This is a genomic window from Paenibacillus sp. 01T47 (assembly GCF_056398245.1).
Window position 1 is genome coordinate 1 of the sequence record NZ_JBFTPA010000025.1, and the last position, 56,207, is coordinate 56,207.

Annotated in this window: 68 protein-coding genes, 2 rRNA genes and 1 other annotated feature (1 of these 71 running past the window's edge); of the genes, 69 read left to right on the top strand and 1 reads right to left on the bottom strand. The window is 45.2% G+C overall.

The window, feature by feature from the left end:
- The 11 genes from AC1DOV_RS30360 to AC1DOV_RS30410 all read left to right on the top strand — a co-directional run.
- Positions 1 to 87 (top strand): 23S ribosomal RNA (locus tag AC1DOV_RS30360); the annotation flags it as partial.
- 159 nt (positions 88 to 246) lie between these two features.
- Positions 247 to 363 (top strand): 5S ribosomal RNA (gene rrf / locus AC1DOV_RS30365).
- Between the two features lie 306 nt (positions 364 to 669).
- Positions 670 to 1,131, top strand: a complete 462-nt coding sequence (locus AC1DOV_RS30370) for a CtsR family transcriptional regulator (protein ID WP_054025359.1) — start codon at positions 670 to 672, stop codon at positions 1,129 to 1,131.
- 35 nt (positions 1,132 to 1,166) lie between these two features.
- Positions 1,167 to 1,688: a UvrB/UvrC motif-containing protein gene (locus AC1DOV_RS30375; protein WP_076271458.1), complete on the top strand. Its 522-nt coding sequence runs from the start codon at positions 1,167 to 1,169 to the stop codon at positions 1,686 to 1,688.
- Between the two features lie 28 nt (positions 1,689 to 1,716).
- A complete protein-coding gene (locus AC1DOV_RS30380; protein ID WP_339205305.1) occupies positions 1,717 to 2,796 on the top strand; it encodes a protein arginine kinase in 1,080 nt (359 codons plus the stop codon).
- A 2-nt stretch (positions 2,797 to 2,798) separates the two neighbouring features.
- Positions 2,799 to 5,258 carry an ATP-dependent protease ATP-binding subunit ClpC gene (gene clpC, locus AC1DOV_RS30385; RefSeq protein WP_076271456.1) on the top strand — a complete coding sequence of 820 codons (2,460 nt, stop codon included), beginning with the start codon at positions 2,799 to 2,801 and terminating at the stop codon, positions 5,256 to 5,258.
- A 130-nt stretch (positions 5,259 to 5,388) separates the two neighbouring features.
- Positions 5,389 to 5,745, top strand: a complete 357-nt coding sequence (locus tag AC1DOV_RS30390) for an antibiotic biosynthesis monooxygenase (RefSeq protein WP_477551841.1) — start codon at positions 5,389 to 5,391, stop codon at positions 5,743 to 5,745.
- A gap of 376 nt (positions 5,746 to 6,121) precedes the next feature.
- Entirely contained in the window at positions 6,122 to 7,489 is a 1,368-nt protein-coding gene (radA, locus tag AC1DOV_RS30395) for a DNA repair protein RadA (RefSeq protein ID WP_076271454.1), read from the top strand.
- 11 nt (positions 7,490 to 7,500) lie between these two features.
- Positions 7,501 to 8,577 (top strand): DNA integrity scanning diadenylate cyclase DisA, encoded by a 1,077-nt coding sequence (gene disA / locus AC1DOV_RS30400; protein ID WP_076271453.1) that lies wholly within the window; start codon positions 7,501 to 7,503, stop codon positions 8,575 to 8,577.
- An 88-nt stretch (positions 8,578 to 8,665) separates the two neighbouring features.
- Entirely contained in the window at positions 8,666 to 9,412 is a 747-nt protein-coding gene (gene pssA, locus AC1DOV_RS30405; protein ID WP_076271452.1) for a CDP-diacylglycerol--serine O-phosphatidyltransferase, read from the top strand.
- A 186-nt stretch (positions 9,413 to 9,598) separates the two neighbouring features.
- The gene (locus tag AC1DOV_RS30410) at positions 9,599 to 11,686 is read left to right on the top strand and encodes a serine hydrolase (protein WP_477551842.1); all 2,088 of its coding nucleotides are present in this window, start codon (positions 9,599 to 9,601) and stop codon (positions 11,684 to 11,686) included.
- A gap of 115 nt (positions 11,687 to 11,801) precedes the next feature.
- On the opposite strand, the gene AC1DOV_RS30415 is transcribed toward AC1DOV_RS30410, so the two are convergent.
- Positions 11,802 to 12,197 (bottom strand): nucleoside triphosphate pyrophosphohydrolase family protein, encoded by a 396-nt coding sequence (locus AC1DOV_RS30415; protein WP_054025352.1) that lies wholly within the window; start codon positions 12,195 to 12,197, stop codon positions 11,802 to 11,804.
- 176 nt (positions 12,198 to 12,373) lie between these two features.
- On the opposite strand from AC1DOV_RS30415, the gene AC1DOV_RS30420 reads away from it, so the two are divergent.
- From AC1DOV_RS30420 to rpsK, 58 genes are all read left to right on the top strand, one after another.
- Entirely contained in the window at positions 12,374 to 13,468 is a 1,095-nt protein-coding gene (locus tag AC1DOV_RS30420; protein WP_477551843.1) for a PIN/TRAM domain-containing protein, read from the top strand.
- Between the two features lie 150 nt (positions 13,469 to 13,618).
- Entirely contained in the window at positions 13,619 to 14,338 is a 720-nt protein-coding gene (gene ispD / locus AC1DOV_RS30425) for a 2-C-methyl-D-erythritol 4-phosphate cytidylyltransferase (protein WP_441885587.1), read from the top strand.
- Positions 14,335 to 14,817: a 2-C-methyl-D-erythritol 2,4-cyclodiphosphate synthase gene (ispF, locus tag AC1DOV_RS30430; protein WP_441885589.1), complete on the top strand. Its 483-nt coding sequence runs from the start codon at positions 14,335 to 14,337 to the stop codon at positions 14,815 to 14,817. The genes ispD and ispF overlap by 4 nt, the downstream gene beginning before the upstream one ends.
- 188 nt (positions 14,818 to 15,005) lie before the next feature.
- The gene (gltX, locus tag AC1DOV_RS30435; protein ID WP_076271447.1) at positions 15,006 to 16,478 is read left to right on the top strand and encodes a glutamate--tRNA ligase; all 1,473 of its coding nucleotides are present in this window, start codon (positions 15,006 to 15,008) and stop codon (positions 16,476 to 16,478) included.
- Positions 16,479 to 16,985: 507 nt separating this feature from the next.
- Complete coding sequence (gene cysE, locus AC1DOV_RS30440; RefSeq protein WP_477512332.1) at positions 16,986 to 17,648, top strand: serine O-acetyltransferase; 663 nt, start codon at positions 16,986 to 16,988, stop codon at positions 17,646 to 17,648.
- The gene (gene cysS / locus AC1DOV_RS30445; protein WP_441885595.1) at positions 17,645 to 19,087 is read left to right on the top strand and encodes a cysteine--tRNA ligase; all 1,443 of its coding nucleotides are present in this window, start codon (positions 17,645 to 17,647) and stop codon (positions 19,085 to 19,087) included. The genes cysE and cysS overlap by 4 nt, the downstream gene beginning before the upstream one ends.
- A complete protein-coding gene (locus AC1DOV_RS30450; RefSeq protein WP_477512333.1) occupies positions 19,084 to 19,509 on the top strand; it encodes a Mini-ribonuclease 3 in 426 nt (141 codons plus the stop codon). Before cysS ends, AC1DOV_RS30450 begins: the two co-directional genes overlap by 4 nt.
- A gap of 50 nt (positions 19,510 to 19,559) precedes the next feature.
- A complete protein-coding gene (rlmB, locus tag AC1DOV_RS30455) occupies positions 19,560 to 20,321 on the top strand; it encodes a 23S rRNA (guanosine(2251)-2'-O)-methyltransferase RlmB (RefSeq protein WP_076271442.1) in 762 nt (253 codons plus the stop codon).
- 3 nt (positions 20,322 to 20,324) lie between these two features.
- Positions 20,325 to 20,849, top strand: a complete 525-nt coding sequence (locus tag AC1DOV_RS30460; RefSeq protein WP_477512334.1) for an NYN domain-containing protein — start codon at positions 20,325 to 20,327, stop codon at positions 20,847 to 20,849.
- Positions 20,850 to 21,148: 299 nt separating this feature from the next.
- The gene (gene sigH / locus AC1DOV_RS30465) at positions 21,149 to 21,799 is read left to right on the top strand and encodes an RNA polymerase sporulation sigma factor SigH (protein ID WP_053373882.1); all 651 of its coding nucleotides are present in this window, start codon (positions 21,149 to 21,151) and stop codon (positions 21,797 to 21,799) included.
- A gap of 314 nt (positions 21,800 to 22,113) precedes the next feature.
- Positions 22,114 to 22,263 carry a 50S ribosomal protein L33 gene (gene rpmG / locus AC1DOV_RS30470; RefSeq protein WP_015847242.1) on the top strand — a complete coding sequence of 50 codons (150 nt, stop codon included), beginning with the start codon at positions 22,114 to 22,116 and terminating at the stop codon, positions 22,261 to 22,263.
- Positions 22,264 to 22,281: 18 nt separating this feature from the next.
- Positions 22,282 to 22,491, top strand: a complete 210-nt coding sequence (gene secE / locus AC1DOV_RS30475; RefSeq protein WP_053373883.1) for a preprotein translocase subunit SecE — start codon at positions 22,282 to 22,284, stop codon at positions 22,489 to 22,491.
- A gap of 24 nt (positions 22,492 to 22,515) precedes the next feature.
- Positions 22,516 to 23,049 carry a transcription termination/antitermination protein NusG gene (gene nusG, locus AC1DOV_RS30480; protein WP_054025341.1) on the top strand — a complete coding sequence of 178 codons (534 nt, stop codon included), beginning with the start codon at positions 22,516 to 22,518 and terminating at the stop codon, positions 23,047 to 23,049.
- 121 nt (positions 23,050 to 23,170) lie between these two features.
- Positions 23,171 to 23,596 (top strand): 50S ribosomal protein L11, encoded by a 426-nt coding sequence (rplK, locus tag AC1DOV_RS30485; protein WP_054025340.1) that lies wholly within the window; start codon positions 23,171 to 23,173, stop codon positions 23,594 to 23,596.
- Between the two features lie 101 nt (positions 23,597 to 23,697).
- Positions 23,698 to 24,390: a 50S ribosomal protein L1 gene (rplA, locus tag AC1DOV_RS30490; RefSeq protein ID WP_477512336.1), complete on the top strand. Its 693-nt coding sequence runs from the start codon at positions 23,698 to 23,700 to the stop codon at positions 24,388 to 24,390.
- Between the two features lie 12 nt (positions 24,391 to 24,402).
- Positions 24,403 to 24,568, top strand: a sequence feature (ribosomal protein L10 leader region).
- A 57-nt stretch (positions 24,569 to 24,625) separates the two neighbouring features.
- The gene (gene rplJ / locus AC1DOV_RS30495; RefSeq protein ID WP_054025338.1) at positions 24,626 to 25,129 is read left to right on the top strand and encodes a 50S ribosomal protein L10; all 504 of its coding nucleotides are present in this window, start codon (positions 24,626 to 24,628) and stop codon (positions 25,127 to 25,129) included.
- 92 nt (positions 25,130 to 25,221) lie between these two features.
- Positions 25,222 to 25,581 (top strand): 50S ribosomal protein L7/L12, encoded by a 360-nt coding sequence (gene rplL / locus AC1DOV_RS30500; protein ID WP_076271439.1) that lies wholly within the window; start codon positions 25,222 to 25,224, stop codon positions 25,579 to 25,581.
- A gap of 92 nt (positions 25,582 to 25,673) precedes the next feature.
- On the top strand, positions 25,674 to 25,802 hold the full coding sequence (locus AC1DOV_RS30505; RefSeq protein ID WP_256711079.1) for a hypothetical protein: 129 nt from the start codon (positions 25,674 to 25,676) through the stop codon (positions 25,800 to 25,802).
- A 6-nt stretch (positions 25,803 to 25,808) separates the two neighbouring features.
- On the top strand, positions 25,809 to 26,408 hold the full coding sequence (locus AC1DOV_RS30510; RefSeq protein ID WP_477512337.1) for a class I SAM-dependent methyltransferase: 600 nt from the start codon (positions 25,809 to 25,811) through the stop codon (positions 26,406 to 26,408).
- A gap of 384 nt (positions 26,409 to 26,792) precedes the next feature.
- On the top strand, positions 26,793 to 30,341 hold the full coding sequence (rpoB, locus tag AC1DOV_RS30515; RefSeq protein WP_076271437.1) for a DNA-directed RNA polymerase subunit beta: 3,549 nt from the start codon (positions 26,793 to 26,795) through the stop codon (positions 30,339 to 30,341).
- Between the two features lie 95 nt (positions 30,342 to 30,436).
- Complete coding sequence (gene rpoC, locus AC1DOV_RS30520) at positions 30,437 to 34,063, top strand: DNA-directed RNA polymerase subunit beta' (RefSeq protein ID WP_441885610.1); 3,627 nt, start codon at positions 30,437 to 30,439, stop codon at positions 34,061 to 34,063.
- Positions 34,064 to 34,309: 246 nt separating this feature from the next.
- The gene (locus AC1DOV_RS30525) at positions 34,310 to 34,540 is read left to right on the top strand and encodes a ribosomal L7Ae/L30e/S12e/Gadd45 family protein (RefSeq protein ID WP_441885613.1); all 231 of its coding nucleotides are present in this window, start codon (positions 34,310 to 34,312) and stop codon (positions 34,538 to 34,540) included.
- A 256-nt stretch (positions 34,541 to 34,796) separates the two neighbouring features.
- The gene (rpsL, locus tag AC1DOV_RS30530) at positions 34,797 to 35,219 is read left to right on the top strand and encodes a 30S ribosomal protein S12 (RefSeq protein ID WP_441885615.1); all 423 of its coding nucleotides are present in this window, start codon (positions 34,797 to 34,799) and stop codon (positions 35,217 to 35,219) included.
- A 66-nt stretch (positions 35,220 to 35,285) separates the two neighbouring features.
- Positions 35,286 to 35,756 (top strand): 30S ribosomal protein S7, encoded by a 471-nt coding sequence (gene rpsG / locus AC1DOV_RS30535; RefSeq protein WP_028609662.1) that lies wholly within the window; start codon positions 35,286 to 35,288, stop codon positions 35,754 to 35,756.
- 29 nt (positions 35,757 to 35,785) lie between these two features.
- Positions 35,786 to 37,861, top strand: coding sequence for an elongation factor G (gene fusA / locus AC1DOV_RS30540; RefSeq protein WP_477551844.1), 2,076 nt, complete (start codon positions 35,786 to 35,788; stop codon positions 37,859 to 37,861).
- Positions 37,862 to 37,976: 115 nt separating this feature from the next.
- Positions 37,977 to 39,167 carry an elongation factor Tu gene (tuf, locus tag AC1DOV_RS30545; protein ID WP_076271433.1) on the top strand — a complete coding sequence of 397 codons (1,191 nt, stop codon included), beginning with the start codon at positions 37,977 to 37,979 and terminating at the stop codon, positions 39,165 to 39,167.
- A 306-nt stretch (positions 39,168 to 39,473) separates the two neighbouring features.
- The gene (locus AC1DOV_RS30550) at positions 39,474 to 40,517 is read left to right on the top strand and encodes an ABC transporter substrate-binding protein (RefSeq protein WP_076271432.1); all 1,044 of its coding nucleotides are present in this window, start codon (positions 39,474 to 39,476) and stop codon (positions 40,515 to 40,517) included.
- 98 nt (positions 40,518 to 40,615) lie between these two features.
- Positions 40,616 to 41,530 carry an ABC transporter permease gene (locus tag AC1DOV_RS30555; protein WP_477551845.1) on the top strand — a complete coding sequence of 305 codons (915 nt, stop codon included), beginning with the start codon at positions 40,616 to 40,618 and terminating at the stop codon, positions 41,528 to 41,530.
- Complete coding sequence (locus AC1DOV_RS30560) at positions 41,530 to 42,324, top strand: ABC transporter ATP-binding protein (protein WP_076271430.1); 795 nt, start codon at positions 41,530 to 41,532, stop codon at positions 42,322 to 42,324. Before AC1DOV_RS30555 ends, AC1DOV_RS30560 begins: the two co-directional genes overlap by 1 nt.
- Before the next feature lie 551 nt (positions 42,325 to 42,875).
- The gene (gene rpsJ / locus AC1DOV_RS30565) at positions 42,876 to 43,184 is read left to right on the top strand and encodes a 30S ribosomal protein S10 (protein ID WP_017692074.1); all 309 of its coding nucleotides are present in this window, start codon (positions 42,876 to 42,878) and stop codon (positions 43,182 to 43,184) included.
- Positions 43,185 to 43,225: 41 nt separating this feature from the next.
- Positions 43,226 to 43,849 carry a 50S ribosomal protein L3 gene (rplC, locus tag AC1DOV_RS30570; RefSeq protein ID WP_076271429.1) on the top strand — a complete coding sequence of 208 codons (624 nt, stop codon included), beginning with the start codon at positions 43,226 to 43,228 and terminating at the stop codon, positions 43,847 to 43,849.
- A gap of 28 nt (positions 43,850 to 43,877) precedes the next feature.
- On the top strand, positions 43,878 to 44,501 hold the full coding sequence (rplD, locus tag AC1DOV_RS30575; protein WP_053373899.1) for a 50S ribosomal protein L4: 624 nt from the start codon (positions 43,878 to 43,880) through the stop codon (positions 44,499 to 44,501).
- A complete protein-coding gene (gene rplW / locus AC1DOV_RS30580) occupies positions 44,501 to 44,794 on the top strand; it encodes a 50S ribosomal protein L23 (RefSeq protein WP_054025324.1) in 294 nt (97 codons plus the stop codon). The genes rplD and rplW overlap by 1 nt, the downstream gene beginning before the upstream one ends.
- A 17-nt stretch (positions 44,795 to 44,811) precedes the next feature.
- Positions 44,812 to 45,642: a 50S ribosomal protein L2 gene (gene rplB, locus AC1DOV_RS30585; protein WP_076271428.1), complete on the top strand. Its 831-nt coding sequence runs from the start codon at positions 44,812 to 44,814 to the stop codon at positions 45,640 to 45,642.
- Between the two features lie 67 nt (positions 45,643 to 45,709).
- Entirely contained in the window at positions 45,710 to 45,991 is a 282-nt protein-coding gene (gene rpsS / locus AC1DOV_RS30590) for a 30S ribosomal protein S19 (protein WP_053373902.1), read from the top strand.
- A 43-nt stretch (positions 45,992 to 46,034) separates the two neighbouring features.
- The gene (rplV, locus tag AC1DOV_RS30595) at positions 46,035 to 46,370 is read left to right on the top strand and encodes a 50S ribosomal protein L22 (protein ID WP_076271427.1); all 336 of its coding nucleotides are present in this window, start codon (positions 46,035 to 46,037) and stop codon (positions 46,368 to 46,370) included.
- 13 nt (positions 46,371 to 46,383) lie between these two features.
- Positions 46,384 to 47,046 (top strand): 30S ribosomal protein S3, encoded by a 663-nt coding sequence (rpsC, locus tag AC1DOV_RS30600; protein WP_054025321.1) that lies wholly within the window; start codon positions 46,384 to 46,386, stop codon positions 47,044 to 47,046.
- Positions 47,047 to 47,048: 2 nt separating this feature from the next.
- Positions 47,049 to 47,483 (top strand): 50S ribosomal protein L16, encoded by a 435-nt coding sequence (rplP, locus tag AC1DOV_RS30605; protein ID WP_028609647.1) that lies wholly within the window; start codon positions 47,049 to 47,051, stop codon positions 47,481 to 47,483.
- Positions 47,473 to 47,673, top strand: coding sequence for a 50S ribosomal protein L29 (gene rpmC, locus AC1DOV_RS30610; protein ID WP_053373905.1), 201 nt, complete (start codon positions 47,473 to 47,475; stop codon positions 47,671 to 47,673). Before rplP ends, rpmC begins: the two co-directional genes overlap by 11 nt.
- Before the next feature lie 50 nt (positions 47,674 to 47,723).
- Positions 47,724 to 47,987, top strand: coding sequence for a 30S ribosomal protein S17 (gene rpsQ / locus AC1DOV_RS30615; protein WP_076271426.1), 264 nt, complete (start codon positions 47,724 to 47,726; stop codon positions 47,985 to 47,987).
- Between the two features lie 47 nt (positions 47,988 to 48,034).
- Positions 48,035 to 48,403, top strand: coding sequence for a 50S ribosomal protein L14 (gene rplN, locus AC1DOV_RS30620; protein ID WP_076271425.1), 369 nt, complete (start codon positions 48,035 to 48,037; stop codon positions 48,401 to 48,403).
- A 46-nt stretch (positions 48,404 to 48,449) separates the two neighbouring features.
- On the top strand, positions 48,450 to 48,803 hold the full coding sequence (gene rplX / locus AC1DOV_RS30625) for a 50S ribosomal protein L24 (RefSeq protein ID WP_076271424.1): 354 nt from the start codon (positions 48,450 to 48,452) through the stop codon (positions 48,801 to 48,803).
- 31 nt (positions 48,804 to 48,834) lie between these two features.
- On the top strand, positions 48,835 to 49,377 hold the full coding sequence (rplE, locus tag AC1DOV_RS30630) for a 50S ribosomal protein L5 (protein WP_053373908.1): 543 nt from the start codon (positions 48,835 to 48,837) through the stop codon (positions 49,375 to 49,377).
- A gap of 26 nt (positions 49,378 to 49,403) precedes the next feature.
- Positions 49,404 to 49,589 carry a type Z 30S ribosomal protein S14 gene (locus AC1DOV_RS30635; protein ID WP_054025317.1) on the top strand — a complete coding sequence of 62 codons (186 nt, stop codon included), beginning with the start codon at positions 49,404 to 49,406 and terminating at the stop codon, positions 49,587 to 49,589.
- 30 nt (positions 49,590 to 49,619) lie between these two features.
- Complete coding sequence (gene rpsH, locus AC1DOV_RS30640) at positions 49,620 to 50,018, top strand: 30S ribosomal protein S8 (RefSeq protein WP_053373909.1); 399 nt, start codon at positions 49,620 to 49,622, stop codon at positions 50,016 to 50,018.
- 31 nt (positions 50,019 to 50,049) lie between these two features.
- Positions 50,050 to 50,592, top strand: coding sequence for a 50S ribosomal protein L6 (rplF, locus tag AC1DOV_RS30645; RefSeq protein ID WP_076271423.1), 543 nt, complete (start codon positions 50,050 to 50,052; stop codon positions 50,590 to 50,592).
- Between the two features lie 60 nt (positions 50,593 to 50,652).
- Positions 50,653 to 51,021 carry a 50S ribosomal protein L18 gene (rplR, locus tag AC1DOV_RS30650; protein WP_054025315.1) on the top strand — a complete coding sequence of 123 codons (369 nt, stop codon included), beginning with the start codon at positions 50,653 to 50,655 and terminating at the stop codon, positions 51,019 to 51,021.
- 30 nt (positions 51,022 to 51,051) lie between these two features.
- Entirely contained in the window at positions 51,052 to 51,549 is a 498-nt protein-coding gene (gene rpsE, locus AC1DOV_RS30655; RefSeq protein ID WP_054025314.1) for a 30S ribosomal protein S5, read from the top strand.
- A 13-nt stretch (positions 51,550 to 51,562) separates the two neighbouring features.
- Positions 51,563 to 51,748 (top strand): 50S ribosomal protein L30, encoded by a 186-nt coding sequence (gene rpmD, locus AC1DOV_RS30660; RefSeq protein WP_076271422.1) that lies wholly within the window; start codon positions 51,563 to 51,565, stop codon positions 51,746 to 51,748.
- A gap of 39 nt (positions 51,749 to 51,787) precedes the next feature.
- Positions 51,788 to 52,228, top strand: a complete 441-nt coding sequence (gene rplO / locus AC1DOV_RS30665; RefSeq protein ID WP_053373914.1) for a 50S ribosomal protein L15 — start codon at positions 51,788 to 51,790, stop codon at positions 52,226 to 52,228.
- The gene (gene secY, locus AC1DOV_RS30670; RefSeq protein WP_076271421.1) at positions 52,229 to 53,530 is read left to right on the top strand and encodes a preprotein translocase subunit SecY; all 1,302 of its coding nucleotides are present in this window, start codon (positions 52,229 to 52,231) and stop codon (positions 53,528 to 53,530) included. It begins immediately after the preceding gene.
- A 91-nt stretch (positions 53,531 to 53,621) separates the two neighbouring features.
- Complete coding sequence (locus AC1DOV_RS30675; protein WP_076271420.1) at positions 53,622 to 54,272, top strand: adenylate kinase; 651 nt, start codon at positions 53,622 to 53,624, stop codon at positions 54,270 to 54,272.
- The gene (gene map / locus AC1DOV_RS30680; protein ID WP_339205286.1) at positions 54,272 to 55,030 is read left to right on the top strand and encodes a type I methionyl aminopeptidase; all 759 of its coding nucleotides are present in this window, start codon (positions 54,272 to 54,274) and stop codon (positions 55,028 to 55,030) included. Before AC1DOV_RS30675 ends, map begins: the two co-directional genes overlap by 1 nt.
- Before the next feature lie 7 nt (positions 55,031 to 55,037).
- The gene (locus tag AC1DOV_RS30685; RefSeq protein WP_144376900.1) at positions 55,038 to 55,319 is read left to right on the top strand and encodes a KOW domain-containing RNA-binding protein; all 282 of its coding nucleotides are present in this window, start codon (positions 55,038 to 55,040) and stop codon (positions 55,317 to 55,319) included.
- A 3-nt stretch (positions 55,320 to 55,322) separates the two neighbouring features.
- A complete protein-coding gene (gene infA, locus AC1DOV_RS30690; protein ID WP_053373919.1) occupies positions 55,323 to 55,538 on the top strand; it encodes a translation initiation factor IF-1 in 216 nt (71 codons plus the stop codon).
- Between the two features lie 44 nt (positions 55,539 to 55,582).
- Positions 55,583 to 55,696, top strand: a complete 114-nt coding sequence (gene rpmJ, locus AC1DOV_RS30695) for a 50S ribosomal protein L36 (protein WP_003333770.1) — start codon at positions 55,583 to 55,585, stop codon at positions 55,694 to 55,696.
- A gap of 19 nt (positions 55,697 to 55,715) precedes the next feature.
- The gene (gene rpsM / locus AC1DOV_RS30700; RefSeq protein WP_054025308.1) at positions 55,716 to 56,084 is read left to right on the top strand and encodes a 30S ribosomal protein S13; all 369 of its coding nucleotides are present in this window, start codon (positions 55,716 to 55,718) and stop codon (positions 56,082 to 56,084) included.
- Positions 56,085 to 56,103: 19 nt separating this feature from the next.
- Positions 56,104 to 56,207: the beginning of a 30S ribosomal protein S11 gene (rpsK, locus tag AC1DOV_RS30705; RefSeq protein WP_054025307.1), read on the top strand. It continues 292 nt past the right edge of the window; 104 of the gene's 396 nt are visible here — the first part of the coding sequence; the start codon lies at positions 56,104 to 56,106; its stop codon lies beyond the right edge, outside the window.

Below are 56,207 nucleotides of genomic sequence, written 5' to 3' on the forward strand. Positions count from 1 at the left end.
TTGAAGACGACGAGGTTGATAGGTTCGGGGTGGAAGCACAGCAATGTGTGTAGCTGACGAATACTAATCGGTCGAGGGCTTATCCTAAACACGTTTACTGTGACCCATACATCCAGTAGACAGCAGCATAAAGGCTTCAGCAAGCCTAAACTTTCGTATCCAGTTTTCAGGGCGTAAACACCTTGAAGGACTTTGGTTGGATCTTTTCTGAGGAGACTCAGGACTGCATTTCAACGAAAAATCCAGTTTGGTGGCGATGGCGGAGGTGAACCACGCGTTCCCATACCGAACACGACCGTTAAGCCCTTCAGCGCCGATGGTACTTAGACCGCAGGGTCTTGGGAGAGTAGGACGTCGCCAAGCACGAGAGACCTATCGCATAATATGCGATAGGTTTTTTGTTGTTTTTGTATGCAGAAAATGAGCATTAATCATATAAATGAATCCGGCTATGTATAAACAGCATGCAAGCGTACCAAGCTAATGGAAAATCAATTTTACCGAGCACTTGACCTTTTGCTGAAATTGCATATAATAAAATCAAGGTCAAAGAAAGTCAAAGTCAGTTGTCCGAATATTCGGTGTATATTCTGATTTGATTGCAAGACCTCATTAATACCTATGTTTCAACTTTAGTTTTATTGGTTATTTCTCAGGGAGGTTGGTGGTTTGCGTAACATTTCCGATCTCATCGAACAGTACTTGAAGCTTATGCTTCAAGAAAGTCCAGAGGGCGCAGTAGAAATTCAACGCAATGACCTGGCTGACAAATTTTCTTGTGTACCGTCGCAAATCAACTATGTAATTAGTACTCGATTTACCATGGAGAAAGGATACATGGTTGAAAGTAAGCGCGGCGGCGGAGGCTATATCCGAATACAACGGATTGAGCTTCCTGCATTAAAGGCGATTCAATTCCATATCGAAGAAACGGTTGGAGAATGTGTCGATCAAGGTGCAGCGGAAGGGCTTATTTATCAGCTTGAGGAAGCAAGACTTATCTCTAAGCGCGAGGGAAATCTACTCCGTGCGGCTGTGCATCGCGATACCATTGCACTGAAGCTGCCGCTAAGGGATGAAATTCGGGCAAGGTTGTTAAGGTCCATGCTTATCTCATTGCTGGTTAAGTAATGACAAACCGTTTATACCGGGAGGAGGGATCAGGCTTGTTTTGCCAAGATTGCGGTAAAAAACCGGCTACGCTTCATTTCACAAAAATTATTAATGGCGAGAAGACCGAATTTCATATTTGTGAAAGCTGTGCTCGTGAGAAAGGCGAAGGCATTCCAGGCGCGCCAAATAGCTTTTCTATTCATAGCTTACTATCTGGGCTTCTTGATTTCGAACAGCTTGGCGGGTCGACGATAACCGGCATCAAGCAGCCAGCGCTGCGCTGCGAGGAATGTGGACTGACCTATACACAGTTTAGCAAAATCGGTCGATTCGGCTGCAGCTCTTGCTATCAGTCGTTCGAAGGTAAGCTTGATCCACTTCTCAAACGTATTCACAGCAGCACCGTACACAGCGGTAAAATCCCTAAGCGCTCAGGCGGGCAAATCCAGTGCAAGCGCGAGATTGAACAGCTGAGGCGGGATCTACAGGAGAAGATTGATCAAGAGGAATTTGAAAGCGCGGCTGAGCTGCGTGATCGAATACGTGAATTAGAGCGCAAAATGGCAGACCTGTAGGCTGGCATAGAAGGAGTGAAGGAACCTCTTGACTAAGCATCGATTCTCACAGCATGCGCTCAGCGAATGGATGAAGGACGCAGGTCCTGAATCTGAAATTGTCATTAGCAGCAGAGTGCGAGTAGCCCGAAATTTACGTCATCAGCCTTTTCCATTACTTGCAACAAATCAGCAATCTAAGGATGTCATGGATCAGCTGACTGAAGTTAGCCAAAGCGGCAAGCTGCAGTCAATTGGATCATTTGAGACCATTGTATTGTCAGATTTAAGCGAGCTTGATAAAAGGGTGCTTGTTGAAAAGCATTTAATCAGTCCCAATTTAGCGAACGAATCGCGATGCGGGGCCGTTATTTTAAGCGATAATGAATCTGTTAGCATAATGATTAACGAAGAAGATCATTTGCGCATTCAATGTCTGTATCCAGGTTTCCAAATCCAGGAGGCATGGGCATTGGCCAGCGGAATTGACGATATTTTTGAAGAGTCGGCTGATTATGCATTTGATGAGAAACGCGGTTATTTGACGACATGTCCAACGAATGTGGGCACAGGCATCAGGGCATCCGTCATGATGCATTTGCCGGCACTCGTTTTAACGTCTCAAATCAATCGGATATTGTCAGCTGTTACACAGGTAGGCTTGGCAGTAAGAGGCTTGTACGGCGAAGGCAGTGAAGCGCTTGGGAATTTATTTCAGGTGTCTAACCAAATTACGCTCGGGCAATCCGAGAATGAGATTATTGAAAATCTTTATGGTGTTGCAAGACAAATCATCGAGCATGAGAAAGCGGCACGCAAACGTCTTATGCATGAGTCGCGGCTGAGGACAGAGGATCGCGTGAAGCGCTCATACGGTATTTTAGCATATGCTTCAATTATGGATTCCAAGGAAGCTGCGCAGCGGTTGTCAGATGTGCGGCTTGGTGCAGACCTTGGCATTTTATCAGATGTAACGCCACAAGTGTTGAATGAACTTTTGGTCATGACTCAGCCTGGATTTTTACAACAAACCTTCGACGAGAAGATGAGTCCAGAGCAGAGAGATTTCAGGAGAGCAGAACTCATACGCAAGCAATTGCGTGGTGAAAAAGGCCATGGGGGTGCGTAAATATGATGTTTGGAAGATTCACGGAGCGAGCACAGAAGGTGCTTGCATTGGCGCAAGAAGAAGCGGTTCGTCTCGGACATAACAATATTGGTACGGAGCATATTTTGCTAGGCCTTATTCGCGAAGGGGAAGGAATAGCGGCTAAAGCATTGATTGGACTAGGACTTGGGCTTGAGAAGATTCAAGATGAAGTTGAGGCACTGATCGGTCGCGGTCAAGAGCAGCCTAACAACATTGCCTATACGCCACGTGCGAAAAAAGTAATTGAGCTTTCGATGGATGAAGCAAGAAAGCTTGGACATACGTACGTTGGCACAGAGCATATTTTGCTTGGTCTTATCCGTGAAGGAGAAGGCGTTGCAGCACGTGTGCTCAACAATCTTGGCATTAGCCTAAATAAGGCTCGTCAACAAGTCCTTCAGCTTCTTGGCAGCAGTGAAGCAGTCTCAAGCAATCACGGTTCACCAGCAAATGTTAGCACGCCTACACTAGATGGACTTGCAAGAGATTTAACTGCTTATGCGAAGGAAGGAAATCTGGATCCTGTGATCGGCCGGAGCAAAGAAATTGAGCGTGTAATTCAAGTGCTTAGCCGCCGTACGAAGAACAATCCAGTACTAATCGGGGAACCAGGCGTCGGTAAAACAGCAATTGCCGAAGGTCTCGCGCAGAAGATTATCGAGAATGAAATTCCCGAAACTTTGCGTGATAAGCGTGTCATGACACTGGATATGGGCTCCGTAGTAGCAGGTACAAAGTACCGTGGTGAGTTTGAAGATCGACTTAAGAAAATTATGGATGAGATTCGCCAAGCGGGCAATATTATTCTATTCATCGATGAGCTTCATACGTTGATTGGTGCAGGCGGAGCAGAGGGTGCAATCGATGCATCTAATATTTTGAAACCTGCATTAGCACGCGGTGAACTGCAATGTATCGGTGCAACTACCCTTGATGAATACCGCAAATATATTGAAAAAGATGCAGCGCTTGAGCGTCGTTTCCAACCTATAACGGTAGATCAGCCATCTCCAGAAGAAGCGATTCAAATTTTATACGGCTTACGCGATCGTTATGAAGCTCATCACCGTGTGAAAATTACGGATGAAGCTATCGTGCAAGCAGTTAAATTATCGGATCGTTACATTCCGGATCGGTTCTTGCCAGATAAAGCAATTGACCTTATTGATGAAGCCGGTTCAAAGGTACGCTTGCATTCTTACACTGTACCGCCAAACTTGAAGCAGCTTGAAAACCGTTTGGAAGATATCCGCAAGGAGAAGGATGCAGCGGTTCAAAGCCAAGAATTCGAGAAAGCGGCAGCACTTCGCGATACGGAGCAAAAAATTCGCGAAGAGCTTGATATTACTAAGAACCAGTGGAAAGAAAAACAAGGCCGTACTGATTCTGAAGTGACACCAGAGGATATTGCTCAGGTTGTAGCTAGCTGGACGGGGATTCCTGTTAGCAAGCTGGCTGAAGAAGAGACGGAACGACTTCTGAAAATGGAAGATATTCTTCATGATCGCATCATTGGTCAAGATGATGCCGTGAAGTCGGTATCCAGAGCGATTCGCCGTGCGCGTGCCGGCTTGAAAGATCCGAAGCGTCCAATCGGCTCATTCATTTTCTTAGGTCCAACGGGTGTAGGTAAAACGGAGCTCGCCAGAGCACTTGCAGAAGCGATGTTCGGAGATGAAAATGCGGTTATCCGTATCGACATGTCGGAATATATGGAGAAACATTCGACATCCCGTCTAGTCGGAGCGCCTCCTGGTTATGTAGGTTATGAAGAAGGCGGACAGTTAACTGAGAAAGTTCGCCGCAAGCCATATTCCGTTGTTTTGCTAGATGAAATTGAGAAAGCTCACCCTGAGGTATTTAATATATTGCTTCAGGTGCTGGAGGATGGTCGCTTGACTGATTCCAAAGGCCGCGTTGTCGATTTCCGCAACACGCTAATTATTATGACTTCTAACGTTGGAGCGGATCAAATCAAGCGTAATTCCTCGCTCGGCTTCACTGCCGTACAGGATGCGGGACGCGACTTCCAGCAAATGAAGGATAAAGTGCTTAGCGAGCTTAAGAAAAGCTTCCGTCCGGAGTTCTTGAACCGTATCGATGAAAGCATCGTGTTCCATTCGCTTGGCGAGGAGCATATTGCTCAAATCGTAACACTCATGTCGGATGAGCTTCGCAAGCGTCTGCGTGAGCAGGAAGTTGACTTCATCTTGACGGATGCAGCAAAAAGCTTCCTTGCGAAGGAAGGCTACGATCCGCAATATGGAGCTCGTCCGCTTCGCCGGGCAATCCAAAAACATATCGAAGACCGTTTGTCCGAAGATTTGTTGATGGGTAAAATCCAAAAAGGCGATACGTTCACAATCGATGAGAAGGATGGCGGTCTAACCGTTACCAAATCGATTTCCGAACAAGAGCCAGAAGAATCCACTACAAAATAAGCATAATATTAAACTGTCCCGCAATCAGAATAGCTGCTTGCGGGACAGTTTTTATTAACACAATAAATTGACAATGATAATCATTATCGTATAATAAGATTATAGCGTTACATAGAATGGAGGAACAACGATGATAGTTGTCACCAATACGATAAAAGTAAAAAAAGGCCACGGGGAGACGGTGGCGAGTAGATTTCAAAACTCCAAAGGCATAGATTTATCGCCTGGTTTTGTGCGCATGGAAGTGTTGTTAACGGAAGGCTTAGAAGAATATGATGAGCTTAAAGTAAGCACGACTTGGGAAACCAAAGTTTCCTTTGAGGGCTGGGTGAACAGTGATTCTTTTCGGCAAGCACATGCTCATAGAGGCGGGGGACAACAGGGCGAGGCAGGCCAGCAAACGGAAAGTGTGATGCTCGGCTCACAATTGACAACGCATCGCGTGTTAGTTGCTCGGCAAGCTGGAATCGAGCTTAAGCAGCATTAATTCTATTTATTTATCATTTGGAGCTCTAATAAATATGCTGCGTAGTGACTAATCTTTCGCTCTCTTATCCACTGTGGATAACGAGGGCGTTTTTTATGTTGTATTTTTAGAAAAAGGCTTTGGGGATATGTTGATGAGTTGTGGATAATGTTGATAACTTGTTCGTAATTCTGTGGATAACAATGAAAAGTCGTGAAATGGATAAGCTTAGCTGTGGGAAACGAATAATAAGTAGGTTATCTCCTTTTTTTCATTAACAATGTGGGTTTATACATGGAGGATAAAATGGTAAACTTTATGTAGTGTGATTTTAAGCACAATCGCTAGGGCTGGCATCATTCATTTACGCTGGTTCATAACGTTTAAGGAGTACAGAATGGCCAAAATTAAATCAAAATTTGTTTGCACGGAATGTGGAACAGAATCGCCAAAATGGCTGGGGAAATGTCCCGGTTGCCACGCTTGGAATTCGATGGTGGAAGAGAAAGAAACCGTTGTGAAAACGAAGGGCGTCGGATTGTCGTCGTTTCATGCGAAAGAAAAGCCTCAGTCCATCATACATATAGAAAGTGGGCAAGAGCCTCGTATAGAAACAAGGATGCTTGAGCTTAATCGAGTGCTCGGCGGAGGTGTTGTTCCAGGCTCGCTAATTCTTGTCGGCGGAGATCCCGGAATCGGAAAATCAACGCTGTTGCTGCAAACGTCTCATGCGCTTGCGGTGAAGGGATTGAAAGTGCTTTATATTTCTGGGGAGGAGTCCGTGCGGCAAACAAGGCTAAGGGCAGATCGACTTGGTGCGCTGACGGAATCGCTTTATGTACTATGCGAAACCAATATGGAGCAAATTAACGATGCCATAGAATCAGTCCAGCCGGATTTTCTCGTTATTGACTCCATTCAAACCGTCTACGATCCAAATGTTCAATCGGCTCCCGGGAGTGTATCGCAGGTACGAGAATGCACGGCACACTTTATGCGAGTGGCCAAAATTAAAGGAATTGCGACGGTGCTCGTCGGCCATGTTACGAAGGAAGGCGCGATTGCGGGGCCAAGGCTTTTAGAGCATATGGTGGATTGTGTTCTTTATTTTGAAGGGGAGCGCCATCATACGTACAGAATTTTAAGGGCAGTCAAAAACCGCTTTGGCTCGACGAACGAGATTGGCATTTTCGAGATGGGCGAGGATGGACTGCGAGAGGTTTCGAATCCTTCTGAGCTGTTTTTATCTGAGCGGCCGCTTGGTGTATCAGGGTCAACCGTAGTTGCAAGCATGGAAGGCACCAGGCCTGTGCTTGTTGAGCTTCAGGCGCTTGTGGCCACAACTAATTTTCCATCTCCGCGCAGAATGTCAACGGGTATCGACCATAACCGAATGGCGCTCATTATCGCAGTGTTGGAGAAGCGGAACGGCATGTTTCTACAAACACAGGATGCTTACTTGAACGTAGCTGGCGGAGTTAAGCTTGATGAGCCGGCAGTCGATCTAGCAGCGGCGGTCAGCATAGCCTCCAGTTTTCGCGATGCGCCAACGAAGCCGTATGACGTTATATTTGGTGAGGTAGGATTGACGGGAGAAGTGCGTGCGGTATCGCGTGCTGAGCAAAGGGTGAAGGAAGCAGAGAAACTAGGTTTTAAACGTGTCATAATGCCAGAGAAAAGTTTAAAAGGGTGGAAACCACCCGCAGGCATAGAAATTATTGGCGTATCTACAGTGTCGGAAGCACTTAAGGCAGCGCTTGGATAGGGGGGCAGATGATGAAGGAACCTACACAGCTTGAAATTATGAATCAATTATTGCAATTAGTCGCACCAGGCACCCCTTTTCGGGATGGGCTTGAAAATGTGCTTCGGGCGAAAACGGGGGCGTTGCTGGTTGTTGGCTACAGCCCGGAAGTAATGGAAGTCGTAGACGGAGGTTTCTCCATTAATTGCGATTTCTCGCCTAACTATTTGTATGAGCTTGCAAAAATGGACGGAGCTATTATTTTGAGTGAGGATATGCGCCGAATTTTGTATGCGAATACGCAGCTTATACCGAATAGCTCCATTCCGTCGATCGAAACGGGAATTCGGCACCGTACAGCTGAGCGGGTTGCAAAGCAGACAGGCAAGCTTGTTGTATCCATCTCGCAGCGCCGTAATATTATTACTTTGTATCAAGGCAATCTGCGTTATTCGCTGAAGGACATGGGTGTTATTTTGACGAAGGCCAATCAAGCGATTCAAACGCTCGAGAAATATAAAGCGGTGCTAAGCCAATCCTTTACGAATCTTTCAGCGCTTGAATTCGAAGAGCTCGTTACACTTCAGGAAGTAGCGCATGTTATTCAACGTGTTGAAATGGTGCTGCGCATCAAGATGGAGATCAAGCGTTATGTAAATGAGCTTGGAACGGAAGGACGGCTCATCAGCATGCAAATGGATGAGCTCGTTGGCGGAGTTGAAGAGGATGCATGGTACTTACTTAAGGATTATGCCAAAGAAAATTCGGATGAGAAAATACGAGAAATTCGGGCAGGCCTGAAGAAGCTGAGCTCGGATGAGCTGCTGGATGCGCCGCCAATCATCCGTTTGATCGGTTATCCACATACGAGCAACATGAACGATGAATCCGTGTCACCGCGCGGTTATCGACTGCTGAATAAAATTCCAAGATTGCCGCTCATTATTATGAACAATCTGATTGAAAACTTCGGTCGATTGCCTCATATTCTGATGGCGACAATTGAAGAATTGGATGAGGTTGAAGGTATTGGCGAGGTGCGGGCACGTGCGATTAAGGAAGGTCTAAAGCGGATACAAGAGCAGATGTTCATTGACAGGCAAATTTAAATCCCATACAATGGATTGAATGTGGTCCTGTAACGTGGAGATACATTCGTTAAGGGTTTTGGGGCATAGTAGAGAAGAGGTGGAAAAGATGATCACAAAATCGATACCGAGCCTTCTCACGGTGGGGAACTTATTCCTAGGAGTAATCGCCATCATTCTTGTATTCAATGAAAAACCAGATACTGCGGCTATGATGGTGTTAATCGCCATGCTGCTTGATGGTGTTGACGGACGCGTTGCTCGGGCGCTGAACGTTCAAAGTGAATTCGGTAAGGAGCTGGACTCATTATCCGATGTGATTTCGTTTGGCGTAGCTCCAGCATTTATTATGTATGTAGTTGCTTTTCAAGATCTTAATCCAGCCTTGGCTTGGATCGTAACGGCATTGTTCCCGATTTGCGGGGCACTGCGGCTTGCTCGTTTCAATGTAATATCAAGTGCGCCAGGTTATTTTATCGGTCTTCCGATACCGGCGGCTGGCGGAGTGTTAGCGACATTAGCTTTATTTCAAAATGACATTTATGTATCCGTGTTGCTTGCAAGCACAGTAGTGCTTTCCATTCTTATGGTTAGTACGATTAAATATCCGAATTTCAAAAAGGTCGGTATTCCTAAGAGCGCAGTATGGGTTGTCCCTATTGTTATTGTTGTATCTGTCGTATTAGGTCTATTGTTCAAAAATGACTTATCCAAAATTTTGTTTGTACCGCTGCTTCTATATGCGCTGTACGGCCTAAAAAAAAACGTTGATCGCCGTTTGCCCAAGCGAAACCGCAAGCGGAAGAAACGTGATGAAAACGCGGAAGACCCTGTTCAAACAGAGAAGCCGGCTTGATCAAAGCGGCAATATTGAATGTAAAATAGCGTTTCAAGCACAGATTTTTGTGCTTGGGCGCTATTTTTTTTCTTGCTTACAGCCCCCTTTTAGCAATCTATTATGGGATAATTTTGAAACTAATCATCTTCCAAATTCGTATTTAATAGGCGGTCAAAAACGAATTCGAATGGAGAAGATGCTGGTTTGAAACGACTATTTAGTATTAGAAAGCCTTCTTTATGGACCAAAACGATTGTTACTGCTGCTTTATCAGTCAGCCTGCTGGCTCCAGCCGTCTATGCGGCTCCCGTGGAACCGAGTGCTGCGCTTGCTCCAAAAGCGTTAAATGCTGAAAATGCGACAACTTTTTTAAACGATTTTTTTGCAAAGGAACAAATCAAATCGCAATATGTAGGAGCTTCTGTTGTTATTGTGAAGGATGGGAAAACGGTAGCGCAGCGAGGATATGGCTTTGCAGACCTGGAAACAAAAAAGCTGATTGACCCTGCTTCAAGCGTGTTTCGCATCGCGTCAGTGTCCAAGACCTTTACGGCAGCCGCGGTTATGCAGCTTGTAGAGCAGGGGAAGATTTCTCTTCAAGACGATTTCACCAAGTATGTGAAGGATTTGAAGTTCGATAACCCGTTCGGCAAGCCGGTTACGATTGAGCATTTACTTACACATACGACGGGTTTTGAAATACGTGATCCGCAGCCAGAGGATATACATACCGACTTCGGGAAAGTAGTTGAAATTGAAGACTATGTTCGGGGGCATATGCCTTCTGTTGTTCGGGAGCCGGGCAGCGCCTACATGTACGATAACTTTGCGTCGATGCTGCTTGGATTGATCGTACAAAAAGTCAGCGGTTTACCTTTTAACGATTACATGGAACAGAATATATTCAAGCCGCTGAAAATGGATTCAAGCCGTTTTTTACTTGATAAAAAACTTACAGAAAATCTAGTTTCGGAGTACGACGCTGCAAACGGCAAACATGAACTATATGCAGTTACTCCTACTGTAATGCCGCAAGGGGGAATGTTCTCTACTGCTGAGGACATAAGCAAGTTTATGATTGCTTTCCTGAATGGCGGTTCATCAGAATCCGGCAGCATTCTTAAGCAAGCAACCGTTGATCAGATGAAAACGTATCGCTCTTCGATTCATTCATTGCTGCCGAACACTACTTATGGATTTGAGGCACCTATTCAGCTTCCTGGGGCGGGAAGCAGTTCTTCCGTGATAGCCAAGTTTGGAGATATTGTGGGCACTAGCTCGCTTATGTTCCTTATTCCGGAACAAAAGACGGGAGTATTCATTACTTACAACAAAATAGGCCCTCTCCGTGATTTCTTCTATCAGGCGTTTATTCATTCGTTTTTTCCGGCATATGCTGAACCTGCCAAGTTCGACGCATTCACGCCGAGTACGACAGATTCATTAAATAAATTCACGGGCATTTATACTGACCTTCGTCTTGCACAACTAAATACATCAATAGAAGCAGACGGCAAAGGCAGCTTGATGATTTCTGATGCTTTCCTTGGACCGCGTGCGCTTAAACAAGTAGATAAAAATCTGTTTGTAGATAGTCTTACGGGTAAATTCACGGCATTTGCGATAGGGTCAGGCGATGAAGTGCTTTACTTTAAGGAGCCGTATCTGAATCCGCTCGGCTATGGGATGAAACATAAAGCGCCAACCTTATTTGCTGATATTGCGAAAGACCATCCTTATGAGAAGGCAATCTATACGCTGAAAACATTAGGGCACTACTCCGATATTGAGGATGAGAAATTTAATGCTGAGCAATCAGTCACTCGGGGACAATTTGTTAAGCATCTTATGGAGATTAGCGGATTAAAAGGAAGCAGTTCGGAAGAACTCGTATTTACGGATTTGGAAGGCCATTCGGCCGCTGCTTTTGTTCAGCAAGCGTATGAGCTGGGCCTGGTCAAAGGAACATCAACGAATCTGTTTGAGCCTGATCGCAACATTACTCGCCAAGAAGCGGCTGTTATGATGTGGCGCGTCTTCTCTCAGCAGTATCCAGCAGAGCTGTTCGAGTCGGTTAAGCTCTCCGGTGAGACTGATAAATGGGCGCTGCCAGCTGTAAAGATGATCGTTAAGCTCGGCATTTTTGGACCAGAGGTTCAAGAGCCAGAGAAAGGTGTTTTCAATTACGCTTCTAAGAAAGTTCTGAACCGCCAAGAGGAAGCTGCTATTTTATATTCTCTTCTTACACGTCCGTTAGATGTTATCGTTTCTGGATTCATGCAACAGAAGTAGCACTATTAGCGCTAAAAAAGAGGCCTCCCAATATGGGAGGCCTCTTTTGTTACTCGTTGCTCGGGAGGAAGAGATAGCTATAGTCTCTTTCCTGCGCGATTCATATGTTGCATATTTACGTTAAGTTAAACAGGCCTAAAGTTGAGCATTTGTCGTATTCATCAGCAATAACTTCATCCAGTTGAATGTCCAGCAAATTACATAAAGCAGTCATATAAAACAAGTTGCGGCCAAGATCGGCCTTGAGCGCATCGCGGCAATGCTCGCATACGGCTCCAGTGAGATGACTTTGCAGCGTCGTTTTCGCATTTTCAAGATTTAGTTCGTCCGAGTATTGTTGTTTGCGGGCATTTAGTTCAATACATCCACAGTCTGTGACTGCTTTCGTGACTGCACGATTTACCGAAGCGCCTGACTGTCCAAATTTGGACATAACATCTAGCAAGCTGCGGTGCCGAAGCAACAATTCGGATACTTGCTGCTGAAATTGATCCAGTGTAGGAGCGCTCATCGGTTCCACCTCTTTCACCAACCTCTTATGTTTTCTTCCTAATATCCATTATAAGCCTCCTATCCCCCTTTTACAAAATGTGAATTATTAAAAATTATAAATGTTTTCAATTAATCCGTGCCCCCACGGTTAGCGATCCAATTATTGGAACATAATTATAGTGGAGGTGAACCATAATGGTTAGACGAATAATTCAAATATTGGGTATGTTGTTCGGTGGTATGGCAGGCGGTGAAGTATACGGATGGATAAATGGAGCGGCCGTATGGTCTGGCTCATCCTTCGGAATGCTACAGCGATCCGGCACTTATTACATGAATGTAGCAATTGGCGCGGTTTTTGGTGTAGTTGTAGCAACGATGGTTGCAGGGCAAGTCATTCGCTATATGCAGAAGGGTGCGGAGCAAACCGCAGCGCTTCCTATGCAGCAGCTGATTGCTGGAGCTGGCGGTCTTCTAGCAGGTTTATTGCTTACGGTTCTGATCTATCCCGCAGTATCGGGTCTAGATGGTATAGGAAGTCTCCTTCCTGCTGCTATGATGTTATGCTTCGGTTATTTGGGCATGCGAATTGGTCTGCATAAGCAGGAGGAGCTGGCAGAAGGTTTTGTAGCTCTGCTGGAGAAACGGAGAGTCGCGCCTGTAGATGAGGCGGGTGGTTACGAGGAGCATAAGATACTCGATACCAGCGTTATTATTGACGGCCGTATTGCAGACATCTGTAAAACTGGATTTATTGAAGGCACGTTAGTCATTCCTGAGTTTGTGCTTGAGGAGCTGCAGCATATTGCTGATTCATCTGATTTATTGAAGCGCAATAGGGGACGCCGCGGGCTTGATATTTTGAACAAGATTCAGAAAGAGCTGGATGTAAAGGTTCTTATTTATGAAGGAGATTTTGAAGAAATCGGAGAAGTAGACAGCAAGCTGGTCAAGCTGGCTAAGGCGCTTCATGGTAAAGTTGTTACCAACGACTTCAACTTAAACAAAGTATGTGAGCTTCAAGGCGTGTCGGTGCTCAATATTAATGATTTGGCTAATGCTGTGAAGCCGGTTGTTCTACCTGGAGAAGAAATCATCGTACAAGTGATAAAAGACGGCAAAGAGCATGGACAAGGTGTCGCATATTTGGATGATGGCACAATGATCGTCGTTGAGGGCGGACGTGAATATATCGGGACAACGATGGAAGTGCTTGTAACGAGCGTGCTTCAAACCTCTGCGGGCCGAATGATATTTGCAAAGCCGAAGCTGTTGGAAAAAGCGCAGTAACAAGGTATGATAGTACTATTGTTATAGCGCAAACGGCTAACGTCGACAAAAGACGGCACAAGCTCGTTTCGCAGAGAAACGTAAGTTTATTTATAAGAAGCTAGGTTTATAAATACTTATGTTTTAACTCAGTGTGAGGCGGGTCGAGGCATGGGAGCAGATTGGGGAGTTATCATCGTAGCAGCCGGACGAGGCACGCGGATGGGAACGAAAGAAAGCAAGCAGTATTTGAAGCTGGCGGACAAGCCTATTCTTGTGCATACGCTAGAGCTGTTTCAATCGATGGATTTGGTAAATGAAGTGGTTCTGGTCGTAGGCAGCGAGGACGTGGAGCGTTGCCGCAATTGGGCTTCCCTATATGGCATAACGAAGGTGACCGCTATTGTTGCCGGGGGGAAAGAACGACAGCACTCGGTCTACTTAGGTCTGCAGGAGCTGAAGAGCGATTGGGTGATGGTGCATGACGGTGTACGTCCGCTGGTATCGGCGAATGCCGTCCGTGCTTGCTGTTCGCAGGCTGAGCAGAGCGGTGCATCTGTGCTGGCTGTTCCAGTAAAGGATACGATTAAACAAGTCAATGAAGCGGGAGTTATCGTTTCTACTCCGGACCGCCGAAGCTTGTGGGCGATACAAACGCCGCAAGCTTTTCGACGTGTTCTATTGCAGGAGGCGCATGAGCGTGCACTTGCAGAAGAGTTCATTGGAACAGATGACGCAATGGTTGTAGAGCGCATGGGCGCAAGCGTTACTGTTGCAGAAGGCGAATATACGAATATTAAAATTACGACGCCTGAAGATTTGCCGTGGGCGGAATTTTTGCTTGCGAAGCGTCATGCCGATAGGGCAGAGGGGAAAGGTGAGCAAGGATGATTCGAGTTGGTCAAGGATTTGATGTGCATCAATTGGTAGAAGGACGTCCATGTATTATTGGGGGAGTAACGATTCCATATGAGAAGGGGCTTCTTGGTCATTCTGATGCGGATGTTCTGTTGCATGCCATAACGGATGCAGTGCTGGGCGCGCTTGGGCTTGGCGATATCGGTAAGCATTTTCCGGATACAGATGCCGCTTTTAAAGATGCCGACAGCTTAAAGCTGCTGGAGGAAGTATGGAAGCTTGTGCGTGAGCGCGGATATAAGCTTGGGAACATTGATTCCACGATTATTGCTCAAAAGCCAAAAATGCTGCCTTATATTCCGCAAATGGCTGAAATTATAGCGAAGGCGCTTGAGGCTGATGTAACACAGGTGAATGTGAAAGCAACGACAACCGAGCAGCTTGGATTCACAGGACGCGGTGAAGGAATTGCAGCGCAATCCGTTGTCTGTCTAATCAAGGATGTGCTATGATCGGGAGTATTCATTAATCAGCATATGCTTCGCAAAACTTTATCTGTATATGCTTACGAAGCTAGATTTTGCTTCGCAAAACTTTATCTGTATATGCTTACGAAGCTAGTTTATGCTTCGCAAAACTTTATCTGTATATGCTTACGAAGCTAGTTTATGCTTCGCAAAACTTTAAGGAGGTTATATATATGACTGCAGAAGTTCGTGTACGTTATGCCCCATCCCCAACGGGTCATTTACATATTGGTAATGCAAGAACGGCCTTATTCAATTATTTGTTCGCGAGAAACCAGGGCGGTAAATTTATTATTCGGATCGAAGATACGGATGTAAAGCGCAATGTTGAGGGCGGAGAAGAGAGCCAGCTTAAGTACTTGAAATGGCTGGGCATGGATTGGGATGAGAGTATCGATATTGGCGGCGGGTACGGACCTTACCGTCAGACTGAGCGTCTTGATATATACAACAAGTACTGGCAGGAACTGCTTGATCGTGGTCTTGCTTATCGCTGCTACTGCTCGGAAGAGGAGCTTGAGAAGGAGCGGGAAGAGCAAACGGAGCGCGGCGAAACGCCTCGTTATTCCGGACGCCATCGCAATCTGACGGAAGAACAGCGCCAAGCATTCGAAGCGGAAGGACGTGTGCCGAGTATTCGTTTCCGTGTACCGGAGAATCGGACTTATGCTTTTGACGATATCGTAAAAGGCTCAATCAGCTTTGATACAACAGAGATGGGCGATTTCGTCATCGTGAAGAAGGACGGTATCCCGACTTATAACTTCGCTGTAGTACTGGACGATTATTTGATGAAAATCAGCCACGTATTGCGTGGAGAAGACCATATCTCGAATACGCCGCGCCAGTTGATGATTTATGAAGCTTTTGGCTGGGAAGCTCCAAAATTCGGCCATATGACGCTAATCGTGAATGAGCAGCGCAAAAAACTAAGTAAACGAGATGAATCCATCATTCAGTTTATTTCGCAGTATGACGATCTCGGTTATTTGCCGGAAGCGATGTTTAACTTTATTACATTGCTTGGATGGTCGCCCGAGGGTGAGCAGGAAATGTTTACTCGCGAAGAATTGGTTAATGTGTTTAATCCTGAACGTCTTAGTAAAAGCCCAGCAGTATTCGATACGCAGAAGCTTAGCTGGATGAACAATGAATATTTGAAAAAAGCGGACTTGAACCGCGTTGTTGATCTTTGCCTGCCACATTTGCAAAATGCGGGTCGTGTCGCTGCTGAACTTGATGCAGAAGGCAGAGCCTGGGTGACTGCGCTAGTAGCGCTGCATCAGGACAAACTGCGTTCCGCCTCAGAAATCGTTCCAATGACAGAGCTATTTTTCCGTGATACGGTAGAGGATGAAAGCGAAGCGGTAGAGGTTCTTGCCGAGGAGCAAGTGCCTACTGTTTTGCAGGCCTTCCTGTCAAAAATCGAAGCGGGAGAAACAGCCTTTGAAGTGGATGGCATCAAAGAGATGATCAAAGCTGTACAGAAGGAAACTGGATTTAAAGGCAAGCAGCTGTTCATGCCGATTCGTGCAGCCCTTACTGGACAAACGCATGGTCCTGATTTGAATCAATCGCTTGCTTTGCTAGGCAAAGATAAGGTTGCTGATCGTCTGCGTGCGCGTTTGGCAGGATCTTTAGCTTAATTCTTGTAGATGAGAGTATGCATAATGCCCTTGTCACATTTTTGGGTATTCGGTATACTATGACTAATAAATGAATGAATCAAACGGCCATGAACAGGAGAAGTACGTTTGCTTGTGGATTCGCAGAGAGGACAACCGTCATTCGAGTCGGAGTCGCATCACCATGTGACTATGAGGAAACGTAATGGGGCTGCAAGTTGTCTGGTCCGCCGAACGGAAATATGCACCTGGGAGCTTTGTTCCGAGCTGTGTCAGCAGGTAATGCGCAATGATGAGGATGGCGGCGACGCTTAATCGGCAATATTGGCATATATTTGGCTGGACAGGGTAGGCAGCAACGTATCGTCTGCGTTAAAGACCTTAAGGTGAATAAACTTCAGCGAGGATAGCTGTCGATTTATTCAAGCAGAGTGGAACCGCGAGATCACACGCCTCTGCAGCATATTATGCTGCAGAGGCTTTTCTTTTATTAGAAATTTATGAGCGTAGGAAAAAGGAGCATTGTTTATGTTTCGTCATTTTCGATCGGACATACTAGCTGTTTTTGAGAATGATCCGGCTGCTCGCAGTCGCTTCGAGGTTATTTTCACCTATTCAGGTGTGCACGCTATTTGGGCGCATCGCATTGCCCATCCCTTATACCGTAGAGGTTGGTATACTACAGCGCGCTTGATCTCCCAGGTTAGCCGCTTTATGACTGGCATCGAAATTCATCCAGGTGCTCGTATCGGCGAGCGATTGTTTATCGATCATGGCATGGGTGTCGTCATTGGTGAAACCTGTGAGATTGGCGATGATGTCGTTATTTATCAGGGAGTAACTCTTGGCGGAACGGGTAAAGAAAAAGGGAAGCGTCACCCGACAATTGGCAATAATGTAGTTATTGGCTCAGGAGCGAAGGTGCTCGGCTCATTTCAAGTGGGCGAATTTTCTAACATAGGATCAAACGCGGTTGTACTCAGAGAGGTTCCTGCCAATTGTACGGTAGTTGGAAACCCGGGACGCGTGGTCAAAAGAAACGGCGAGCGTGTAGGCGATCGACTTGATCATACGAAGCTGCCCGATCCGGTCATCGAAATGTTCCGTACAATGCAGAAGGAAATAGACGAATTAAAATCCGAGCTCGATAAGCTTCGGAATCCTGTAGCTGGAGGAGAAATGCGAAAATGACAGTATCCATTTATAATACAGTATCGCGGCTAAAAGAGCCTTTTGTATCGCAAGAGCCAGGTAAGGTGAAAATGTACGTTTGCGGACCAACCGTTTATGACTACATTCATATTGGAAACGCTCGTCCGGTTATTTTCTTTGACGTTGTTCGTCGTTATTTGGAGGACGTAGGTAATGAAGTTCAATATGTGGTTAACTTTACAGATGTCGATGATAAGCTGATTCGTAAAGCAGAACAGCTTGGTACGACAGTCCCTGAAGTAGCGGAGACGTTTATTGCGGCATTTTATGCAGATATCGAATCGCTGGGTGTTCATAAGGCGACACTTAATCCAAGGGTAACGGAGCATATTCCGCAAATCGTTGCGTTTATTCAAGGCTTGATAGATAAAGGCTATGCTTATATGAGTGACGGAGACGTTTATTATCGTACGTCTGCATTCGCGGATTACGGCAAGCTCTCTCATCAGAATATTGAAGAGCTTCAATTCGGTATTCGAGTAGAGATTGGCGACCGCAAAGAGAATCAACAGGATTTTGTATTATGGAAAGGCGCTAAGCCGGGCGAAATCAAATGGGAAAGCCCTTTCGGCGATGGACGCCCAGGCTGGCATATCGAATGTTCGGCTATGGCTCGCGCATACCTTGGGGATACTCTTGATATCCATGGCGGCGGTCATGATTTGCAGTTTCCGCATCATGAATGCGAGGTTGCGCAATCTGAGGCGCTGACAGGCAAACCGCTGGCGAACTATTGGATGCATAACGGCTATATTCATATAAATAATGAGAAAATGTCCAAATCGCTTGGCAATGGCATTTCGGTGCATGAGCTGGTGAAGCGGGTTAAACCTCATGCGATTCGTTATTTTATGCTCTCTACACACTACCGCAGTCCACTCAACTTCAGTGATGACACGGTTGCACAAGCTGAGAACAGTGTAGAGCGGATTGCAAACAGTGCAGCGAATCTAAAGCATAGGCTTTCATCGTTTGAAGGCAAGCTAAATGAAGCGGCAGGCAGTGGCAACGGACTTGTCCCTTCTGGCGATGAAGCGCTGGATGCAAGACTAAAAGTGATTCATGAACAATTCCATGCCAAAATGAGCGATGATTTCAACACCCCTGATGCGATTACAACGGTGTTTGATTTGGTAGCTGAGGCTAATCAATATTTGAATCGTGCAGACGCCTCTGCTGAAGCGATTTATGCATTGCTTACATTGTTTGAGCGTATGGATGCTGTACTTGGCTTGCTGCCGCAGCAACAAGCGGACGCTGAACTGCTGGATGCGGATATCGAACAGCTTATAGTGGAGCGGACCGAAGCTCGCCAGTCCAAAAACTGGGCTAGAGCGGATGAAATTCGTGATTTGCTCATAGAGAAAAACATCGTCCTTGAGGATACACCGCAAGGTATCCGCTGGCGGCGTAAATGAGCGAGCATATCGATTCGAACCGCTTGCTCTTTTACCCGCCGTCCAAGACACCGCAGCTGATGAACCCGGTCGTTCTCGCTTATATGGGCGATGCTGTGTTTGAGCTTCTTGTAAGACAATATTTTATTTCACTGCCGAATCAGAAATCGCATCACCTTCACCGTGAGGCAACAAAATTTGTTTCTGCCAAAGGACAAAAGAAAACGTTGGATCTCTGGCAGCCGCATTTAACCGAGGAGGAGGCGGACATCGTCCGCCGAGGCCGCAATTCAAAATCGGGAGCGCCTCCCAAAAACGCTGATTTAGCTGATTATCGTCTAGCAACAGCGTTGGAGAGCTTGGTTGGATTTCTTTATTATGAAGGCCGAATCGAAAGAATACATGAACTATTTGCCATTGCAATAAAGAAGCATGAGAATTAACAAGGCTCATGAAGCTATTTTGTAAATGAAAAAATAAAGGAGGGTTACCGATGACAGAAGAAACGATTCAAGATCAAGATGAAATGATAGCCGGTAAACATCCTGTGCTCGAAGCACTGCGTTCCGGACGAGAAATTAATAAAATATGGATTGCTGACGGTGCTCAAAAAACGTTAACGCAGCCCATTGTAGCGGAAGCTAAGAAATCCGGTATCATCGTACAGTTTGTCGACAAGCGGAAGCTCGACAGCTTAGCCCCTGGAGTTACGCATCAGGGAGTTGTCGCTCAGGCAGCGGCTTTCGCTTATGTGGATGTTGAGGACATTCTGGAACGAGCAAAACAACGGGACGAGGTTCCATTTATTTTGCTATTGGATGAAATCGAAGATCCTCATAATTTGGGCTCTATATTGCGGACAGCGGAATGCACAGGCGTACATGGCGTTATCATTCCAAAACGTCGTGCAGCAGGGCTGACGGCTACGGTGCTTAAAACATCTGCGGGTGCTGCTGAGCATGTGCCGGTTGCACGCGTTACTAATTTGGCGCAAACGATCGATAGGCTGAAGGAAGCGGGCGTATGGGTAGCGGGAACCGATGTAAGTGCAAAGCAGGATGTTTATAAAATGAAATTCGACATGCCGCTGGTTGTCGTTATAGGCAACGAGAGTAAAGGCATGGGAAGACTGATTAAGGAGAAATGTGATTTTCTCGTTAAACTTCCTATGCTTGGTCAGTTGAACTCGCTAAATGCTTCCGTTGCAGCTGGTGTTCTTATGTATGAGGTCGTTCGGCAGCGCCGGAGCATTTAGGTTATGAACCGGCGCGACGATATTTTATTAGTCGACGGTTATAACATAATTGGCGCTTGGCCGGTACTCGAGAAGCTGAAGGAACATGATCTGGAAGAAGCGCGGGATAAATTGCTCGATTTAATGGCGGATTATCAAGGTTTTACAGGAATGAAAGTGTATGTTGTGTTTGATGCGCATCAGGTGCCTGGATTAGGCGCTACTTACAGGCACCACAGGCTGACTATCGTTTACACAAAAGAGAAGGAAACAGCTGATGAATGCATCGAGCGTTTATGCTCGGAGCTGTTCGTCAGACGCAGAAATATATATGTAGCCACTTCGGATTTGGTCGAGCAGCATGTGGCATTCGGTAAAGGTGCGCTTCGTGTATCGGCACGGGAATTGCTTATTGATATAGGCCAGAATCGCAAAAATATCGAGCAGACACTGCGTGAGGAACAGCCGGGAAAACGGAATTCAGTAGACGGCAGAATTAGTTTAGAGGTTCGAAGCCAGCTGGAGAAACTTCGGCGCGGAGAGAAATAAAAGATTGGAAAAGCGATAATCTTCAAATAGATATAGAATGATTGACTCGGGTCGTTCCACTAAGTTACAAAATTCCCAGTATATCTGTGGCTGTCGGGGCTCAGATTGGTTGACGGTGTAAGGTTACATAATGTATACTGACTCTATTATTAGCGATAAGAACGTGTTGATTTTGTTCAGTATACATTCTTATCTTTCGACGTGAAGCGCTGTATGAGCTCAGACTTTGAGTTCAATCGGATAGGTTTGCGTGAATAAGAATCTAGCGGTGTACGCCTTGCAGGCCGGAGGGATAGTTCGTGAGTATCGACCTCAAAGAATGGAGTACGCTCGAGTATGACAGCAGTACGGACGAGGATATCGTCGAAGCGGTCCGCAATGGTGATAGCATAGCGTTGGAATATTTGATAAACAAGTATAAGAATTTTGTGAGAGCCAAAGCGCGCTCGTATTTTCTTATCGGTGCGGATCGTGAAGATATCGTGCAGGAGGGTATGATTGGTCTTTATAAGGCAATTCGTGATTTTAAAGGGGACAAGCTAGCAAGCTTCAAAGCCTTTGCTGAATTGTGTATAACCAGGCAAATTATTACCGCCATCAAAACAGCCACGCGTCAGAAACACATTCCGCTAAATTCCTACGTTTCGCTAGATAAGCCCATTTATGATGAAGATTCGGATCGCACACTGCTGGATGTCATTTGTGGTACGCGAGTATCTGATCCAGAAGAATTAATTATTAATCAAGAAGAATTCATTGGCCTTGAAGATAAGATGTCCGAAATATTAAGCGACCTTGAACGCAAGGTGCTTATGCTTTATTTGGATGGAAGGTCCTATCAGGAAATTGCTGTTGATTTGGATAGACATGTGAAATCTATCGACAACGCTCTTCAAAGGGTGAAACGCAAGCTCGAACGTTACTTGGAAGTCAGAGACATTAGCGGCTAGCCGCATTTATACGTAAATCATTTTTACGAGGACTGTCTTCCATCTGGCGGTGTCTAGGTGGAATATACGGTCCTTTTAGTTTTAAACGGACAAAAGTAGACTATACTGGTAGATACGAGACCGATGGCGCTTTTGTTTCCAATCATTCACAGGCTTAACACTTATCTTTTACATTGACATCAAAATTGCTGTATGATAAAGTGTTTAGGTAGGCCTAAAATCGAGGTTTTATTTCGTTTTGGCGTTGGAATCAATGAACTTTCATATAGAGCTTCATGATTCGTATTTTGTAGCAGTTCGGGAGGTGTAATTCAATGCGGGTAATTATCACGTTGGCATGCACAAACTGCAAACAGAGAAACTATGCGAGCAGCAAGAACAAACGCAATCACCCCGACCGCATCGAGTTGAAGAAGTTTTGCAAGTTCTGTAACGAGCAGACTCCTCATCGCGAGACGAGATAGTCAATTGGAGGTGTGAACGTGGCATTTTTGGCTAAACTAAAGCAAAGCTTTGGTACAACGTTTAGTTTTTTTGCCGACAGCTGGGCGGAACTTAAGAAGGTTCGCTGGCCAAGCCGTAAAGAGTTGACAAGCTATTCGATCGTGGTTTTGCTCACGATTACGCTTGTGACTATTTACTTCTGGCTTCTTGACATCGGGATCTCGTCTCTGGTTGAACTCATTGTTTAAGAAGGGTCCAAAGGTGGATTTGTGATGGAAAAAAGATGGTACGTCGTGCATACCTACTCAGGTTATGAGAACAAGGTGAAAGCCAATTTGGAACGCCGTGTTGAATCAATGGGCATGGAAGATAAGATTTTCCGTGTGCTTGTTCCTATGGAAGAAGAAGTGGTAGAGAAGGATGGTAAGAAGAAGACTGTCCAACGTAAGGTCTACCCCGGCTATGTTCTTGTGGAAATGGTTCAAACCGACGATTCATGGTACGTTGTTCGAAATACACCAGGTGTAACTGGATTCGTAGGATCAACAGGTTCCGGTTCAAAACCGATTCCTCTATTGCCAGATGAGGTTGAGCAAATACTCAAACACATGGGCATGGAAGAACCAAAACCGAAAATCGAGTTCGATTTGAAAGAAACGGTTCGCGTCAAAGTGGGTCCTTTCGCAGATTTTGTTGGTACAGTAGAAGAAATTTTGCTGGACAAAGCGAAGTTGAAGGTTCATGTAAACATGTTTGGCAGGGAGACCCCACTAGAGCTGGATTACACTCAAGTGGAAAAGATATAATATCTGGTTTCCGAACCCACTGGGTTAAACTAGTGGTGGTTTGGACGCGAAATAGTAATGCCCCCTTGCGGAGGCGGATGCTATTTACGCATGGAATAAAGGGTTAGGAGGTGTGTCAGGCATGGCAAAAAAGGTCATCAAGATGGTCAAATTGCAAGTTCCTGCAGGTAAAGCAAACCCAGCGCCGCCGATCGGTCCAGCACTTGGTCAAGCAGGCGTTAACATCATGGCGTTTTGTAAAGAGTTTAATGCTCGTACCGCAGATCAAGCAGGCTTGATTATTCCGGTTGTTATTACAGTGTTTGAAGACCGTTCTTTCACTTTCGAAACAAAAACGCCGCCGGCAGCAGTATTGCTTCGCGTCGCAGCTGGTATCGAAAAAGGTTCAGGCGAACCGAACAAGAAAAAGGTCGCTACTGTAAAACGTGACAAAGTTCGCGAAATCGCTGAGCAAAAAATGCCGGATCTTAACGCAGCGTCTGTAGAATCAGCGATGCGTATGGTTGAAGGTACTGCTCGCAGCATGGGCGTAACTATTGTTGACTAATACCGCGAGGTAGCTTGCTTTGCGTAAGCTTCGGCTTTCGCGAGTGGGAGGATCATCCCTAGGAGGATTTTCCGCTACAACCACATGAGGAGGAAATTACAATGGCTAAACAAGGTAAAAAATATGTAGAAGCTGCTAAGCTATTTGATAGCGAAGCAACTTACGAGCCTCTAGAAGCGATTGAGCTTGTTAAGAAGGCTGCAACAGCTAAATTCGACGAGTCCGTTGAAGTAGCAGTTCGTTTGGGTGTAGACCCACGTAAACAAGACCAAGCTGTTCGTGGCGTAGTTGTACTACCACACGGCACTGGTAAAACAAAACGCGTTCTCGTTTTCGCAAAAGGCGAAAAAGTGAAAGAAGCGGAAGCTGCGGGTGCTGATTTTGTCGGCGATGCAGACATGATCAACAAAATCCAACAAGGCTGGTTCGAATTCGACGTTTGCGTAGCAACGCCGGACATGATGGCTGAAGTTGGTAAACTTGGACGTATCCTTGGTGGTAAAGGCTTGATGCCAAACCCTAAAGCTGGTACAGTAACGTTTGACGTTGCTAAAGCCGTTCAAGAAATCAAAGCCGGTAAGATTGAATACCGTCTTGATAAAGCAGGTCAAATCCATGCGCCAATCGGTAAAGTATCTTTCGATGCTGAGAAACTCAACGAGAACCTCAAATCATTGATCGATGCACTTAATCGTGCTAAACCGGCTGCGTCAAAAGGTGTTTACCTGAAAAACATTGCCGTTTCTTCAACAATGGGCCCTGGCGCTCGTGTTTCTACAGCGGTTTACCGCTAAGAAGAACGGAACTAAATTCGAATACGCATACCGTAGACAGTAGGTGCCTTAAGGCTTAATTTCCTACCGAGGTGTTATGATAAAACGTTTGTAAGCAACATTCGATCCTTTAGGGTTGATGCGCGATAACGACATCATGGCCTTCGCAGTGTCTGCGAAGGCCTTTCTCATGCATCGAGGCGTGGAAAGCCCGTCGTAATTAACGGAATGTATACTATTACGGGAGGTGTACAGTTTGGCTAACGCAAATATCATCCAAGAGAAACAAGAGGCAGTTGCCGTAATCGCGGCAAAAATTGCTAATAGCTCTAGCACAGTAGTAGCTGACTATCGTGGATTGAACGTTGCTCAAGTAACTGAACTTCGGAAACAACTTCGTGAAGCAGGAATTGAATTCCAAGTTCTTAAAAACTCGCTCGTTCGTCGCGCAACTGAAGGTACGGATTATGTAGAATTGAACAACATTCTTACAGGTCCCACAGCAATTGCATTCGGTAAAGAAGACGCTGTTGCTCCAGCTAAAATTTTGAACGATTTCGCTAAGAAAAACGATGCTTTGAAACTTAAAGGCGGCGTTGTTGAAGGTAAAGTCGTATCTCAAGAAGAAATTAAAGCTCTTGCGGAACTTCCGTCCCGCGACGGTTTGCTCTCTATGCTCCTCAGCGTATTGCAAGCTCCAGTGCGCAACTTCGCGCTTGCAGTTAAAGCAGTCGGCGAGAAACAAGAAGCACAAGCTTAATTTTTTTCAAGAGTCCCTTATAGTAATGAACCGACGCAAGTCGGCTGTAGGATAAACCAAAAAAAATAAACCATATTCCCGGAGGTATAATCATGTCTAAAGAACAAATCTTAGAAGCGATTAAAGTTATGAACGTTCTTGAACTGAACGATCTTGTTAAAGCAATTGAAGAAGAATTCGGCGTAACTGCAGCAGCTCCAGTAGCAGCAGCAGGTGCTGGCGCAGCTGTAGAAGCTGAGCAAACTGAATTCGACGTTATCCTTAACGGCGCTGGCGCTTCAAAAATCAACGTAATCAAAGTTGTTCGCGAAATCACAGGTCTTGGCCTGAAAGAAGCGAAAGACTTGGTTGATAGCGCTCCTAAAGCAGTTAAAGAGAAAGTTGCTAAAGAAGAAGCAGAAGCTGTTGCAGCTAAGCTTACTGAAGCTGGCGCTTCCGTAGAAGTTAAGTAGTATTTCTTCCAATAAAATAAGCTGATCATGCGATTGAATGATGAATCGGCCGGCGAGCCCCTTGAAACGTCAGGTTTCAAGGGGTTCGTTGTATGTTGAAGGATAAGAATGTGCAAGTTTTTGGCTTGTCCATTCTTATCCTTCAACGAGAATCGAGTATTTTTTCGCTGAAGCAAGGCGATATCAATATACTCGATGCAATATGGAATAGCGGGGAGTGATGAATAATGTCGAATCACTATTACTCACAGAGCCCAGATGTTAAGCATAATCGTCAAGTTCATGAAGCAATTCTCCGAGGCTTTTCTTTGAAGTTTATAACGGATGCCGGCGTATTCTCGAAATCAGGAGTTGATTACGGGAGTCAGGTATTGATCGATGCTTTGGAGCTGAATGCAAATGCAAACATTCTTGATGTTGGCTGTGGTTATGGTCCTATTGGATTAACATCAGCAAAACTCGCTGAGCATGGGCAAGTAACGATGATTGATATAAATGAAAGAGCGGTAGAGCTTTCGCGTGAGAACGCAAAGCTTAACCAGATATCTAATGTTACCGTTTTGCAAAGTGATCTATTTGAAGCAGTTAAGCAAATGAAGTTCGATGTCATCGTTACAAATCCGCCTATCAGGGCTGGGAAGTCAGTCGTTCATCGGATTTTTGAAGAGGGTTATGAATTGCTCGAACAAGGCGGCAGCATGTGGGTTGTCATACAGAAGAAGCAAGGGGCACCTTCGGCGAAAGCTAAATTAGAGTCATTATTTGCAAATGTAGAAGAAGTAACGAAGGATAAAGGCTACCGTATTTTCCGAGCTGTAAAAGCTTAGAAAATTAGAGAAAAATATGTTTTGAAAATATGTTTGAAAACTGAATAATATTTATTGACTTGACATTTGCGATATGGTAAGATTATAAAATGTCAGCATTAAATTGGGCTCGATCTCTTTAGTTAACTAAAATGTCAAGTGTAAATTTAAAGCGCGGAATGCATAAGTTTTACACATTTGACGTATAATGTTTACGTTTTGGGCAAAATTATTTGATATGAGACTGTCACGGCCGCGCTGTGATTAGTTAACTGCCGGAACATGCTCTTTTTTCGAACCATTCGATAAGGGCTTTTCTTTATTTGACTATATAGGCGGCTGGTTCGTCTATAGTGACGCAGTGATTATCGATGCTGTGATACAGACATGAGGGGTGAGGTTAAGTTGGCAGGACAACTTGTTCAGTATGGTCGGCGCGCGCGCAGAAGCTACGCCAGGATCAACGAGGTGCTGGAAGTCCCGAACCTGATTGAAATCCAACAAAAATCGTATGAGAAGTTTTTGGACAGCGACCTAATTGAGTTGTTCCAAGATATTTCTCCGATTTCGGACTTTACGGGCAATCTATCGCTTGAGTTTATCGACTATAGCTTGGGCGAACCGAAATATTCGGTCGATGAATCAAAAGAGCGCGATGTGACGTATGCAGCTCCTTTACGCGTTAAGGTGCGACTTTTCAATAAGGAAACTGGCGAAGTAAAGGAACAAGAAGTTTTCATGGGTGATTTCCCGCTTATGACAGAGACGGGTACGTTTATTATTAACGGAGCCGAGCGTGTCATAGTCAGCCAATTGGTTCGATCCCCGAGTGTGTACTTCAGCACGAAGGTCGATAAGAACGGGAAGAAAAACTACACAGCTACTGTTATTCCTAACCGTGGCGCTTGGCTAGAGCTTGAAACGGATGCTAAAGATATCATCTACGTTCGTATTGACCGGACCCGGAAAATACCGGTAACGGTACTTTTGCGTTCGCTTGGATTCGGTACTGACGCTGAGATTCTTGAACTGCTAGGCCATGATGAGTACATTCGCAACACGTTAGACAAAGATAACACGGATTCGACTGAAAAAGCGCTTATTGAAATTTATGAGCGTCTTCGTCCAGGCGAGCCTCCGACTTTGGATAATGCAAAGAGCTTGCTAGTTGCTCGTTTCTTTGATCCAAAACGTTATGACTTGGCCAATGTAGGCCGTTACAAAATAAACAAAAAACTTCACATCAAGAACCGTTTGTTTAATCAACGTCTTGCGGAAAATCTAATTGATCCTGCGACTGGCGAAATTATTGCTGAGTCCGGACAAATGATTGACCGCCGCTTGCTTGATGAAATTCTCGAGAAGCTTGAGAAGGATGTTGGTTTCAAAACGTATCATGTAGCTAATGGCGTTCTTGATGCTGATAGTATTCCACTACAAACGATCAGCGTATTCTCACCATATGACGAAAGCAAAGTAATTAAAGTTATTGCGAATGGAATTATTGATAAATCCGTCAAGCATATCACGCCTGCGGACATCATTTCTTCCATTAACTACTTTATCAACTTGCTTCATGGCGTAGGCAGCACGGATGATATCGATCATCTGGGTAACCGTCGTCTGCGTTCTGTTGGCGAGCTGCTTCAAAACCAATTCCGTATCGGTCTGTCTCGTATGGAGCGCGTAGTGCGTGAGAGAATGTCCATTCAAGACGCGAATGCAATTACGCCGCAAGCGCTAATTAACATTCGTCCGGTTATTGCATCTATAAAAGAGTTCTTCGGCTCCTCGCAGCTGTCCCAGTTTATGGACCAAACGAATCCGCTTGCTGAATTGACGCATAAGCGTCGTTTGTCAGCACTTGGACCCGGCGGTTTGACTCGGGAACGCGCGGGCTTTGAAGTTCGTGACGTCCATCACTCCCACTATGGGCGGATGTGTCCGATCGAGACGCCAGAGGGACCGAATATCGGTTTGATCAACTCCTTGTCTTCCTTTGCTCGTATTAACGAATATGGCTTCATTGAAGCACCATATCGTTGGGTAGATCCGAAGACTGGAATTGTTACAGAACAAATCGCATATCTGACTGCTGACGAGGAAGATAACTACGTAATCGCGCAAGCGAATGCGAAGCTGACTCCAGACGACAAGTTTGCAGAAGAGAATACGATCGTTCGTTACAATAAACAAGCCGACAACATTTTGACTATGCCTAGTGATCGCGTTGATTACATGGATGTATCGCCAAAACAGGTAGTATCTGTTGCGACAGCGTTAATTCCTTTCTTGGAAAACGATGACTCCAACCGTGCCCTCATGGGATCCAACATGCAACGTCAAGCGGTACCGCTTCTTATCCCTAGATCACCACTTGTTGGTACAGGTATGGAGCACAAAGCAGCGAAAGACTCAGGCGTTTGTATCGTAGCGAAGCATGACGGTATAATCGAACGTTCTTCCGCAAATGAAATCTGGCTTCGTCGCGTCGAGCAAATCGATGGCAAGCCGGTTACTGGTGACTTGGTAAAACATAAACTACACAAGTTTATGCGCTCTAACCAAGGAACGTGCATCAATCAACGCCCGCTTGTACGTAAAGGCGACGTTATTAAAAAAGGTGATATCCTTGCGGATGGTCCTTCCACTGAAAAAGGCGAATTGGCTCTTGGACGCAACGTCGTTGTTGCATTCATGACGTGGGAAGGCTACAACTATGAGGATGCGATCCTGCTAAGTGAAAAGCTAGTGAAAGAGGATGTTTATACATCCATTCACATCGAGGAATACGAGTCTGAGGCTCGTGATACGAAGCTTGGACCTGAAGAAATTACACGCGACATTCCAAATGTCGGTGAAGAAGCTCTTCGCAACCTAGATGAGCGCGGAATCATTCGTGTCGGAGCTGAAATCGGCGCTGGCGATATCCTAGTTGGTAAAGTAACGCCTAAGGGTGTAACAGAGCTAACTGCGGAAGAAAGATTGCTGCACGCTATCTTTGGTGAGAAGGCTCGTGAAGTACGTGATACATCGCTACGTGTGCCGCATGGTACAGACGGTATCGTTGTTGACGTTAAAGTATTTACGCGGGAGAATGGCGACGAATTGCCACCAGGCGTTAACCAGCTGGTTCGTGCTTATATTGCTCAAAAACGGAAAATTTCCGAAGGCGACAAAATGGCCGGACGTCATGGTAACAAAGGGGTAATCGCTCGTATCATGCCTGAAGAAGATATGCCTTTCCTACCGGATGGCACACCTGTAGAAGTTGTTCTTAACCCGCTCGGCGTACCGTCGCGGATGAACATCGGTCAGGCGCTTGAAGTTCACTTGGGTATGGCTTGTAAGCATCTCGGCATCCACGCGGCTACGCCAGTATTTGACGGCGCGCGCGAGAATGACGTTTTCGATACGATGGAAGAAGCAGGCATGCAGCGTAACGGTAAAACCGTACTGTATGACGGACGGACAGGCGAGAATTTCGAACGTGAAGTTACGGTTGGGGTCATGTACATGATCAAACTGGCGCACATGGTCGACGATAAAATCCATGCCCGTTCCACTGGTCCTTACTCACTCGTTACACAACAGCCGCTCGGTGGTAAAGCACAGTTCGGTGGACAACGTTTCGGGGAGATGGAGGTATGGGCGCTTGAGGCATATGGCGCTGCGTACACGCTTCAAGAAATATTGACTGTTAAATCCGATGACGTGGTTGGTCGTGTTAAAACGTACGAATCCATCGTTAAAGGCGAAAACGTACCAGAGCCAGGTGTTCCGGAATCGTTCAAAGTTTTGATCAAAGAGCTTCAAAGTTTGGGTATGGACGTTAAAATTCTATCCGAGAATGAAGAAGAGATCGAAATGAAGGAAATGGATGATGAAGACGAGGCAACAGGCGATAAGCTTAACCTCAATATAGAAGGTGCCGAAGTCGGCGCTGCTGAATAAACTAGTTGCTAGATTCCGTCAAATGGTCACGCGCCTATGACGGAATCTAGCTGATTAGATAGACATTGTCATACATGACGGAGGAGGGTTGCTCCTTGTTGGACGTGAACAACTTCGAGTATATGAAGATAGGTCTGGCTTCGCCGGATAAAATTCGCTCGTGGTCCCGCGGAGAAGTTAAAAAACCGGAGACGATCAACTATAGGACCTTAAAACCGGAGAAGGAAGGACTCTTCTGCGAGAAAATTTTTGGACCTACAAAAGACTGGGAATGTCATTGCGGTAAATACAAACGTGTACGCTATAAAGGTGTCGTTTGTGATCGCTGTGGCGTTGAAGTAACTCGCGCTAAAGTTCGCCGCGAACGTATGGGTCACATCGAGCTAGCAGCTCCAGTTTCTCATATTTGGTACTTCAAAGGGATTCCAAGCCGTATGGGCCTTGCACTTGATATGTCACCTCGTTCGCTTGAGGAGATCATTTATTTTGCATCCTATGTCGTAACGGATCCAGGTGATACCCCACTTGAGAAGAAACAACTTCTATCGGAGAAAGAATATCGCAGCTACCGTGAGAAATACGGGTATGGATTCCATGCTGGTATGGGTGCCGAAGCTGTTAAAAAACTTTTGCAAGATATCGACGTTGACAAAGAATTGGAGCAATTGAAAGAAGAACTGCGTACTGCTCAAGGACAACGACGCAATCGTGCGATCAAACGTCTTGAAGTGGTAGAAGCATTCCGCAATTCCGGCAACGAACCGGAATGGATGATTCTAGACGTGCTTCCTGTCATCCCTCCTGAGCTTCGTCCGATGGTACAGCTTGATGGCGGTCGTTTTGCGACTTCTGACCTCAATGACTTGTATCGTCGTGTTATTAACCGTAACAACCGTCTGAAGCGTTTGCTTGATCTGGGCGCTCCTGATATTATCGTGCAAAATGAAAAACGGATGCTGCAAGAAGCGGTTGACGCATTGATCGATAACGGTCGTCGCGGTCGCCCTGTTACAGGTCCGGGTAACCGTCCGCTTAAATCCCTCAGCCATATGCTGAAAGGTAAGCAAGGACGTTTCCGTCAGAACTTGCTAGGTAAACGGGTTGACTACTCTGGTCGTTCGGTTATCGTAGTAGGTCCAAACCTCAAAATGTTCCAGTGCGGTCTTCCTAAGGAAATGGCACTAGAATTGTTCAAGCCTTTCGTTATGAAAGAGCTTGTTAATAAAGGCCTAGCACATAACATTAAGAGTGCGAAGCGCAAGGTTGAACGCGTAAGCCCTGAGGTATGGGATGTTCTTGAGGAAGTAATCAAGGAGCACCCAGTATTGCTTAACCGTGCCCCGACGCTTCACAGACTAGGTATTCAAGCGTTTGAGCCTATCTTGGTTGAAGGTCGCGCAATTAAGCTTCACCCACTCGTATGTACAGCTTACAACGCTGACTTCGACGGTGACCAAATGGCCGTTCACGTTCCATTGTCTGCTGAAGCACAAGCGGAAGCACGTTTGCTAATGCTTGCATCAGGCAATATCCTTAACCCGAAAGACGGCAAACCGGTCGTTACTCCTTCACAGGATATGGTACTAGGAAGCTTCTACTTGACGATGGATAACAAAGAGGCTAAAGGCAGTGGTTCCGTATTTGGTACCATTAACGAAGCGATCTCTGCTTACCAACGTGGTATTGTTTCCTTGCACGCCAGAATTTTCATTCCGGTTCGTGTGCTTAAAAAAGTTAACTTCACCGAGCAGCAGCAAAATTCGTTACTCGTTACGACAGTTGGTAAAGTCATCTTCAATGAAATTTTCCCTGAAGATTTCCCTTATATCAACGAAGCAACGAAAACGAACCTATTGCACGGTACACCAGATAAATATTTCGTTTACGAAAAAGGCGCCGATCTTCCTAAATTCCTGGATGCAATCGAAACGCCTGGTGCGGTAGGTAAAGACTATCTTGCATTAGTTATTGCAGAATGTTTCCGCCAATACCACACTACGCTTACTGCGATGCTTCTTGACCGCATTAAGCAGCTTGGTTTCACTTACTCAACTAAGGCTGGTATTACGATCGGCGTGTCTGACGTTATCATTCCGAAAGAGAAAGACGAAATCATGAAGCGCTCCGATGAGAAGGTTGCTACCGTTATGAATCAATACCGTCGTGGTTTGATTACAAACGAAGAGCGCTATGACCGGATCATTACAATTTGGGGTAAATGTAAAGACGAGATCACCGAAGTTCTTATGAAATCGATGGATCGTTACAACAACATCATGCTCATGGTGGACTCCAAAGCACGGGGTAACAAATCTCAAATTACACAGCTTGGCGGTATGCGTGGTTTGATGGCCAATCCATCCGGTCGTATCATCGAGTTGCCAATTAAATCGAACTTCCGCGAGGGTCTTACAGTACTCGAGTACTTTATTTCCACTCACGGAGCGCGGAAAGGTCTTGCCGATACTGCACTTCGTACTGCCGATTCCGGTTACTTGACTCGTCGACTTGTTGACGTTGCACAAGACGTAATCGTGCGTGAAGAAGATTGTGGTACCGACAAAGGCTTCTCTGTAAGCAAAATTCAAGACGGTAAAGAGGTTATTGAAGATCTTTATGACCGTATTGAAGGCCGCTATGCGTTTGAAACGGTTCGTAATCCAAAAACAGGCGAGATCATTGTTAACCGCAGTGAGTTGATTGACTCGAACAAAGCGGATGCAATTATCGACGCTGGCGTTGAAAAACTGCAAATTCGTTCCGTACTAAGCTGCCGTGCTCGTCATGGCGTATGTAAGATCTGTTACGGACGTAACCTTGCAACTGGTAAACACGTTGAGATTGGGGAAGCGGTAGGTATTATCGCAGCTCAATCCATCGGTGAGCCAGGAACACAGCTCACAATGCGTACGTTCCATACGGGCGGCGTTGCGGGAGACGATATCACACAAGGTTTGCCGCGTATCCAAGAGTTGTTTGAGGCGCGTAATCCGAAAGGTCAAGCGATTATTTCTGAGCTTGACGGTGTGGTTAAAGAAATCCGTGAAGCTAAGGACCGTCGTGAAATCGAGGTTCAAGGTGAAGCGGAATCGAAAGTGTATGCTGTTACCTATGGTTCGCGTATCCGCGTAACGCAAGGTCAACAAATCGAAGCCGGCGATGAGCTGACGGACGGTTCAATTGACCCTAAAGATATGCTGCGTATCAAAGGTATCCGTGGCGTTCAAAACTACATTTTGCAAGAAGTACAGCGCGTTTACCGAAATCAAGGGGTAGAAATCAATGACAAGCACGTTGAGGTCATGATTAAACAAATGCTCCGTAAAATTCGTATCGTAGATGCAGGCGGCACAACGTTGCTTCCTGGTGCGTTCGTTGATATTCATGAATATGAAGCTCAAAACCGCACTGCGATTTTCGCAGATCTCGAACCAGCTGTTGCAAAACCAGTTTTGCTCGGTATCACGAAGGCATCGCTTGAGACAGATTCGTTCTTGTCAGCAGCTTCCTTCCAAGAAACAACTCGTGTATTGACTGATGCAGCTATTAAAGGCAAAGTTGACCAGTTGCTTGGACTCAAGGAAAATGTTATTATCGGTAAGTTGATTCCAGCAGGTACTGGAATGGCCCGTTATCGTAACATTCGTTTTGCTGGACTTGAAGATGAAACAACTACTGCAGTTGAAGGCGAACTAGAAACAGAAGCTGTAACAGTCGACTAGTCGGCTTGAACAGATCATGTTCTTAAAACCGGATACTAACTAATATCGAAGGAGCGTCACATCTTCCGTTTCCTTGGAAGCGGAAGATGACCGCTCTTTTATATGTTTACAGTATGAAATTCATTTACAAAAAGTTTACAAGTGATTATCCTAGAAGGTTCTTGACACAAGCACATAGTAGGTGATATTATATCGAAGTGTGCCTAATTGTGTGTTCGCTGAATGGAAGAATTGAAGGTGATTATCATGCAATTCAAAGTCGGCGCGAAGCAAACGACGAAGATGCTCGAGCAACAAAGAGCCATTAAAGTCTATATCGCACGAGATGCAGATCCGCAGATGAAAGAGAAGATTGTTCATCTATGTGAGCGGGCGGGAGTTCCAATGAAATGGATCGACACGATGGTAGAGCTTGGGGAAACCTGCGGCATCGATGTTGGGGCCGCGATGGCAGCGCTCGTAACCGAAGAAGAATAACGCAATAGCCGTTTTTGTTAGTTGATTATTTAACGATGATTAGCTGGCGAGAACTTTTGTTTGTTCTTTTATGATCCGCCTGGATCTGTGGGCTTAATTTTAGGTAAAATGTCTACCATACATGCGTAAACAGCTAATGCCGCCTTTTGGTGGGAAGAGCCCGCTTACGCGAAAGAATATAAGTTGATTTATAAACAACTTCTTTATAAATGCTTATATTTTCAAAAGACATGAATATAGGGAAGGGGGTGGCAACATGCCAACTATTAACCAGCTAGTCCGTAAAGGACGCCAAGCGAAAGTCGTTAAATCGAAATCGCCGGCATTGCAAAAAGGTTTCAATGCATTGAAACGTGAAGCTACAAACATCAGCGCTCCTCAAAAACGCGGTGTGTGCACTCGTGTAGGTACAATGACTCCAAGGAAACCGAACTCCGCACTTCGTAAATATGCTCGTGTTCGTTTAACGAACCGCTTAGAAGTTACGGCTTACATTCCAGGTATCGGACACAACTTGCAAGAACATAGCGTTGTTTTGATCCGTGGTGGTAAAGTAAAAGACTTAGCAGGAGTACGTTATCACATCGTTCGCGGTGCACTTGATACTGCAGGTGTAAACAACCGTATGCAAGCTCGTTCGAAATACGGTACGAAACGTCCGAAAGCTAAAAAATCATAATCATAACCTTAACAGGTTATTGAAATGCTAGAAATAGCAACTATTAGAAGAAAGGGGGACTTTCTCATGCCACGCAAAGGTCCTGTAACGAAACGCGATGTGCTTCCAGATCCGCTATATAATAGCAAACTGGTAACGCGCCTAATCAACCGCATTATGCTTGACGGTAAAAGAGGCGTTGCACAAACACTATTGTATGATGCTTTCAAACTGATTCAAGAACGCACGGGTAAAGATCCGATGGAAGTGTTCGAAGCTGCTTTGAAAAATATTATGCCTGTACTTGAGGTTAAAGCACGCCGTGTCGGCGGTGCAAACTATCAAGTGCCTATCGAAGTTAAACCAGAGCGCCGTACGGCACTTGGTCTCCGCTGGCTCGTGAACTACTCACGTAACCGCGGTGAGAAAACGATGGAAGAGCGTTTAGCTGCTGAAATCACAGATGCTTCCAATAACACTGGCGCAGCTGTTAAAAAGCGCGAAGATACTCACAAAATGGCTGAAGCGAACAAAGCGTTTGCTCACTACCGCTGGTAGAATTTTTACATTCGAGAGGAGACAATTTTATGTCAAGAGAGTTCTCCTTGAAAAATACGCGTAACATCGGGATTATGGCGCATATTGATGCCGGTAAAACCACAACTACTGAACGGATTTTGTTCTTCACGGGCCGTACTCACAAAATCGGAGAGGTGCACGAAGGTGCAGCTACGATGGACTGGATGGAACAAGAACAAGAGCGCGGTATCACAATTACGTCTGCCGCGACGACTGCTCAATGGCATGGACACCGCATTAATATTATCGACACCCCGGGACACGTTGACTTCACTGTTGAAGTTGAACGTTCCCTACGCGTATTGGACGGGGCCGTTGGGGTTTTCAGTGCAAAAGAAGGCGTTGAGCCACAGTCTGAAACCGTATGGCGTCAGGCTGACCGTTACAACGTACCTCGGATTGCCTACGTAAACAAGATGGATATCATTGGTGCAGATTACCTAAACGTAATCAAAGACATGCGTGAGCGTCTTGGTGCCAATGCCGTAGCAATTCAAATTCCAATCGGCGCGGAAAGCGACTTTAAAGGTATTATCGATATCGTTGAACGTGTAGCTTATATCTACAAAGACGATACTGGTAAAGACCCTGAAAAAGTTGAAGTTCCAGCTGAGTATGTAGAGCAAGTAGATGCACTACGTACGGAATTGATTGAGAAAGTAGCAGAATTGGATGAAGAATTAACGATGAAATATTTGGAAGGTGAAGAAATCACTATTCCAGAAATTAAAGCAGCACTCCGTAAAGGTGTTTGCGAAGTTAAAATCTTCCCAGTTGTAGCTGGCTCCTCATACCGTAACAAAGGTGTTCAGCCGATGTTGGATGCTGTTGTGGATTACCTACCTTCACCTCTTGATGTACCAGCTATTAAAGGTACTCTTGAAGACGGTGAAGAAGGAGAACGTCCATCTTCAGACACAGAGCCTTTCGCGGCTTTGGCATTCAAAATCATGACTGACCCTTATGTTGGTAGACTTACTTTCTTCCGTGTGTATTCTGGTGTACTAAAATCCGGTTCGTATGTCCTTAACTCAACAAAAGGCAAACGTGAACGTATTGGACGTATTCTTCAAATGCACGCAAACAGCCGTCAAGAGATCACGGAAGTTTATTCCGGCGATATCGCTGCAGCTGTAGGTTTGAAAGATACGACTACTGGTGATACACTTTGTGATGAGAAGCACATCATCGTTCTTGAATCGATGAACTTCCCTGAGCCGGTTATCTCGGTTGCTATCGAACCAAAAACGAAAGCTGACCAAGACAAACTAGGTATCGCTATTTCCAAGCTTGCTGAAGAAGATCCTACTTTCCGTGCACATACGGATGAAGAAACAAACCAAACAATTATCTCTGGTATGGGTGAGCTTCACCTTGAGATCCTTGTTGACCGTATGTTCCGCGAATTCAAAGTTGAGACAAACGTTGGTAAACCACAAGTTGCTTACCGTGAAACGTTCCGTCAAGCTGCGAAGGTTGAAGGTAAGTTCGTTCGTCAGTCCGGTGGTAAAGGTCAATTCGGTCATTGTTGGGTTGAGTTTTCACCACTTGAGCCTGGTACAGGCTTCATATTCGAAAACAAAACAGTTGGTGGATCAATTCCTCGTGAATTTATCGCTCCAATCCAAGCTGGTATCGAAGAGTCAATGAAGAACGGTGTTTTAGCCGGCTTCCCGCTCGTTGATGTTAAAGCTGTTGTTGTTGACGGATCTTACCATGATGTTGACTCCTCGGAGATGGCGTTTAAAATTGCAGGTTCGATGGCGCTTAAAGCTGCCAAAGAAAAATGTAAGCCAGTTCTTCTTGAGCCAATCATGAAAGTTGAAGTTACTGTTCCAGAAGAGTACATGGGCGATGTTATGGGTATGCTTAACTCCCGTCGTGGTCGTATCGAAGGTATGGATACTCGTGCAGGTGCACAAATTATCCGCTCCAAGGTACCTCTCTCCGAGATGTTTGGTTATTCCACTACACTACGTTCCGGTACACAAGGACGCGGCGTATTCTCCATGGAGCTTTCTCACTATGAAGAAGTTCCTAAATCAATCTCTGATGAAATTATTGCTAAAAACAAAGGCGAGTAATCGTTTTTGGACTAGCGCTCAACAAATTGCTTTTGCCGTCATTTTGGTTTGCTTGCGAGCCAAATGTCGGCCACACATAAAAAATATGATGTTAAATTGAGGAGGCTCAAGTTCAATGGCTAAGGCAAAATTTGAACGTAACAAACCGCACGTTAATATCGGTACTATCGGTCACGTCGATCACGGTAAAACGACTTTGACTGCAGCTATCACAACTGTACTTTCCAAAAAATACGGCGGTGCAGCAATCGCATTCGACCAAATCGATAAAGCTCCAGAAGAGCGCGAGCGTGGTATCACGATCTCGACAGCTCACGTTGAGTATGAGACGCCTGCTCGTCACTACGCACACGTTGACTGCCCAGGTCACGCCGACTATGTAAAAAACATGATCACTGGTGCTGCTCAAATGGACGGAGCTATTCTTGTAGTTTCCGCTACTGACGGTCCTATGCCACAAACTCGTGAGCACATCTTGCTTTCGAAACAAGTAGGCGTACCTTACATCGTTGTATTCTTGAACAAATGCGACATGGTTGAAGACGAAGAGCTTCTTGAGCTAGTTGAAATGGAAGTTCGTGACCTTCTTTCTGAGTATGAGTTCCCAGGCGACGACACTCCAATCATCCGTGGTGCAGCTCGTGAAGCACTTGCTAACCCAGATGGTCCTTGGGCTGAAAAAATCATCGAGCTTTTCGAGCAAGTGGATACTTATATCCCTACTCCTGAGCGCGATACTGCTAAGCCTTTCCTTATGCCTGTCGAGGACGTATTCACAATCACTGGCCGTGGTACTGTTGCTACAGGTCGTGTTGAGCGTGGCGTTATCAAAGTTGGCGACGAGATCGAAATTATCGGTCTTGCTGAAGAATCCCGTAAGTCCGTAGTAACAGGCGTTGAAATGTTCCGTAAATTGCTTGACTCCGCTCAAGCTGGTGACAACGTAGGTGCTTTGCTTCGTGGTGTAGACCGCAGCAACATCGAGCGTGGTCAAGTTTTGGCTAAACCGGGTTCGGTTAAACCACACACTAACTTCACTGCACAAATCTACGTTCTAACTAAAGAAGAGGGTGGCCGTCACAAGCCTTTCTTCACTGGTTACCGTCCACAGTTCTACTTCCGTACAACTGACGTAACGGGTATCATCAACTTGCCAGAAGGTACTGAAATGGTTATGCCTGGCGACAACATCACTGTAACGGTTGAGCTTATCGCTCCAATCGCTGTTGAAGAGGGAACTCGTTTCTCTATTCGTGAAGGCGGCCGTACTGTAGGCGCTGGCGCTGTAGCTTCTATCCAAAAATAATTCATTGCGGCTTAGCCGCTATGAATGACAAAAGCCCTCACTTCGGTGAGGGCTTTTTATTTTTCTATGTAAAACGGTCAATAGGGCTTCTTACTTAATTTTACAAATAACTATTCATTGACTGTATGCCGTAAGCCCATTTAATATTAAGGAATAGTAGGTAGAGCTTGTCCTTCACTCATTAATTGAAGTCATTACGCACAGACATAGGCTTTAATGATAGAAAGCGATAATGCTTTGCTGTACATGTTTTTTTGCAAACGGCTTCATTACAAGAGAATTTATATGATGAGAGGGGTTTGAAGAATGAACAGAAAATTTTTACTTAGCTTGGTATTAGCTTCAGTTATGGTAGTAACAGCAGCATGTGGTGCAAACTCAGGTAAAGCAGGCACAGAGAACGAAGGAAATAAATCGGGTTCAGGCAACAGTGAGAAACAGTATACGATCGCGATCTCACAAATTGTTGAGCACCCATCATTGGATGCAACGCGCGAAGGCTTTATTGCAGCACTAAAAGATGGTGGATTTGAAGAAGGCAAAAATCTTAAAATCGACTTCAATAATGCACAAGGTGAGCAAGCGAATATTGCTACAATTGCACAAAAGATTAAATCAAGTAAAAGTGACCTTGCATTAGGAATTGCAACTCCGACTGCACAAAGCTTGGCTGATGAAGTCAAGGACATCCCTGTATTATTCGCTGCAGTTACAGATCCGATTGATGCAGGAATCGTTACACAATTGAAAGCTCCAGGAGGAAATGTTACTGGTGCTTCTGATACGAATCCAGATGCCATTAAACAAACGATGGATTTTATCGCTGCTCAATTTCCTAATGTAAAAAATGTGGGCCTTGTTATTAATGAAGGAGAACCTAATGCGGTTGTAATGGGCGACATTGCTGAAAAGGCTCTAGCTGAACATGGCATTAAACTCGTTAAAGCTTCAGTAGCGAACTCTTCAGATGTTAAACAAGCGGCAGAATCACTAGTTGGTCGTGTAGAAGCTATCTACATCACTTTGGATAATATGGTTGTAAGCGGCGTTGATGCTATTATTGAAGTGGCTAATAAAAATGATATTCCTTTCTTCTCTGCTGACCGTGATACGGTAGAAAAAGGTGCTTTCGCGGCAGTAGGCTTCAAATATTATGACCATGGTTATGAAGTTGGCCAAATGGCAGTAGAGATTTTGAAAAATGGCAAAAAACCAGCAGACATGGATGTTACAGTGCCACAGAAACTTGACTTCATTTTCAACTTGAAAGCAGCAGCTGAGCAAGGCATTACAGTTACTGACGAGATGAAAGCATTCGTTAAAGATCAAGCAAACAACATTATCGAGTAAATTTAAATTCATTTGCTAAAAATAACAGGCTCATAAGTTCAAAAGGGGTGACCGGGCTACTCGTTCACCCCCTTGTTATGAAAAAGGAGGTATGTCATATGCTCGTATCAATGCAGGGAGCTATAGAGAGCGGATTATTGTATGCGCTTATGGCACTTGGAGTATATATAACGTTTCGAATTCTTGATTTTCCGGATTTGACGGTAGATGGCAGCTTTACTACAGGTGCAGCTATCGGTACGGTTATGACGGTTAATGGAACAGCTCCATGGATTGCTGTATTATGTGCATTTGCAGGTGGGGCTATAGCGGGTACATGTACAGGCTTACTCCATACAAAGGGTAAAATAAACGGACTATTGTCAGGCATTATTATGATGATAGCATTGTATTCAATCAATTTAAGAATTTTGGGAAAACCAAACGTTTCCTTAAGGGGACAAGAAAATTTATTTAGTAATGTATCCACATTAGTTGTTATGATCATTTTTGTTGTTGTGGTTAAGTTGGTTCTCGATCTATTTTTCCGTACGGATCTGGGATTGAGTCTTCGCGCAACTGGGGATAACTCTCGCATGATTCGCAGTTTTGGCGCAAATACAGATGTTACGACGATTTTTGGCGTGGCTTTGTCGAATTCACTAGTTGCCACTTCAGGTGCATTAGTCGCACATTATAATAAATATGCGGATAATAGCATGGGTATTGGTATGATCGTTATTGGTCTTGCATCCGTTATTATTGGTGAAGCGATATTCGGATCCCRCACAATCTTTAGAGCAACTTTGGCTGTTATACTTGGTTCGATTATTTATCGAATTATTTATGCATTTGCACTACGTGTTGAATGGTTGGATGCTTCTGATATGAAGCTTATTACAGCAGTAATCATCATTTTTGCATTGATCATACCTACGATAAGAAGAACATTGAAGCAAAAGAATATAGCCAAAAGACGAACGGCAGAAATGCTGGCATCCTTGGATAATATTCAGCCTGGAGGTGGACGCTAATGTTGGAGATCGCTAAAGTGTCCAAGCTGTTTAATCCTGGTACCGTTGATGAGAAGACAGCGCTCGTAGGTGCCAATCTTATTATGAAGCCAGGCGATTTTATTACGGTTATCGGTAGTAACGGAGCAGGCAAATCTACATTAATGAACATTATATCCGGCGTGATGAAGCCGGACGCGGGCGAAGTCCGAATTGACGGCAACAATATAAGTCATCTATCGGAATATGAGCGCAGCCGCTGGATTGGCCGAGTATTTCAGGATCCGATGGCAGGAACAGCGCCACGTATGTCCATTGAAGAAAATTTGGCGATAGCTTATGCTCGTGGAAAGTCACGTGGTTTTTCCTTTGGCGTAACACGCGCAAAACGTGCCATTTTTAAGAAAGAGCTGCAGCGCCTCGGTATAGGTCTCGAAAATCGACTTGGGGCAAAGGTGGGTTTATTGTCAGGTGGAGAACGCCAAGCGTTAAGCCTATTGATGGCTACCTTTACAAGACCACAAATCTTATTGCTTGATGAACATACGGCAGCGCTTGATCCTTCAAGAGCGGAGCTCATTACGACTTTAACGGAAAACCTAGTTCGCGAGATGAATTTGACTACGCTTATGGTTACTCATAATATGGAGCAGGCCATACGTCTAGGCAATCGACTTATTATGATGGACAAAGGCCGGATTATACTTGATGTACCAGAAGAACGCAAAAAGGATCTTACCGTACAACAACTGCTAGGTGAGTTTGAGTTGATAAGCGGAAAGAAACTTGCGGATGATCGTATCGTACTTGGTTAGGACGTTATAACTCTGAATATGAAGTGTTGGATGGAGAGTGTGCAGCTCTGTTAGAAAAGTCATAGCTGCCTGCACCTTCTAAACAAGTAGAATCAGAGCCTGCGGATACTTCACTTCAACCCTGTTATTATAGAAGGAAAACACGCAGCGACATGTGGTCGCTGCGTGTTTTTTATGTAAATGTGAAGGTTGGCGTTATTTGGTGGTGTATTTTCATCCGGATGATGTATATAATCATATAGCGCCCATTAAGTCCGTTATTATAATGATAGTGTTCTAAATACTTGTAATAAGGGACATAATGGGCGAATGTAGAGATGGCTTACAAGACATTATTGTTAATCTTTCTGCAGTTGTACGACGGTAAAAAGAAAGAAGAAACTTTATGTTGCATTTGCCTATTAGATTCGGTATAATATTGACTGTTGGTCTGACGTTGCGATGATGTGAGAGGTTGCCGACACACCCGGCCCCTTTGCCATGGGGCATGTGCAGGGTTTTCTCACGGAGTATGTCCGATAATAAATTGGGCGAAAGAAGGAGGGACTTATATGGCAAAGCAAAAGATTCGTATCCGCTTGAAAGCATACGATCACAGGATTCTTGATCAATCCGCAGAGAAAATCGTTGAAACTGCAAAACGTTCCGGTGCAGGCGTATCCGGGCCGATTCCGTTGCCAACGGAAAAGCAAATCATCACCATTCTCCGTGCGGTACACAAGTACAAGGATTCTAGGGAGCAATTCGAACAACGCACTCATAAGCGTTTGATCGACATTGTAAACCCAACGCCGCAAACGGTTGATGCGTTGATGCGCCTGGATTTACCATCCGGTGTAGATATCGAAATCAAACTGTAATATCAGCATATGCGATTATAGAAAGGAAATGAGGTGTCAACATGAAAGGTATCTTAGGAAAAAAACTTGGTATGACTCAAGTGTTTACTGCTGAAGGTAATGTCGTTCCTGTAACGGTTATCGAAGCTGGACCTTGCGTAGTACTTCAAAAGAAAGACCAAGAAAACGATGGCTACGAAGCAGTTCAATTCGGTTTCTCCGATAAGAAGGAGAGCAGATCGAACAAGCCAGAAGCTGGTCACGCTAAAAAAGCTAACACAACACCTAAGCGCTACGTTCGTGAAATTCGCGGAATTAATCTAGGTGATTATGAAGTTGGCCAAGAAGTTAAAGCTGACCTATTCACAGAAGGCGAATTCGTTGACGTAACAGGTATTTCAAAAGGTAAAGGCTTTGCCGGCGTTATCAAACGTTGGGGACAAAGCACGGGTCCTATGTCTCACGGTTCCCGTTACCACCGTGGACCAGGTTCGATGGGTTCTATCCAAGCGAACCGTGTACCGAAAGGCAAACGCCTTCCAGGACATATGGGTCACGAAACAATTACGATTCAAAAACTTGAAGTTATCCGTGTAGATGTAGAACGTAACGTTCTTCTAATAAAAGGTTCGATTCCGGGCCCGAAAAACGGATTCGTAAAAGTTAAGCAAACTGTTAAGAAATAATTGATCTTAAAGAAAGGAGGAACAGGAAATGCCAAAAGTAACAGTATATAACGTGAGTGGCGCGCAAGTGGGCGAACTTGAACTGGCTGAAACGGTTTTCGGAATTCAACCAAATGTTCACGTTTTGCACAGTGCTGTTGTTAATCAACAAGCATCTGAACGCTTCGGCAATCACAAAACTAAAGGACGCTCCGAAGTACGTGGTGGCGGTCGTAAACCTTGGAAACAAAAAGGTACTGGCCGTGCTCGTCAAGGTAGTATTCGCTCCCCGCAATGGGTTGGCGGCGGTGTGGTTTTCGGACCTACTCCACGCTCTTATGGCTTCAAACTTCCTAAGAAAGTTCGTCGTCTAGCGATTAAATCGGCATTGTCTTCGAAAGTGATTGCAAACGAGATTATCGTTTTGGATCAACTGACATTTGCAGCTCCTAAGACGAAAGAATTCGCAGCAATTCTAAGCAACCTTAAAGTTGGCCGCAAAGCTCTTGTAGTAACGGCTAATTATGAAGATAACGTAGCATTGTCTGCTCGTAACATCCCAGGTGTGAAGTTCGTTGCAGCTGACGGCATCAATGTTCTGGATGTTTTGGTGCATGACAACCTTATCATCACTAAAGAAGCAGTAGAGAAAGTACAGGAGGTGCTTGCGTAATGAAAAATCCACGCGATATTATCAAGCGCCCGGTTATCACGGAACGTACGAGCGATTACATGGTTGATAAAAAGTATGTTTTCGAAGTTGATCTTCGTTCAAACAAAACTGAAATCAAACTTGCGATTGAATCAATCTTTAAAGTAAAAGTAACCGGCGTTAACACAATGCGTGTTGCGGGTAAACCGAAACGTTATGGTAAACATAGCGGATACAGACCGGATTGGAAAAAAGCCATCGTTCAATTGAGCGCTGATAGCAAAGAACTTGAATTCTTTGAAACGTCTGTTTAGAAAAGGAGGAAATCAAAGTGCCTATTAAAAAGTACAAACCGACCTCTCCTGCACGTCGTAACATGTCGGTCTCGACTTTCGAAGAGATCACGACAAGTACACCGGAGAAATCGTTGCTTGCTCCACTTTTCAAAAAAGCTGGACGCAACAACCAAGGTAAAATTACGGTTCGTCACCATGGCGGCGGACACAAACGTAAATACCGTATCATCGACTTCAAACGTACTAAAGACGGTATCGTTGGTAACGTAGCTACGATCGAGTATGATCCAAACCGTTCTTCCAACATCGCTTTGATCCATTATGTTGATGGTGCAAAAGCATATATCATCGCTCCTAAAGGTTTGAAAGTTGGAGATCAAGTGGTATCTGGAGTAGGCTCTGATATTAAACCCGGCAATGCAATGCCGCTTGTTAATATCCCTGTCGGTACAGTTATCCACAACATCGAATTAAAACCAGGCAAAGGCGGACAACTTGTTCGTGCAGCTGGTACTAGTGCTCAACTTCTTGGTAAAGAAGAAAACTATGTATCCGTTCGTTTGTCTTCAGGTGAAGTTCGTCGTATCTTGAACACTTGCCGTGCAACAATTGGTTCTGTTGGTAACGAAGATCACGAACTCGTGAAAATCGGTAAAGCCGGCCGTAACCGTTGGTTAGGCAATCGTCCAACTGTACGTGGTGTTGTCATGAACCCTAACGATCACCCACACGGTGGTGGTGAAGGCCGTGCTCCAATCGGACGTAAATCTCCGTTGTCACCATGGGGTAAACCAACTCTTGGTTACAAAACACGTAAGAAGAAAAAAGCATCAAGCCAATACATTATTCGTCGTCGCACGAAATAATAGCTGCTTGATAAAAACCGCGTGATACGAAAGTATCGCTACCGCTTATTTGAAGGGAGGAACACAAATGGGTCGCAGTTTAAAGAAAGGTCCGTTTATTGACGGATACCTGCTTAAAAAAGTCGAGGTATTGAACGAAGCTGAGAAAAAGGTCGTTATCAAAACCTGGTCCCGCCGCTCGACCATTTTCCCACAATTCATAGGTCACACGTTTGCGGTATATGACGGACGCAAGCACGTGCCTGTATATGTAACGGAAGATATGGTTGGACACAAGCTTGGTGAATTTGCACCAACTCGTACGTATAAAGGCCATGCCGGTGAAGACAAAAAAACGGGCAGACGTTAATTTGCCCTTAAACATCTCTAACTGAACGAGAGGAGGTTCCTACATGCCAGAAGCTAAAGCGCACGCTAAATATATTCGTATTGCACCTCGTAAAGCACAGCTTGTTGCGGATTTGATTCGCGGTAAACAAGTTGGCGAAGCAATCGCGATTTTGCGTCACACGCCTAAGTCTGCATCCCCAATTTTGGAGAAGCTGTTGAACTCTGCGATTGCTAACGCTGAGCATAACTACCAGCTTGACGTGAACAAATTGGTTATCTCGCAAGCCTTTGTTAACCAAGGGCCAACGATGAAACGTTTCCGTCCACGTGCGATGGGTCGCGCAAGCCGGATCAATAAAAGAACCAGCCACATTACCTTGGTGGTATCTGAAAAATAAGGAGGGAATACGTGTGGGTCAAAAGGTAAATCCAATAGGCTTCCGGGTCGGTGTTATCCGTGATTGGGAGTCCAAATGGTTCGCTGGCAAAGATTTCGGCGATCTTCTTATGGAAGACGTTAAAATCCGTGAATATTTGAAAAACAAGCTGAAAGACGCAGCAGTTTCTCACATCGAGATCGAACGTGCAGCTAACCGCGTGAACGTTACGATTCAAACCGCAAAACCAGGTATGGTTATTGGTAAAGGCGGTTCAGAGGTAGAAAACCTACGTACTGAGCTTGGTAAAATTTCTAAAGGCAAAAAAGTTCACATCAACATTTCTGAAATCAAACATGCAGATCTTGACGCTATTCTTGTAGCTGAAAGCATTGCACAACAACTTGAGCGTCGTGTATCTTTCCGTCGCGCATTGAAGCAAGCAATTCAACGCTCCATGCGTTCAGGTGCTAAAGGGATCAAAACCGCAGTTAGCGGTCGTCTCGGTGGCGCGGAAATCGCACGTTCGGAAGGCTACAGCGAAGGAACAGTACCACTTCATACACTACGTGCAGATATCGATTATGGCACGGCTGAAGCGGCTACAACATACGGCCGTATCGGCGTTAAAGTATGGATCTATCGCGGCGAAGTCCTTCCGATTAAGAAGAAAGCTCCCCAGGAAGGAGGCAACTAATCATGTTGGTACCTAAACGTGTCAAACACCGCAAACAACAACGCGGTCATATGAAGGGTCGCGCTAAAGGCGGCACTACAGTAGCATTCGGTGAATTCGGTCTACAAGCTCTAGAACCATCATGGATCACAAACCGTCAGATTGAAGCGGCTCGTATCGCTATGACTCGCTACATCAAACGTGGCGGTAAAGTTTGGATCAAGATTTTCCCTGCAAAACCTATTACTCAAAAGCCTCTTGAAGTGCGTATGGGTAGTGGTAAAGGTAACGTTGAGAAATGGGTAGCCGTAGTTAAACCAGGTAAAATCCTGTTTGAACTTGCTGGTGTATCCGAAGAAACCGCTCGTGAAGCGATGCGTCTTGCGGCTCATAAATTGCCAATCAAGACTAAATTCGTGAAGCGTGAAGAAGTGGGTGGTGAAGCAAATGAAAGCTAGTGAATTTAGAAACCTAACCTCTGCTGAGCTTGAACAACAGGTCGCTGGTTTTAAAGAAGAGCTTTTCAATCTTCGTTTCCAACTGGCTACTGGCCAATTGGATAACCCGACTCGGATCCGTGATGTGCGTAAAGGAATCGCTCGTGCTAAAACGATTTTGCGTGAAAGAGAACTCGGAATTAGCAGCTAGTAAATCCCTTACATGAATGCATAATCATGGCTGAAGGAAGGAGGAAGAACATGAGCGAACGCAATGCCCGCAAAGTGTTAATTGGCAAAGTGGTAAGCGACAAGATGGATAAAACAATCGTAGTTGCTATTGAAACATATAAAAAACACGAATTGTACCATAAACGCATTAAAGTTACGAAAAAATTTAAGGCGCACGATGAAAATAACCAAGCGAAGATTGGCGACATCGTGAAAATCATGGAGACTCGTCCGCTATCGAAAGATAAGCGCTTCAGACTTGTGGAAGTTGTTGAAGTTGCTGTTATTATCTAATGAGCGTATGCAGTATCTGAGCATTTTTCCGAAAGGAGGACGTTGAAATGATTCAACCATTTTCGCGCTTAGCGGTTGCTGACAACTCTGGCGCAAAACAATTGATGTGTATCCGTGTACTTGGTGGAACGGGACGTCGCGTTGGACACATCGGCGATTTGATCGTTTGCTCAGTAAAACAAGCAACACCAGGCGGCGTTGTCAAAAAGGGTGACGTTGTTAAAGCGGTTATCGTTCGTACAAAACGTTCGGTTCGTCGTAAAGACGGTTCGTACATCGCATTTGACGAAAACGCAGCTGTTATCGTTAAAGAAGACAAAAGCCCACGTGGCACACGTATCTTTGGACCAGTTGCCCGTGAACTTCGCGATAGAGATTTCATGAAAATCGTATCGCTTGCTCCAGAAGTAATCTAACAACCTATATAAGCTTGAAAGCACAAGCGTGCAGGAGGTGTAACTCATGCCAAGGCTGAAAAAAGTACTCGAATCCCATAACAACAAATTGCACGTGAAAAAAGACGATACGGTTATCGTAATTACCGGTAAAGATAAAGGTAAGAAGGGCCGCGTTATCGCTGCATACCCGCGTGAAAATCGCGTTCTTGTAGAAGGTGTAAATACTGTTAAGAAACATACTCGTCCATCACAAGCTAACCCACAGGGCGGTATTATCGAACAAGAAGCACCAATTCACGTATCAAACGTTATGCATATCGATCCGAAGAGCGGTAAAGTAACACGTATCGGATACAAAGTGCTCGACAACGGCAAGAAAGTTCGGATCGCGAAACGTTCCGGAGAAGTAATCGACTAATCGTTACGGTAGGAAAGGAGGTCCATGATCAATGGCAGCAAGATTGAAAGGTCGTTTCTTAAACGAAATAACTCCTGCTCTTATGCAGAAGTTCAACTATACGTCTGTTATGCAAGTGCCGAAAATTGAGAAGGTAGTTATCAACATGGGGGTAGGCGAAGCGGTTTCCAATTCGAAAATCCTTGATGTAGCTGTTGAAGAACTACGTATCATTTCCGGTCAAAAACCAGTCGTTACTCGTGCGAAGAAGTCTATTGCAGGCTTTAAGCTTCGTGAGAACATGCCAATCGGGGTTAAAGTTACTTTGCGCGGTGAGCGTATGTACCATTTCCTTGATAAACTGTTCAACATTTCTCTTCCGCGTGTACGTGACTTCCGCGGTGTATCAAACAAAGCTTTTGATGGCCGCGGTAACTATACGCTTGGTTTGAAAGAGCAATTGATATTCCCAGAGATCGAGTACGACAAAGTCGATAAAGTGCGCGGTATGGACATCGTCATCGTCACGACGGCAAAAACGGACGAAGAATCTCGTGAACTGCTGACCCAAATGGGCATGCCGTTTACGAAGTAATCCACTTTTAGGAGGTGTAATACCCAGTGGCAAAAACTTCGATGAAAGTGAAGCAACAACGCACACCGAAATTTAAAGTGCGCGCGTATACGCGCTGTGAGCGTTGCGGCCGTCCGCATTCTGTTTTGCAAAAGTTTAAAGTTTGCCGGATTTGTTTCCGTGAGTTAGCACATAAGGGCCAGATTCCTGGCGTTAAAAAAGCAAGCTGGTAATCAGCCTAGTTTGGGAAGGAGGTTAACACAATGGTTATGTCTGATCCGGTTGCAGATATGTTGACGCGTATTCGTAACGCGAATGTCGTTCGTCACGAGACCGTGGAAATGCCCGCTTCGAAAATGAAGAAGCAAATCGCTGAGATTTTGAAGCGCGAGGGTTTTATCCGCGACGCTGAATATATCGAAGACAACAAACAAGGGATTATCCGTATTTTCTTGAAATACGGCCCTAACCAAGAACGCGTTATTACTGGCTTGAAACGTATTTCAAAACCAGGCCTTCGCGTTTATACACAATCAACTGAAATCCCTCGTGTACTCGGTGGACTTGGAATTGCAATTATTTCCACTTCCAAAGGGATTATGACTGATAAAGAAGCTCGCCAAGTTAAATCTGGCGGCGAAGTAGTTTGCTACGTTTGGTAAGTAACAAGTCACAAAGATAGGAGGTGTAACAATGTCCCGTATTGGTCGCAAACCAATCCAAGTGCCTAACGGCGTAACAATCAGCTTGGACAACACAGTTATTACTGTAAAAGGACCGAAAGGCTCACTTTCCCGTGAAATTCACAAAGATATGGTTGTGAATGTAACTGAAACTGAAATCCTAGTAGAACGTCCTTCCGATAATAAATTGCATCGCTCGTTGCACGGAACAACTCGCAGCATCATCGCTAACATGGTGAGCGGCGTTACTGAAGGCTTCTCCAAAAACTTGGAGCTAGTTGGCGTAGGTTACCGTGCAAGCAAAACTGGAGACAAAATCACACTTAACGTTGGTTACTCTCACCCAGTTGAGATCACTCCAGATAGCGGCATCGAGTTCGACGTTCCTGCGAACACTAAGATTACTGTTCGTGGTATCGATAAAGAACTAGTTGGCGCAACTGCAGCGAAAATTCGTTCCGTACGTGAACCAGAACCGTATAAAGGTAAAGGTATCAAGTATGAAGGCGAACGCATCATCCGTAAAGAAGGTAAAGCTGGTAAGAAAAAATAAGCAAACGGTTCGTTTGCTTAAGATAGCGTCTTAAGGCTGAAAGAAAGGAGTGAACTTTGTATGATTACGAAAGGCGACAAAAACAAGGCTCGTCTGAAAAGACACCTTCGTGTTCGTAAAAAAATTAACGGTACAGCTGCACGTCCGCGTCTATCTGTATTCCGTTCCTCCAAGCATATGTATGCTCAATTAATCGACGATGTTTCAGGAGTAACAATCGTTTCTGCATCCACACAGGATAAAGAATTGACTGAAGCAATTGGCAACGGTGGTAACATCGATGCAGCTAGCAAAGTCGGAGAATTGATTGCGAAACGCGCTCAAGCTAAGGGTGTAACCCAAGTAGTATTTGATCGCGGCGGTTACTTGTATCACGGCAGAATTCAGGCACTTGCTACAGCAGCTCGTGAAGCTGGCCTAGAATTCTAATCGACTTTATTTATAAGGAGGTTAAACGACTTGCGTGTAGATCCAAATACGTTAGAACTGACTGAAAAAGTTGTTAATATCAATCGCGTATCTAAAGTTGTAAAAGGCGGACGCCGTTTCAGCTTTAGTGCACTAGTAGTAGTCGGCGACGGTAAAGGCTACGTTGGCGCAGGGATCGGTAAAGCAGGCGAAGTACCTGATGCAATCCGCAAAGGTATTGAAGATGCTAAGAAAAACCTGATCCACGTACCAATCGTTGGCACGACTATTCCCCATCTTGTACTCGGACATTTCGGTGCAGGTGAAGTTCTTTTGAAGCCAGCTTCAGAAGGTACTGGCGTTATCGCTGGCGGCCCAGTTCGTGCAGTTCTTGAACTTGCTGGTGTCGGCGACATCTTGACGAAATCGCTAGGTTCTTCGAACTCCATGAATATGGTTAATGCAACGCTTGAAGGTCTTTCCCGTCTTAAACGCGTGGAAGAAGTTGCTAAGCTTCGTGGAAAAACAGTCGAAGAGCTGTTACGCTAAGGAGGGAAATAAGATGGCAAAATTGCAAATCACCCTCGTTCGCAGTTTAATCGGTCGCAACGAGAAACAACGTGCAACGGTTGAGTCTTTCGGTCTTAAGAAGATTCGTCAAGCAGTTGTTTTGAACGATAGCCCAGCTGTCCGCGGCATGGTTAACACTGTTAGTCACTTGGTAAAAGTTGAAGAAGTACAAGAATAGATAGCTGTTCTAAGAATTAAATAAGGAGGTGCACGAACGATGAAATTGCATGAGCTAGCACCAGCACCGGGCTCAACCCAAGCGCCAAAGCGCAAAGGTCGCGGTATCGGTTCCGGTAACGGTAAAACCGCCGGTAAAGGTCACAAAGGTCAAAACGCTCGTTCCGGCGGCGGCGTTCGTCCTGGTTTCGAGGGCGGACAAAATCCTTTGTATCGTCGAGTGCCGAAACGCGGATTTAATAACCCGTTCCGCAAAGAGTACGCAATTGTCAACATTGAAGAGCTAAATGCTTTTGCAGCAGGTACTGAAGTCACTCCAGAAGTTCTCATCGAGACTGGGATCGTTAAGAACCCGCTCGCAGGAATCAAAATTTTGGGTAATGGTGAAGTTAGCGTTACACTTACTGTTAAAGCAAACAAGTTCTCTCAATCTGCGGTAGAGAAAATCCAGGCTGCCGGCGGTAAAACCGAGGTGATCTAATTGTTCAAGACCGTGTCCAATATTTGGAAAGTGGCGGATCTTCGTACAAGGATCCTCTTCACCCTTTTCATCCTATTAATATACCGCATCGGTGCTTTTATTCCGGTACCTGATGTAAACAAAGATGTGTTTAAGCAAGTTAATACAGCCGGTTCGGAACTGTTCGGCTTGCTTAACACGTTTTCCGGCGGTGCTTTGTTCCAATTCTCTATCTTTGCAATCGGAATTACCCCATATATTACAGCGTCGATTATCGTACAGTTGTTGTCTATGGATGTTATCCCGAAATTTGCTGAGTGGGCAAAGGAAGGCGAGAACGGTAAACGTAAGCTCGCACAAATCACTCGTTATGGTACGATTGTTCTTGGTATGATCCAAGGTTTCGCAACAGCGATCGGCTTTAACCGTCAATACGGTTATGAAATGATCGTTGGCGCAACATTCGTTGATTACTTGCTTATCGCTATTATCTTGACAGCAGGTACTGCTTTCTTGATGTGGCTGGGTGAGCAAATTACGGAAAAAGGAATCGGAAATGGTATTTCCATTCTTATCTTTGCAGCAATCGCAGCTGGTATTCCTGGACACATTCGTACGATCGTCGAAGATCAGTTCGTAGGTGCTCAAGACCAACTGTTCCTGAACATTATCAAAATGGTACTGATTCTGATTGCGATTATCGCAATCATCGTCGGTGTTATATTCGTACAGCAAGGTATTCGTAAAATTCCTGTTCAATACGCAAAACGTGTTGTTGGACGGAAAATGTACGGCGGACAATCGACGCACATTCCGATGAAAGTGAACGGCGCAGGCGTTATTCCGGTCATTTTCGCGGTTTCACTCATCATGTTCCCGGTTACGATTGCTCAGTTTTGGTCCACTCAGGGTTGGGCAGACTGGATTATTAAGAATATGAGCTATGACCAGCCGCTTGGTATGGTATTGTACGTATTGTTAATCATCGGGTTTACCTTCTTCTACACTTTCGTTCAGATTAATCCGGTTCAAATGGCCGATCAAATGAAGAAAAATGGCGGATATATTCCAGGTATTCGTCCAGGAAAGCCAACTTCGTCTTACCTAACACGCGTTATGTCGCGTATTACGTTGACAGGTGCAATTTTCTTGGCCGTTATCTCAATCATTCCGGTATTCTTCGGGACACTTGCTGGATTACCTAAGTCAGTGCAGCTAGGTGGTACTTCATTACTAATCGTTATCGGTGTTGCACTTGATACGATGAAGCAAATCGAGAGCCAGTTGATCAAACGCCATTACAAAGGGTTTATCAATAAATAACAATAGGTTCTGACCGGGCTTCCGCGTTCGTCAACAGGCGCTCTGCGGCAGCCCGCCCGAGCCTATTGTGCTTAAAGCGAGGAACTCAGCAATGAACATTTTATTCATGGGCCCTCCGGGTGCCGGTAAAGGTACACAAGCTGAACGGATCGTAGAAGAGTTCGGTATTCCCCACATTTCCACTGGTGATGCATTCCGCCTCGCTATGAAACAAGGAACCGCACTTGGAATCAAAGCGAAAGAGTATGTCGATCAAGGCTTGCTCGTTCCCGATGAGATCACGAACGGCATTGTAAAGGAAAGACTTGAACAAGCCGATTGCAAAAATGGATTCTTGCTCGACGGGTTTCCTCGCACACTGCAGCAAGCAGAAGCACTTGATGTTATGCTTGCGGAGCTCGGACGCAGTATTGACCATGTTGTAAATTTAAAAGTTGATCGCAGCTTGCTGCTTGCTCGTTTGACGGGCAGACGCATATCGAAAACGACTGGTACGACTTATCATGTAATCTTTAATCCACCTAAGGTCGAAGGTATCTGCGACAAAGACGGCGGAGAATTGTATCAGCGTTCTGATGATACAGAGGAAAAGGTCGGAACTCGTTTGGATGAGTATACATCCAAAACCGCACCTCTACTCGATTACTACAGTGCTAAAGGTCTCCTTCGCGAAGTCGACGGCGAGAAGGACATTGATGTTGTAACATCAGACATCGTTTCCTGCTTGCGAGGTTCATTGTAATGATTATATGCAAATCCGAATCGGAGCTGCGTTATATGAGGGAAGCAGGACGCATTGTTGCGGAAACGCATCGATTGATGGCGCAGGCTGTGAAACCAGGCATCACTACTCGTGAGCTTGACCAAATCGCTGAAACGTACATTAAGAGTCAAAATGCGATTCCTTCCTTCAAAGGTTACAATGGTTTCCCTTCCAGCATTTGTGCTTCTGTGAATGATGAGCTGGTGCACGGCTTCCCTGGGTCACGCAAGTTGAACGAAGGCGATATAATTAGTATCGATATCGGTGCGCAATTTGAAGGCTATCACGGTGATTCAGCTTGGACCTATGCGGTAGGAGCTGTAACCCCTGAAGTTCAGAAGTTGCTCGATGTGACGGAAGCATCGCTTTATGCGGGGCTTGCGCTCGTCAAACCGGATATTAGGCTATATACAATTTCGCATGCTATTCAAAAGGTAATTGAAGATGCAGGATTCTCCGTAGTACGGGAATACGTAGGGCACGGAATCGGCGCGGACCTCCATGAGGAACCACAAATACCGAACTACGGCATACCAGATCGCGGACCTCGTCTGAAGACCGGAATGGTGCTTGCAATCGAACCAATGGTTAATATCGGTGAACGATATGTCCGGACGCTCGAAGACAATTGGACGGTTGTAACGGAAGACGGCTCATGGTGTGCTCATTTCGAGCATACAGTAGCTGTTACAGAGGACGGCTTTGAAATATTGACCATTTTGCCGCAGCAACCATAGTATGACGATGGAAGCTCGTCCCCAGATTGGTCAGTTCGTCAAAGTACTTCGCGGTAAAGATGAGGAAAGCTATGCTGTTATCCTAGCAATTGTTGATGAGCGATTCGTCATGATTGCCGATGGCCATAAGCGCCGATTCGATGGACCGAAGAAAAAGAACGTTCTGCATCTCGAGTTACAGCCTGCAATTAGTTCTGAGGTTTCAAGCAGTATGCAAGAGACCGGCAGGGTGACCAACGCAAAGTTACGTTATGCAATTCAGAAGTATTTAAATGCGAAAGGAGAATGACGGTTGGCTAAGGAAGACATCATTGAGGTCGAAGGTACGGTTATTGAACCGTTGCCGAATGCCACGTTCAAGGTGGAGCTGGAGAACGGTCATCAAATTCTCGCACATGTTTCCGGTAAGCTCAGAATGCACTTTATTCGCATCCTGACAGGAGACAAGGTGGTTATACAGTTATCGCCTTATGATTTATCAAAAGGGCGCATCACCTATCGTAAATAGGCTCAATTTGGGGCTTATTACGAAAGATTCGGGAGGTAATCACAATGAAGGTTAGACCTTCGGTAAAGCCGATCTGCGAAAAATGCAAAGTCATTCGTCGCAAAGGCAACGTTATGGTGATTTGTGAAAATCCGAAACACAAACAAAAACAAGGATAGAAGGAGGGGAATATAGCCTATGGCACGTATAGCTGGTGTAGACTTGCCGCGTGACAAACGCGTCGAAATCGCCCTGACATACATTTTCGGTATCGGCAAAACAACGTCGCAAAAACTTTTGAATACAGCTGAAGTTAGCTACGACACTCGTGTTCGTGACTTGACAGAAGACGAACTTGCTCGCCTTCGCGAAGCAATTGATAAATCTGTTAAAGTAGAAGGCGACTTGCGTCGTGAAATTTCACTTAACATTAAACGTCTGACTGAAATCGGATGCTACCGTGGACTTCGTCACCGTCGCGGCTTGCCTGTTCGCGGTCAACGTACTAAGACAAATGCACGTACGCGTAAAGGTCCTCGTCGGACTGTAGCTAACAAGAAGAAATAAGAAGGGAGGATAATGGACAATGGCTAAACCAAAAAAAGTCGTTCGTACAAAACGCCGCGACCGGAAGAATATTGAGACTGGCGTTGCGCACATTCGCTCGACATTCAACAATACGATCGTTAC

Bases quoted from the DNA above. Each gene is read 5' to 3' on its own strand.
- clpC (WP_076271456.1), top strand. From the start codon at position 2,799: ATGATGTTTGGAAGATTCACGGAGCGAGCACAGAAGGTGCTTGCATTG.
- AC1DOV_RS30390 (WP_477551841.1), top strand. From the start codon at position 5,389: ATGATAGTTGTCACCAATACGATAAAAGTAAAAAAAGGCCACGGGGAG.
- radA (WP_076271454.1), top strand. From the start codon at position 6,122: ATGGCCAAAATTAAATCAAAATTTGTTTGCACGGAATGTGGAACAGAA.
- disA (WP_076271453.1), top strand. From the start codon at position 7,501: ATGAAGGAACCTACACAGCTTGAAATTATGAATCAATTATTGCAATTA.
- pssA (WP_076271452.1), top strand. From the start codon at position 8,666: ATGATCACAAAATCGATACCGAGCCTTCTCACGGTGGGGAACTTATTC.
- AC1DOV_RS30415 (WP_054025352.1), bottom strand. From the start codon at position 12,197: ATGAGCGCTCCTACACTGGATCAATTTCAGCAGCAAGTATCCGAATTG.
- AC1DOV_RS30420 (WP_477551843.1), top strand. From the start codon at position 12,374: ATGGTTAGACGAATAATTCAAATATTGGGTATGTTGTTCGGTGGTATG.
- ispD (WP_441885587.1), top strand. From the start codon at position 13,619: ATGGGAGCAGATTGGGGAGTTATCATCGTAGCAGCCGGACGAGGCACG.
- ispF (WP_441885589.1), top strand. From the start codon at position 14,335: ATGATTCGAGTTGGTCAAGGATTTGATGTGCATCAATTGGTAGAAGGA.
- gltX (WP_076271447.1), top strand. From the start codon at position 15,006: ATGACTGCAGAAGTTCGTGTACGTTATGCCCCATCCCCAACGGGTCAT.
- cysE (WP_477512332.1), top strand. From the start codon at position 16,986: ATGTTTCGTCATTTTCGATCGGACATACTAGCTGTTTTTGAGAATGAT.
- cysS (WP_441885595.1), top strand. From the start codon at position 17,645: ATGACAGTATCCATTTATAATACAGTATCGCGGCTAAAAGAGCCTTTT.
- AC1DOV_RS30450 (WP_477512333.1), top strand. From the start codon at position 19,084: ATGAGCGAGCATATCGATTCGAACCGCTTGCTCTTTTACCCGCCGTCC.
- rlmB (WP_076271442.1), top strand. From the start codon at position 19,560: ATGACAGAAGAAACGATTCAAGATCAAGATGAAATGATAGCCGGTAAA.
- AC1DOV_RS30460 (WP_477512334.1), top strand. From the start codon at position 20,325: ATGAACCGGCGCGACGATATTTTATTAGTCGACGGTTATAACATAATT.
- rpmG (WP_015847242.1), top strand. From the start codon at position 22,114: ATGCGGGTAATTATCACGTTGGCATGCACAAACTGCAAACAGAGAAAC.
- nusG (WP_054025341.1), top strand. From the start codon at position 22,516: ATGGAAAAAAGATGGTACGTCGTGCATACCTACTCAGGTTATGAGAAC.
- rplK (WP_054025340.1), top strand. From the start codon at position 23,171: ATGGCAAAAAAGGTCATCAAGATGGTCAAATTGCAAGTTCCTGCAGGT.
- rplA (WP_477512336.1), top strand. From the start codon at position 23,698: ATGGCTAAACAAGGTAAAAAATATGTAGAAGCTGCTAAGCTATTTGAT.
- rplL (WP_076271439.1), top strand. From the start codon at position 25,222: ATGTCTAAAGAACAAATCTTAGAAGCGATTAAAGTTATGAACGTTCTT.
- AC1DOV_RS30505 (WP_256711079.1), top strand. From the start codon at position 25,674: ATGTTGAAGGATAAGAATGTGCAAGTTTTTGGCTTGTCCATTCTTATC.
- AC1DOV_RS30510 (WP_477512337.1), top strand. From the start codon at position 25,809: ATGTCGAATCACTATTACTCACAGAGCCCAGATGTTAAGCATAATCGT.
- AC1DOV_RS30525 (WP_441885613.1), top strand. From the start codon at position 34,310: ATGCAATTCAAAGTCGGCGCGAAGCAAACGACGAAGATGCTCGAGCAA.
- rpsL (WP_441885615.1), top strand. From the start codon at position 34,797: ATGCCAACTATTAACCAGCTAGTCCGTAAAGGACGCCAAGCGAAAGTC.
- rpsG (WP_028609662.1), top strand. From the start codon at position 35,286: ATGCCACGCAAAGGTCCTGTAACGAAACGCGATGTGCTTCCAGATCCG.
- fusA (WP_477551844.1), top strand. From the start codon at position 35,786: ATGTCAAGAGAGTTCTCCTTGAAAAATACGCGTAACATCGGGATTATG.
- tuf (WP_076271433.1), top strand. From the start codon at position 37,977: ATGGCTAAGGCAAAATTTGAACGTAACAAACCGCACGTTAATATCGGT.
- AC1DOV_RS30550 (WP_076271432.1), top strand. From the start codon at position 39,474: ATGAACAGAAAATTTTTACTTAGCTTGGTATTAGCTTCAGTTATGGTA.
- AC1DOV_RS30560 (WP_076271430.1), top strand. From the start codon at position 41,530: ATGTTGGAGATCGCTAAAGTGTCCAAGCTGTTTAATCCTGGTACCGTT.
- rpsJ (WP_017692074.1), top strand. From the start codon at position 42,876: ATGGCAAAGCAAAAGATTCGTATCCGCTTGAAAGCATACGATCACAGG.
- rplC (WP_076271429.1), top strand. From the start codon at position 43,226: ATGAAAGGTATCTTAGGAAAAAAACTTGGTATGACTCAAGTGTTTACT.
- rplD (WP_053373899.1), top strand. From the start codon at position 43,878: ATGCCAAAAGTAACAGTATATAACGTGAGTGGCGCGCAAGTGGGCGAA.
- rplW (WP_054025324.1), top strand. From the start codon at position 44,501: ATGAAAAATCCACGCGATATTATCAAGCGCCCGGTTATCACGGAACGT.
- rpsS (WP_053373902.1), top strand. From the start codon at position 45,710: ATGGGTCGCAGTTTAAAGAAAGGTCCGTTTATTGACGGATACCTGCTT.
- rplV (WP_076271427.1), top strand. From the start codon at position 46,035: ATGCCAGAAGCTAAAGCGCACGCTAAATATATTCGTATTGCACCTCGT.
- rplP (WP_028609647.1), top strand. From the start codon at position 47,049: ATGTTGGTACCTAAACGTGTCAAACACCGCAAACAACAACGCGGTCAT.
- rpmC (WP_053373905.1), top strand. From the start codon at position 47,473: ATGAAAGCTAGTGAATTTAGAAACCTAACCTCTGCTGAGCTTGAACAA.
- rpsQ (WP_076271426.1), top strand. From the start codon at position 47,724: ATGAGCGAACGCAATGCCCGCAAAGTGTTAATTGGCAAAGTGGTAAGC.
- rplN (WP_076271425.1), top strand. From the start codon at position 48,035: ATGATTCAACCATTTTCGCGCTTAGCGGTTGCTGACAACTCTGGCGCA.
- rplX (WP_076271424.1), top strand. From the start codon at position 48,450: ATGCCAAGGCTGAAAAAAGTACTCGAATCCCATAACAACAAATTGCAC.
- rplE (WP_053373908.1), top strand. From the start codon at position 48,835: ATGGCAGCAAGATTGAAAGGTCGTTTCTTAAACGAAATAACTCCTGCT.
- rpsH (WP_053373909.1), top strand. From the start codon at position 49,620: ATGGTTATGTCTGATCCGGTTGCAGATATGTTGACGCGTATTCGTAAC.
- rplF (WP_076271423.1), top strand. From the start codon at position 50,050: ATGTCCCGTATTGGTCGCAAACCAATCCAAGTGCCTAACGGCGTAACA.
- rplR (WP_054025315.1), top strand. From the start codon at position 50,653: ATGATTACGAAAGGCGACAAAAACAAGGCTCGTCTGAAAAGACACCTT.
- rpmD (WP_076271422.1), top strand. From the start codon at position 51,563: ATGGCAAAATTGCAAATCACCCTCGTTCGCAGTTTAATCGGTCGCAAC.
- rplO (WP_053373914.1), top strand. From the start codon at position 51,788: ATGAAATTGCATGAGCTAGCACCAGCACCGGGCTCAACCCAAGCGCCA.
- AC1DOV_RS30675 (WP_076271420.1), top strand. From the start codon at position 53,622: ATGAACATTTTATTCATGGGCCCTCCGGGTGCCGGTAAAGGTACACAA.
- map (WP_339205286.1), top strand. From the start codon at position 54,272: ATGATTATATGCAAATCCGAATCGGAGCTGCGTTATATGAGGGAAGCA.
- AC1DOV_RS30685 (WP_144376900.1), top strand. From the start codon at position 55,038: ATGGAAGCTCGTCCCCAGATTGGTCAGTTCGTCAAAGTACTTCGCGGT.
- rpmJ (WP_003333770.1), top strand. From the start codon at position 55,583: ATGAAGGTTAGACCTTCGGTAAAGCCGATCTGCGAAAAATGCAAAGTC.
- rpsM (WP_054025308.1), top strand. From the start codon at position 55,716: ATGGCACGTATAGCTGGTGTAGACTTGCCGCGTGACAAACGCGTCGAA.